Origin of the sequence: Ruminococcus sp. AF17-12 (assembly GCF_003479245.1) — a bacterium.
GTDB lineage: Bacteria > Bacillota > Clostridia > Lachnospirales > Lachnospiraceae > Blautia_A > Blautia_A fusiformis.
The window spans coordinates 254,289-311,959 of record NZ_QUGY01000003.1; the positions used below are offsets into that span (position 1 = coordinate 254,289).

Annotated in this window: 52 protein-coding genes and 1 riboswitch (2 of these 53 cut by a window edge); of the genes, 12 read left to right on the top strand and 40 right to left on the bottom strand. The window is 45.5% G+C overall.

All coding sequences use genetic code 11. From position 1 onward, the window contains the following. Nucleotides 1-16: the end of a CBS domain-containing protein gene (locus DWW77_RS04820; RefSeq protein WP_118608142.1), read on the top strand. 419 nt of this gene lie to the left of the window's left edge; 16 of the gene's 435 nt are visible here — the last part of the coding sequence; its start codon lies beyond the left edge, outside the window; it ends in the stop codon at nucleotides 14-16. A gap of 91 nt (nucleotides 17-107) precedes the next feature. On the opposite strand, the gene nagB is transcribed toward DWW77_RS04820, so the two are convergent. From nagB to DWW77_RS04850, 6 genes are all read right to left on the bottom strand, one after another. Further along, entirely contained in the window at nucleotides 108-848 is a 741-nt protein-coding gene (gene nagB, locus DWW77_RS04825) for a glucosamine-6-phosphate deaminase (protein WP_118608143.1), read from the bottom strand. A 17-nt stretch (nucleotides 849-865) separates the two neighbouring features. After that, nucleotides 866-1,705, bottom strand: coding sequence for a sugar phosphate isomerase/epimerase family protein (locus DWW77_RS04830; RefSeq protein ID WP_118608144.1), 840 nt, complete (start codon nucleotides 1,703-1,705; stop codon nucleotides 866-868). 55 nt (nucleotides 1,706-1,760) lie between these two features. Then, nucleotides 1,761-2,600, bottom strand: a complete 840-nt coding sequence (locus DWW77_RS04835; protein ID WP_118512572.1) for a carbohydrate ABC transporter permease — start codon at nucleotides 2,598-2,600, stop codon at nucleotides 1,761-1,763. Further along, nucleotides 2,600-3,481: a carbohydrate ABC transporter permease gene (locus DWW77_RS04840; RefSeq protein WP_173739739.1), complete on the bottom strand. Its 882-nt coding sequence runs from the start codon at nucleotides 3,479-3,481 to the stop codon at nucleotides 2,600-2,602. The genes DWW77_RS04835 and DWW77_RS04840 overlap by 1 nt, the downstream gene beginning before the upstream one ends. A gap of 145 nt (nucleotides 3,482-3,626) precedes the next feature. Further along, on the bottom strand, nucleotides 3,627-4,871 hold the full coding sequence (locus DWW77_RS04845) for an ABC transporter substrate-binding protein (RefSeq protein ID WP_227752237.1): 1,245 nt from the start codon (nucleotides 4,869-4,871) through the stop codon (nucleotides 3,627-3,629). A gap of 61 nt (nucleotides 4,872-4,932) precedes the next feature. Further along, the gene (locus tag DWW77_RS04850) at nucleotides 4,933-5,970 is read right to left on the bottom strand and encodes a Gfo/Idh/MocA family protein (RefSeq protein WP_118608145.1); all 1,038 of its coding nucleotides are present in this window, start codon (nucleotides 5,968-5,970) and stop codon (nucleotides 4,933-4,935) included. 495 nt (nucleotides 5,971-6,465) lie between these two features. Here DWW77_RS04850 and DWW77_RS04855 point away from each other — a divergent pair, with 495 nt between their 5' ends. Further along, entirely contained in the window at nucleotides 6,466-7,671 is a 1,206-nt protein-coding gene (locus DWW77_RS04855) for an ROK family transcriptional regulator (protein WP_118608146.1), read from the top strand. 15 nt (nucleotides 7,672-7,686) lie between these two features. Further along, on the top strand, nucleotides 7,687-8,745 hold the full coding sequence (locus DWW77_RS04860; protein WP_118608147.1) for a Gfo/Idh/MocA family protein: 1,059 nt from the start codon (nucleotides 7,687-7,689) through the stop codon (nucleotides 8,743-8,745). A gap of 106 nt (nucleotides 8,746-8,851) precedes the next feature. On the opposite strand, the gene DWW77_RS04865 is transcribed toward DWW77_RS04860, so the two are convergent. The 3 genes from DWW77_RS04865 to DWW77_RS04875 all read right to left on the bottom strand — a co-directional run bounded on the left by DWW77_RS04865 (nucleotide 8,852) and on the right by DWW77_RS04875 (nucleotide 11,195). Then, complete coding sequence (locus tag DWW77_RS04865) at nucleotides 8,852-9,595, bottom strand: amino acid ABC transporter ATP-binding protein (RefSeq protein ID WP_118608148.1); 744 nt, start codon at nucleotides 9,593-9,595, stop codon at nucleotides 8,852-8,854. Continuing rightward, nucleotides 9,582-10,271 (bottom strand): amino acid ABC transporter permease, encoded by a 690-nt coding sequence (locus tag DWW77_RS04870; protein WP_227574153.1) that lies wholly within the window; start codon nucleotides 10,269-10,271, stop codon nucleotides 9,582-9,584. Before DWW77_RS04870 ends, DWW77_RS04865 begins: the two co-directional genes overlap by 14 nt. A gap of 147 nt (nucleotides 10,272-10,418) precedes the next feature. Then, nucleotides 10,419-11,195 (bottom strand): transporter substrate-binding domain-containing protein, encoded by a 777-nt coding sequence (locus tag DWW77_RS04875; protein WP_118512579.1) that lies wholly within the window; start codon nucleotides 11,193-11,195, stop codon nucleotides 10,419-10,421. Between the two features lie 345 nt (nucleotides 11,196-11,540). Here DWW77_RS04875 and dapF point away from each other — a divergent pair, with 345 nt between their 5' ends. After that, on the top strand, nucleotides 11,541-12,395 hold the full coding sequence (gene dapF, locus DWW77_RS04880; RefSeq protein ID WP_118608149.1) for a diaminopimelate epimerase: 855 nt from the start codon (nucleotides 11,541-11,543) through the stop codon (nucleotides 12,393-12,395). 63 nt (nucleotides 12,396-12,458) lie between these two features. Here the strand turns inward: dapF and DWW77_RS04885 are convergent, their stop codons facing one another. The 18 genes from DWW77_RS04885 to DWW77_RS18255 form a co-directional block, all read right to left on the bottom strand. Next, on the bottom strand, nucleotides 12,459-12,773 hold the full coding sequence (locus tag DWW77_RS04885) for an AzlD domain-containing protein (RefSeq protein ID WP_015526135.1): 315 nt from the start codon (nucleotides 12,771-12,773) through the stop codon (nucleotides 12,459-12,461). After that, entirely contained in the window at nucleotides 12,763-13,482 is a 720-nt protein-coding gene (locus DWW77_RS04890; protein WP_118608150.1) for an AzlC family ABC transporter permease, read from the bottom strand. The genes DWW77_RS04885 and DWW77_RS04890 overlap by 11 nt, the downstream gene beginning before the upstream one ends. A gap of 264 nt (nucleotides 13,483-13,746) precedes the next feature. Beyond that, nucleotides 13,747-15,768, bottom strand: coding sequence for an ABC transporter permease (locus DWW77_RS04895; protein WP_114002101.1), 2,022 nt, complete (start codon nucleotides 15,766-15,768; stop codon nucleotides 13,747-13,749). Further along, nucleotides 15,761-16,528 (bottom strand): ABC transporter ATP-binding protein, encoded by a 768-nt coding sequence (locus DWW77_RS04900; RefSeq protein ID WP_015526139.1) that lies wholly within the window; start codon nucleotides 16,526-16,528, stop codon nucleotides 15,761-15,763. The genes DWW77_RS04895 and DWW77_RS04900 overlap by 8 nt, the downstream gene beginning before the upstream one ends. Before the next feature lie 186 nt (nucleotides 16,529-16,714). Further along, on the bottom strand, nucleotides 16,715-17,773 hold the full coding sequence (locus DWW77_RS04905; RefSeq protein ID WP_118608151.1) for a sensor histidine kinase: 1,059 nt from the start codon (nucleotides 17,771-17,773) through the stop codon (nucleotides 16,715-16,717). A gap of 7 nt (nucleotides 17,774-17,780) precedes the next feature. Then, the gene (locus tag DWW77_RS04910) at nucleotides 17,781-18,452 is read right to left on the bottom strand and encodes a response regulator transcription factor (protein ID WP_022426863.1); all 672 of its coding nucleotides are present in this window, start codon (nucleotides 18,450-18,452) and stop codon (nucleotides 17,781-17,783) included. Between the two features lie 27 nt (nucleotides 18,453-18,479). Beyond that, nucleotides 18,480-18,920, bottom strand: a complete 441-nt coding sequence (locus DWW77_RS04915) for an ACT domain-containing protein (protein WP_015526141.1) — start codon at nucleotides 18,918-18,920, stop codon at nucleotides 18,480-18,482. A gap of 334 nt (nucleotides 18,921-19,254) precedes the next feature. After that, nucleotides 19,255-21,627: a ribonucleoside triphosphate reductase gene (locus DWW77_RS04920; protein WP_118608152.1), complete on the bottom strand. Its 2,373-nt coding sequence runs from the start codon at nucleotides 21,625-21,627 to the stop codon at nucleotides 19,255-19,257. A gap of 214 nt (nucleotides 21,628-21,841) precedes the next feature. Continuing rightward, nucleotides 21,842-23,077, bottom strand: a complete 1,236-nt coding sequence (hflX, locus tag DWW77_RS04925) for a GTPase HflX (protein WP_118608153.1) — start codon at nucleotides 23,075-23,077, stop codon at nucleotides 21,842-21,844. 1 nt (nucleotide 23,078) lies between these two features. Further along, nucleotides 23,079-24,137 carry a tetratricopeptide repeat protein gene (locus tag DWW77_RS04930; RefSeq protein WP_022426860.1) on the bottom strand — a complete coding sequence of 353 codons (1,059 nt, stop codon included), beginning with the start codon at nucleotides 24,135-24,137 and terminating at the stop codon, nucleotides 23,079-23,081. Nucleotides 24,138-24,145: 8 nt separating this feature from the next. Further along, nucleotides 24,146-25,492, bottom strand: a complete 1,347-nt coding sequence (gene glmM, locus DWW77_RS04935; RefSeq protein ID WP_015526146.1) for a phosphoglucosamine mutase — start codon at nucleotides 25,490-25,492, stop codon at nucleotides 24,146-24,148. Between the two features lie 14 nt (nucleotides 25,493-25,506). Continuing rightward, nucleotides 25,507-26,424, bottom strand: coding sequence for a nucleotidyltransferase family protein (locus DWW77_RS04940; protein ID WP_015526147.1), 918 nt, complete (start codon nucleotides 26,422-26,424; stop codon nucleotides 25,507-25,509). Between the two features lie 56 nt (nucleotides 26,425-26,480). Next, entirely contained in the window at nucleotides 26,481-27,557 is a 1,077-nt protein-coding gene (prfA, locus tag DWW77_RS04945; RefSeq protein WP_015526148.1) for a peptide chain release factor 1, read from the bottom strand. Next, nucleotides 27,550-28,437, bottom strand: a complete 888-nt coding sequence (prmC, locus tag DWW77_RS04950) for a peptide chain release factor N(5)-glutamine methyltransferase (protein ID WP_022426857.1) — start codon at nucleotides 28,435-28,437, stop codon at nucleotides 27,550-27,552. Before prmC ends, prfA begins: the two co-directional genes overlap by 8 nt. After that, nucleotides 28,424-29,422: a DUF1385 domain-containing protein gene (locus DWW77_RS04955; RefSeq protein WP_015526150.1), complete on the bottom strand. Its 999-nt coding sequence runs from the start codon at nucleotides 29,420-29,422 to the stop codon at nucleotides 28,424-28,426. The genes prmC and DWW77_RS04955 overlap by 14 nt, the downstream gene beginning before the upstream one ends. Before the next feature lie 92 nt (nucleotides 29,423-29,514). Further along, on the bottom strand, nucleotides 29,515-29,718 hold the full coding sequence (gene rpmE / locus DWW77_RS04960; protein ID WP_015526151.1) for a 50S ribosomal protein L31: 204 nt from the start codon (nucleotides 29,716-29,718) through the stop codon (nucleotides 29,515-29,517). Nucleotides 29,719-29,823: 105 nt separating this feature from the next. Next, complete coding sequence (rho, locus tag DWW77_RS04965; protein WP_118608154.1) at nucleotides 29,824-31,344, bottom strand: transcription termination factor Rho; 1,521 nt, start codon at nucleotides 31,342-31,344, stop codon at nucleotides 29,824-29,826. Nucleotides 31,345-31,593: 249 nt separating this feature from the next. After that, nucleotides 31,594-32,589, bottom strand: a complete 996-nt coding sequence (locus DWW77_RS18255) for an anthrax toxin lethal factor-related metalloendopeptidase (protein ID WP_286187988.1) — start codon at nucleotides 32,587-32,589, stop codon at nucleotides 31,594-31,596. Nucleotides 32,590-32,749: 160 nt separating this feature from the next. After that, nucleotides 32,750-32,837: riboswitch (cyclic di-GMP riboswitch) on the bottom strand. Between the two features lie 129 nt (nucleotides 32,838-32,966). Here DWW77_RS18255 and DWW77_RS04980 point away from each other — a divergent pair. Genes DWW77_RS04980 through DWW77_RS05010 form a run of 7 tightly spaced genes read left to right on the top strand, consistent with a single transcriptional unit; the run spans nucleotide 32,967 to nucleotide 37,806 of the window. Beyond that, a complete protein-coding gene (locus DWW77_RS04980; protein WP_182431190.1) occupies nucleotides 32,967-33,884 on the top strand; it encodes a transglutaminase-like domain-containing protein in 918 nt (305 codons plus the stop codon). 21 nt (nucleotides 33,885-33,905) lie between these two features. Then, complete coding sequence (locus DWW77_RS04985; protein WP_021652105.1) at nucleotides 33,906-34,949, top strand: type II secretion system F family protein; 1,044 nt, start codon at nucleotides 33,906-33,908, stop codon at nucleotides 34,947-34,949. 12 nt (nucleotides 34,950-34,961) lie between these two features. Then, nucleotides 34,962-35,318 carry a hypothetical protein gene (locus DWW77_RS04990; protein ID WP_118608155.1) on the top strand — a complete coding sequence of 119 codons (357 nt, stop codon included), beginning with the start codon at nucleotides 34,962-34,964 and terminating at the stop codon, nucleotides 35,316-35,318. Continuing rightward, nucleotides 35,315-35,809, top strand: a complete 495-nt coding sequence (locus DWW77_RS04995; RefSeq protein WP_118608156.1) for a DUF4860 domain-containing protein — start codon at nucleotides 35,315-35,317, stop codon at nucleotides 35,807-35,809. The genes DWW77_RS04990 and DWW77_RS04995 overlap by 4 nt, the downstream gene beginning before the upstream one ends. Then, nucleotides 35,806-36,258, top strand: coding sequence for a hypothetical protein (locus DWW77_RS05000; RefSeq protein WP_015526159.1), 453 nt, complete (start codon nucleotides 35,806-35,808; stop codon nucleotides 36,256-36,258). The genes DWW77_RS04995 and DWW77_RS05000 overlap by 4 nt, the downstream gene beginning before the upstream one ends. Next, complete coding sequence (locus tag DWW77_RS05005; RefSeq protein ID WP_118608157.1) at nucleotides 36,255-36,740, top strand: hypothetical protein; 486 nt, start codon at nucleotides 36,255-36,257, stop codon at nucleotides 36,738-36,740. Before DWW77_RS05000 ends, DWW77_RS05005 begins: the two co-directional genes overlap by 4 nt. 4 nt (nucleotides 36,741-36,744) lie before the next feature. Continuing rightward, nucleotides 36,745-37,806, top strand: coding sequence for a type IV pilus twitching motility protein PilT (locus tag DWW77_RS05010; protein WP_118608158.1), 1,062 nt, complete (start codon nucleotides 36,745-36,747; stop codon nucleotides 37,804-37,806). A gap of 172 nt (nucleotides 37,807-37,978) precedes the next feature. On the opposite strand, the gene DWW77_RS05015 is transcribed toward DWW77_RS05010, so the two are convergent. From DWW77_RS05015 to DWW77_RS05060, 10 genes are all read right to left on the bottom strand, one after another. Then, complete coding sequence (locus tag DWW77_RS05015; protein WP_118512600.1) at nucleotides 37,979-38,479, bottom strand: COG2426 family protein; 501 nt, start codon at nucleotides 38,477-38,479, stop codon at nucleotides 37,979-37,981. A gap of 16 nt (nucleotides 38,480-38,495) precedes the next feature. Next, nucleotides 38,496-39,554 carry a histidinol-phosphate transaminase gene (hisC, locus tag DWW77_RS05020; protein WP_118608159.1) on the bottom strand — a complete coding sequence of 353 codons (1,059 nt, stop codon included), beginning with the start codon at nucleotides 39,552-39,554 and terminating at the stop codon, nucleotides 38,496-38,498. A 178-nt stretch (nucleotides 39,555-39,732) separates the two neighbouring features. Next, nucleotides 39,733-40,908: an NAD(P)-dependent malic enzyme gene (locus DWW77_RS05025; RefSeq protein ID WP_015526165.1), complete on the bottom strand. Its 1,176-nt coding sequence runs from the start codon at nucleotides 40,906-40,908 to the stop codon at nucleotides 39,733-39,735. Nucleotides 40,909-40,964: 56 nt separating this feature from the next. Further along, nucleotides 40,965-42,158 carry an Ldh family oxidoreductase gene (locus DWW77_RS05030; RefSeq protein ID WP_015526166.1) on the bottom strand — a complete coding sequence of 398 codons (1,194 nt, stop codon included), beginning with the start codon at nucleotides 42,156-42,158 and terminating at the stop codon, nucleotides 40,965-40,967. Nucleotides 42,159-42,453: 295 nt separating this feature from the next. Continuing rightward, complete coding sequence (locus DWW77_RS05035; RefSeq protein ID WP_015526167.1) at nucleotides 42,454-43,188, bottom strand: FadR/GntR family transcriptional regulator; 735 nt, start codon at nucleotides 43,186-43,188, stop codon at nucleotides 42,454-42,456. Between the two features lie 252 nt (nucleotides 43,189-43,440). Then, nucleotides 43,441-45,042, bottom strand: coding sequence for an ATP-binding protein (locus DWW77_RS05040; RefSeq protein WP_118608160.1), 1,602 nt, complete (start codon nucleotides 45,040-45,042; stop codon nucleotides 43,441-43,443). A gap of 154 nt (nucleotides 45,043-45,196) precedes the next feature. Continuing rightward, nucleotides 45,197-47,656 carry a glycoside hydrolase family 3 protein gene (locus DWW77_RS05045; protein WP_118608161.1) on the bottom strand — a complete coding sequence of 820 codons (2,460 nt, stop codon included), beginning with the start codon at nucleotides 47,654-47,656 and terminating at the stop codon, nucleotides 45,197-45,199. A gap of 20 nt (nucleotides 47,657-47,676) precedes the next feature. After that, entirely contained in the window at nucleotides 47,677-48,522 is an 846-nt protein-coding gene (locus DWW77_RS05050) for a carbohydrate ABC transporter permease (protein WP_044961860.1), read from the bottom strand. Continuing rightward, nucleotides 48,522-49,475, bottom strand: a complete 954-nt coding sequence (locus tag DWW77_RS05055; RefSeq protein WP_015526171.1) for a carbohydrate ABC transporter permease — start codon at nucleotides 49,473-49,475, stop codon at nucleotides 48,522-48,524. Before DWW77_RS05055 ends, DWW77_RS05050 begins: the two co-directional genes overlap by 1 nt. A gap of 72 nt (nucleotides 49,476-49,547) precedes the next feature. Next, nucleotides 49,548-50,915 (bottom strand): ABC transporter substrate-binding protein, encoded by a 1,368-nt coding sequence (locus tag DWW77_RS05060; protein WP_118608162.1) that lies wholly within the window; start codon nucleotides 50,913-50,915, stop codon nucleotides 49,548-49,550. 173 nt (nucleotides 50,916-51,088) lie between these two features. Here DWW77_RS05060 and DWW77_RS05065 point away from each other — a divergent pair, with 173 nt between their 5' ends. Further along, complete coding sequence (locus DWW77_RS05065) at nucleotides 51,089-51,829, top strand: helix-turn-helix domain-containing protein (protein WP_118608163.1); 741 nt, start codon at nucleotides 51,089-51,091, stop codon at nucleotides 51,827-51,829. Between the two features lie 145 nt (nucleotides 51,830-51,974). On the opposite strand, the gene DWW77_RS05070 is transcribed toward DWW77_RS05065, so the two are convergent. From DWW77_RS05070 to DWW77_RS05080, 3 genes are all read right to left on the bottom strand, one after another. Continuing rightward, the gene (locus tag DWW77_RS05070) at nucleotides 51,975-54,674 is read right to left on the bottom strand and encodes a GH36-type glycosyl hydrolase domain-containing protein (protein ID WP_118608164.1); all 2,700 of its coding nucleotides are present in this window, start codon (nucleotides 54,672-54,674) and stop codon (nucleotides 51,975-51,977) included. Nucleotides 54,675-54,770: 96 nt separating this feature from the next. After that, on the bottom strand, nucleotides 54,771-57,185 hold the full coding sequence (locus DWW77_RS05075) for a glycoside hydrolase family 94 protein (protein ID WP_059086721.1): 2,415 nt from the start codon (nucleotides 57,183-57,185) through the stop codon (nucleotides 54,771-54,773). A 145-nt stretch (nucleotides 57,186-57,330) separates the two neighbouring features. Further along, a protein-coding gene (locus DWW77_RS05080) for a vWA domain-containing protein (RefSeq protein ID WP_118608165.1) crosses the window boundary here: on the bottom strand, nucleotides 57,331-57,671 show its end. Its footprint extends 1,012 nt past the window's final position; the window shows 341 of its 1,353 coding nt (coding positions 1,013-1,353); its start codon lies off the right edge, out of view — the gene reads right to left on this strand; the stop codon is at nucleotides 57,331-57,333.

The window sequence follows — 57,671 nt, forward strand, 5'->3', positions numbered from 1 at the left end:
TGAAGAAATCCACTGAGCAGCAAAAAGAAAAAGGATGGCTCTCCGTTCCTGCACAGGCAGGAATCGGAAGCCATCCTTTTTTGATCCGGCAGTTGTATTCCGGATTTTTATTTTATTTTTTTGCGGATCATACTCAGTGCATCTTCATCTGCCACAACCGTAAGATCCGGGTGAAGCTGCAGGATAGATGCCGGAACCCTCGGTGTGATCGGTCCGTACAGGGAATTATACAGGGCTTCTGCCTTGGATGTTCCCGTTGCCACAAGAAGGATCTTTTTTGCAGCCATGATATTCCCGATTCCCATAGTGTAGGCCTGTTTCGGGACCTCATCCATGCTTTCAAAAAACCTTGAATTGGCTCTGATGGTACTTTCTGTCAGATCCACACAATGGGTTTCTTTTTCAAAGGCATCTCCTGGTTCATTGAAGCCGATGTGTCCGTTCCCGCCGATACCAAGCAGCTGCATATCCACACCTCCGGTTTGCCGGATGATTTCGTTATACTGTGCACATGCCTTATCGCTATCCTCTTCCAGTCCGTCAGGCACAAAGGTCCGTGCTTTGTCAATATTTACATGGTTAAAGAGATTCTGATCCATAAAATAGCGATAGCTCTGGTCATTGTCGCCGGAAAGTCCCTTGTACTCATCCAAATTCACGCTTGTCACCCTGGAAAAATCCAGATCTCCTTTTTTGTACCATTCTAACAGCTGTGTATACATGCCCACCGGTGTGGAGCCCGTGGCAAGCCCGAGAACTGCATCCGGTTTCATGATAATTTGTGCAGACATGATATTAGCTGCTTTTCTGCTCACATCCTGATAATCTTTCCCTGTATAAATAATCATAGTTTTTTCCTCAGCTCTTATTCTGCGATCAGTTTATCCAGAAGATCCTTGGCCATACGGATATCTTTTTTCTGTTCCTCACCGGAAATCTCACGTTCAATGGTAATATCTCCCTGATAACCAATCTCTTTCAACTTCGCAATAAATGCGGGATAATTTACTTTTCCCTGACCAAGAGGAACTTCGTCACCCAGATGATGTCCGTCCGTGGGATATTTTCCGTCTTTTCCGTGAATTCCCATAACATACTCACCGAAAACCTCCAGAGCATCTACCGGATTTGCCTTTCCGTACATGATCAGGTTTGCAGGATCAAGGTTAATTCCCACATTTCCTTTTCCGACCGCTTTCTCAATATCCTGGATCGCACGCTTTAATGTTACCGGAGTTTCCTGTCCTGTTTCGAACAGGAAGTTCTGACCGTTTTCCTTGCATTTTTCCACAATAGCCTTACATGCAACCAATACTTCCTCGTATTTCGGATCGTATGGATTTTCCGGCATATAGCCAACGTGTGTTGCCAGGTCTGTCACATGGATCTTTTTCGCAAAGTCAGAACCTTCCATAAGCATCTTCAGTCTCTCAACTCTGTAATCAGACGGAATCAGGCCAAGCGTCAGCTGTCCTTCATAGAAATCCCAGACTCTGCGACCTTCCCATCCGCACCAGAATGCGGTTGCGTGGATCCCGTATTTCTCCAGTCCTTTATTGATAGCCTCTGCCATGGCATCATCGTGAAGTGTTGGACGATCCCAGCATACCAGCTGGCAGCTGTCCACACCCATTTCCTTCAACTCAGCAAATTTTGCATCAATATCTGTATTGCTTGTAAATTCGATCAAAACTCCAACTTTCATAGGTTCTGTTCTCCTTCCAGTATTATCTCATATTATACTACTTATACCACCAAGATCAGCCTTTTACTGCGCCGGCAGTAATACCACCTACAATATGCTTCTGCATCACAACAAAGAAGATAAGACTCGGTATCATAGACATTACGATTCCAGGAAGCGCATGCTCCCAGTCTGCTGTCTGTGCTGAAAACTGCATGTACAGTGCATTCTGGATATTCATTGCCACTGTGTTTCCGCCAACGATCAGCTGGTTGGTGATGATATCATTCCAGGTTGCCAGTGCATCCAAAACAACGACCGTAGTAAGGATCGGTTTCAGAAGCGGAAGTACAATGCTGAAATAGGTACGGATCTTACCTGCACCGTCAATACATGCACACTCTTCCAGATCGATAGGCACATTTTTTACAAATCCATGGATCATGTATACAGCCAACGGCATACACAATCCTACACTTACCAGAATATATCCGGTTCTTGTCCCTGTCAGCTTCACATTCGAAACCAGTCTTGTCAAAGTGATCATATAAGACTGGAACGGAACCATCATTGGCATGATGATCAGAACAAAGCATACTTTGCTGAGTCTGTTTTTTGTTCTTGCAAGCTTATAGGCTGCCATCGGCGCAATGAGCACCACCAGGATGACCGTACAGAATGTATAAAGCAATGTGTTAAAGATCAGAGACGGGAACCCGAATTTTGTCCAGGTCTCAATGTACATCTTCAGGCTCCAGGATTTGGGCAGAGCCAGGAAATCCTGCAGCATATCATTGTAGGGTTTAAACGAGTTTATAAAGATCAATACCAGCGGCATCAGCCAGAATATCGCACATACAAAAATAATAATTGTCAGTGCATTCACCTGCCGCAGGTTCTTTGGTTTCTTCTTCATTATGCCTCAACCTCCTTACTCTTGGTAATCTTCATCTGAATTGCTGTAATGATCAGAACAAACACTACAAATACAAGAGATTTGGCAGTAGCAAGACCATATTTGCTGTTAACAAAAGCTTCCTTATAAATGTTATATGCAACGGAAACAGTTGAATTCGCAGGTCCGCCCTTTGTAAATACCATGATAATATCGAATAATTTAAACGCAAATGTCATTGATGTCAGCATACAGATCGAGATTGCAGGCATGATCATCGGAATTGTGATCTTGCGGAATACCTGAAAAGATGTTGCTCCGTCGATTCTTGCCGCTTCCAGAAGTTCCCCCGGAACTGCAATGATTCCTGCGATATAATTGACCATGTAAAAACCAAGATTCTGCCATACTGCCATGACAACAACTACATAAAAAGCAAGCTTCGGTGTTCCAAGCCAGCTCCAGTTAAAGAATTCCCATCCTGTAACACTGTAAAGAGCCTCAAAGCCAGGTCCCAGGATAAATTTCCAGATCAGACTGATCGCTGTCAGACTGATAATGTAAGGAATATAATAAAAAGCACGTCCAAGACTGTTCACTTTGTTCTCACGTGCCATTACGATAGCAACTGTGAGAGAAACGATATTTACGATAACAACATAAAATACTGCAAATTTAAGAGTAAATCTGACACCTTTCCAAAAAAGCGGGTCAGCAGTAAAAATTTTCACATAGTTGGCAAGTCCTACAAATTCCATGTTCTTGCCGATTCCATTCCAATTAAATACCGAATAGTACAGATTCATTACAAATGGAATATCTGTGGCAAACAGTACAAAAGCAACTGCCGGAAAGACAAACAATGCAAAAATTGCCAGATCCTTTGTTTTTTTGTTTTTCAATCCTATCCCCTCCAGAAATTCAATTTTTCTTTGGTTTATATTGGGGAAACAGGCAAACCTGCTGCCTGTCTCCCTCTTTTGTCAGTTACATTCCGTCAGCCCAAAATCAACAAATCTGTTTCTCTTCGGCTCCTGGAGTTCCTTGTTATTCTGCAGATGTCCAGAAATCCTGGAAAAGCTGTGTTACTTCATCTGCACTCATATCTCCAAGCATGTAGGACTGGAGATACGGACCACACTCATCTGCGTAGCTGCCAGGAGCAATTGTGTGGATCCAGCCGTTTGTCTTTCCAGCATCGATATAGGTCTTAGCATCATTTGCAAGAGCGCCGGTTACTTTCATATCAGACTTTGCACCAGGAACAGCGCCTACACCTTCTGCCATCCATTTCTGGCCTTCTTCGGAGGTAAGGATAAACTCACAATACTCTTTTGCAAGATCCAGATTCTTGGAATCTTTGTTTACAATATAAGTCCAGTTACAGGAGGATAATACAGTTGCATCATCTTCACCGGAGCCTACCGGGAATGGAAGGAATGCAAGATTTGCATCCGGATTAAAGGAATCCAGTGTAGACTGGCACCAGTCACCCATATGGATCATAGCTGCTTCGCCGTTTGCAAGCATATTCTCTGATGTCTCCCAGTCAACCTCAAGCGGCTTGTCCGGACCATACTCTACAGCAAGATCAAGAAACTTGTAAAGGTTCTCCCAGTTAGGCATATCTGCAAATGATGTCTCTCCGGATTTGATCGCATCTACTGTCTCAGCAGCTGTTTTGTCTTTGTCGATCATGAAATGTGTTGCAACCTGTCCTAACACCCATGTTTCCTTTGAAGCAAGCGCAAACGGAGTGATGCCTGCATCCTTCAGCTTCTTGCATGCCTCTTCCAGCTCATCCATGTTTGTCGGAAGCTTGTCGATACCAGCTTTCTCAAAGCAGTCTTTGTTGTAGATCAGACCCATGTTCTCATAGGTCCATGGAAGAGATTTTACATTTCCCTCATCATCTTTTCCAAGGTTTACAGCGTCCTCATTGAATTTGTCCAGAACCTCTGTATCATTGCTCCAGTCATAAGCGTAATCATAGTACATTTTCGCTTTTGTTCCGGCCTCAGCATCAAATACATCCGGTGTATCACCGGAGTTTACTCTGGACTGAAGCAGTGTGTCGTAATCGTTGGCCGCATGCTGTACATCAACAGTCACACCAGGATGTGATTCCTCGAAGGCTTTTACCATCTCGTCATATTCATCCAGACCATAAGCATGTGCATCAAATACATTCAGTGTTACATTTTCCTCAGCATGTGCAGTTACCCCTCCTGCAACTACCATTGATGAGATCATTGCTGCTGATAACAGAATAGAAATCACTCTTTTTTTCATTTGCATATCCTCCTTTTGAATAGCTTTTTTATTTTTCTCACTGCCTTCAGTGAAAATTTCATTATTTGCTTTCGTGTGCGTCTACGTACTCTTTTGCCGCATTCCACTCTTTAATTCCAAGCTGTACGGATCTTACTCCTTCGATCAGAGGAGCAACCTCTACAGGTTTATCTTCTCTGACGCATTCCTGGAAATATTTGATTTCTGTATAATATGGTCCCAGATTGGAAACATTGATCCCCGCCACATCACTTTCGCCTTCATATTCAGCTTTAAGTTCCGGCGTCTCCACAGTTCCGTCTTTCTTATATACTGTCAGGCTCGGTGACTGGGCACCATTAAATTCTATCGTAGCATCCTCAAAATGTGCACGGAACGCTGCATGGAACTTCATTGCCGGTGACTCATCCCAGATACCTTCTGCTGTAGCAAAAATATCTCCGAATTCATACTTCGTGATGATATGATTGATCATACCACTTTCAAATCTGCTGGCATTTACCTGGAAGCTGTCCGGCTCCCCCAGCATATAACGCAGGAAATCAAGATCATGCACGTGAAGATCCAGCACAACAGAACCACTCTTTTCTTCCTTATGGAACCAGTCCTCAAATCCCCATTTCACATCTCCGCTGATGCGTTCCATAGTAATAGATTTCAGCTTTCCAAATTTTTCTGTGTCGTAAGCTTCCTTCAGATATTTATATTCCTCAAAGGAACGTACTACCTGGCCTACCATAACCTTCTTCCCGGATCTTTTTTCTGCTTCAAGAAGCATCTGGCAATCCTCTTCAGTCAGACATACCGGTTTTTCAACCAGTACATTCATTCCCTTTTCCAGCGCCTTCACTGCATGTTCTGCATGCAGATAGCTTGGAAGACAGATATGTACAATATCCAGCTGTTCCTTTTCGAGCAGTTCCATTCCGTATTCATACGTGGAAGCTTCAGGAAAATACGATGCCGCCTTGTCCAGAAATTCTTTTCTGCAGTCAGACAGGGCAACTACCTCAACATCATCCTCTTTTTCTGATAAGACTTTCAGGGATAAGTAATGAGTCGTTCCCATTCCGCCGCATCCAATCACTCCTATTCTCATCTCTCTACCTCTCTTTATTTGTCCAGTGACCTAACTAATATTTCAAAAAATAAAAGCTTTCTGCAGAAACATCTGTGTTTCTTGCCATAAGCTCTCTTTTTTGCTGCTCTTAGCTTGGATTTAGGATAGCACCCTTTGCCGTATCTGTCAACATTCTTTCTCGTTTTTTCGCCATTTAATGTGTATTTCTTGTATAATTAACAATATTTCTTGGTTTATTTGTGCATTTTTCACATATAAAGTCAATTACTCCTTTCGCCGTACTATTTATTCCAGTTCTTTTGTAAATTCTCAATGAAAACATCCGTGTTATATTGTATTTTCTTTATAATTATCAGATTTCTTTATCTCTCTTTCCATAATAATCACTATTTTCTTTATACAGCCACATGTTGATTATTTTCTGCATCTATGATAGGATATATTTAGTACGGAGACTTTACCAATATTTTTCGGTACCGTTTATTTTTAAAGGATTGGAGATGAAAAGAAACTATGAAACTTGTCAATCAGCAGGTTATTAAGAACACGAATATGAAACGGCTCTATACTTCCATCTATTCCAGTCCCGGAATATCCAGAGCACACCTTGCCAAACAGACGAAGCTCAGCAAGACAACCGTATCTACTCTTGTAGACGAACTGATCGAAAGGGAATTCATCGTGGACAGCGGTATCGGAGAATCCGACAGCATCGGACGTAAGCCGAACTGTCTTCAGGTACGGATGAACAGCTACTACATCGTTGTCATGAACTGGCATGAGAATACTGTAGAGGCTTATCTGGTAGACATTGCCGGCACTTCCGTCTTCCACGAAGCGCGAAAGCTTTCCGAAGATGAAAATCACGTTGTATGCTCCGGCTCCTGTTTCCGGGAATCCATCCTGAAACACTGTGCTCCTGACCGTATCCTTGGCATCTGTGTAGTAATGTCTGCCATGATCGATGCCTCCAGCAATGAAGTATATTCCACGACCCTGAATCTGCCTTCCATGGAAAGTACTCAGATCATTAAATCTCTGAAGACTGCATTCCCGGGATACCCGGTAGATCTTCTCAATGATACTGCCTGCTATTCCTATGCAGAAAAGGTCTATGGCAATATAAAAGAGAAAAATTTTGCCTTTCTCAATTTCGGTCGCGGCATCGGTGCCACCCTTTTCACAGAAGGAAGTATGCTCGGAACTGCCAGCGGTTCTTTTACCCAGTTCGGCCATTATTCCATTGATCCTCACGGTCCGGAATGTATCTGCGGAAATCATGGATGTCTGGAAGTTATGATCTCGGAACAGGCTCTGAAAAACAGGATCCCGGAATTTGGACAGATTCCATCCTTAAGCGCACTTTCAGAAATCACCTTCTCAGATCTGGGAAAGGCTGCCACTTTCCGCGATCCAACCGCTCTTGCCATGGTAAAGGAGATGGCATGGGAGCTGTCCATCGCCCTGAGTAATCTGATCAGTACCGTAAATCCATCTCTGATCGTTCTCGGCGGAAAAATCCCTGCTCTTGGCGAATATTTTCTCAACGAAGTGCGGGAAGACCTGAAAAAAACAGGTTTTCGCAGGATGGTAGATAATGTGACCGTCCGTTACTCTCAGCTCCAGAGCGATTCGTTCCTGAACGGAGCCATGAAATACTTTTTTGATATCCACTATTCTTTTACAAATCAGGATCCGACGAATTTTTTTATCGGATGATATAAGGAGGAAGCCATGAAAAAACTGAAAGCTGCTATTGTAGGCTGCGGCCGTATTTCTGTCTCTTATGCGGATGCATTCCATCGTCTCAGCGATGAAGTAGAATTAATATATGCTGTCGATAAGGACCCCGCTCTTGCCCGTTCCTTTGCAGAGGAATTTAACTGTTCCTGGACTACGGACTTTGATGAGATCCTGGATAAGGATATTGATGTGGTACATCTCTGTCTGCCGCATTTCCTGCACCCGGTCATGGCCATCAAAGCCATGAAAGCCGGCATTAACGTCCTTACCGAAAAGCCCATCGCCACCTGTCTTCAGGATGCAGACAGAATGATCCGTACCGCTGAAGAAACTCATGTAAAGCTGGGTGTTATCTTCCAGACACGTTACACAAAAAGTGTGGAAAAGCTCCGCGAAATGATCCAGCGGGGTGATTTCGGAAAAATCCTTACCGCCCGTTCCTATCTGACCTGGAACCGTCCGCTCGACTATTACAGTGGAAGTGACTGGAAGGGAACATGGGACAAAGAGGGCGGCGGTGTTCTCATCGACCAGGCGATCCACAGCATTGATCGTGTTCGATATATGCTGCATTCCGATGTGGAATGGATCGACGGAAGTGTCCATAATTATGTCCACCATTTTGTAAAGGTAGAGGATGCCGCAGACGCTGCTATCATGTTCAAAAACGGCTGTCTTTATAATCTATATGCATGCAACATTTACGGAGCCGATTCCCCGATCAATATTGAACTGATCGGAGAAAAAGGACGCCTGGGTCTTAAGCAGGACATGGGCTATTACGAGCTGGACGGCACCTATGCCGAGATCCGAAACACTTATGAGACCACAAATGTGGGCCCGGATTACTGGGGAAGCAGCCATCACCTGCAGATCCGTGACTTCTACCGTTCCGTCCGTGAGGATCTTCCCGTTGCCATCGATGGACTGGAAGGCAGAAAAACCCTGGAAATGGTAAAAGGAATCTACCTTTCCTCTGCCAGAAGAGAACGCATCTCTCTCCCCTTTGAGGATGTAACCTACAGTGATCTGAACCAGCCGGTGAAATAACTACGTCACTATTCTGTAACTATAAAAAACGGATGCTTTATCTCCTGCAGCATTTCCACAGGAGGATAAAGCATCCGTTTTTAATATTCTTATATTTATAATGTCATTATAATGTCTTTGAAAGAAACTCACGAAGTCTCTTATTCTTTGGATTTGCAAAGAATTCCTTAGGAGAATTTTCCTCCTGGATCTTTCCTTCATCAATGAAAAGAACTCTGGTTGCCACCTCGCGGGCAAAGCCCATCTCATGAGTTACCACAACCATGGTCATGCCGGATTTTGCAAGCTCCTGCATCAGCTCCAGAACCTCTCCGACCATCTCCGGATCAAGAGCAGATGTAGGCTCATCAAACAGCATCACGTCCGGGTTCATGGCAAGAGATCTTGCAATGGCGATACGCTGCTTCTGACCGCCGGAAAGCATGTCCGGATAGGAATCTGCCTTATCCGGAAGACCTACTCGCTTCAGAAGCTCCAGTGCCGTTTTTTCAGCCTCTTCCTTACTCATAAGATTCAGTGTCACCGGTGCGAGCATGATGTTCTCTTTTACTGTCTTATGAGGAAACAGATTGAACTGCTGGAATACCATTCCGATCTTCTGGCGATGACGGTTGATATCCACCTTTGGATCTGTGATGTCGGTTCCCTCAAAGAGGATTTTTCCCCCGGTCGGCTCCTCAAGGAGATTCAGGGAACGGAGAAATGTGGATTTACCACAGCCTGATGGTCCGATGATGGCTACTACTTCACCTCTGCGGATCTGTGTGGTGATCCCGTTGAGAACCTGATTGCCGCCATAGGCCTTTTCAAGTCCCTGTACATCCAGAAGCACTTCATTACTTACGCTCATTGGTTCTCAGTCTCCTTTCAAGTCTTCCTACCAGATAGGTAAGGAAACAAACGATCACAAGATAGATTGCAGCTACTACCAGCAGCGGGAACAGTGCACTGTAGGTCTGGCTTCGGATAATGTCTCCGCCACGGGTCAGATCCATAAGTCCGATATAACCACTGATGGATGTCTCCTTCAAAAGTACGATCAGCTCATTTCCCAGAGCCGGCAGAATGTTCTTGACCGCCTGCGGAAGAATGATCTTGATCATAGTCTGTGTATAGTTAAGACCCAGGCTCCGTCCTGCCTCAAACTGTCCCTGATCAATAGACATGATACCAGAACGGACGATCTCAGCCACGTATGCAGCAGAGTTCATACCAAAGGCGATAATGGCAACGACTATCTTACCCGGATCTATGGTTGCAAAAATAACATAAAATACGATCAGCAGCTGTACCATCGTTGGTGTGCCACGGATCACCGTCAGATAAACACGACAGATCACATTAAGGATCTTAAGCTTACCTGTCTTATCATGTGTGGAACGGACAATAGCAATGACAAATCCCAGAAAAATACCAAGAAGTACAGCAAAAAAAGTAATAATGATGGTATTTTTCAGACCGGACAAAATGAACTGCCAGCGATTGTCGTCCAGAAAGTTAAACTGAAACTGTTCAATAAGACTCAAAATTTCCACCCTTTCCAAAACTACAGGTTCCGAAATCCGGAAAACATACCCGGATATCCGGAACCTGATCATTCGCTACTGAACTCTGCAACGAATATCTGTTTCTCAGCTTATCCGTTCAGAATCCTCTGATTTCTCTGTACAAAATTATTTCTTTACGATAACAACCTGCTCTGCAGTTGTGTACGGATCAGTGAAATCAACGCTCTTTTTACGATCCTCTGTTACTGTCATTCCTGCAACACCAAAATCAGCTTTTCCGGATTTAACAGAATTTACGATCGCATCAAACTCCATATCCTCGATCTTCAGCTCATATCCAAGCTTGTCGCAGACAGCCTGAGCGATATCAACATCAATACCTACGATCTTATCTCCGTCGTAGTATTCGTATGGCTGGAAGGTTGCGTTTGTTGCCATGGTAAGAGTTCCCTTGGAGTGATCTGCATCCTTAGGAGTCTCATATGGTGTCTTACCTGCATCATCACCGATATAGTTATCTCTAATGGAATCCAGAGTTCCGTCATCCTTCAGCTCCTTCAGAGCCTCGTTAAACTCTTTTGTAAGGTCTGCATTATCTTTGGAAAGACAGATCGCATACTCCTCTTTATCAAAAATATCCTCAACGATCTCAAGATCATCGTTTTTCTCAACAAATTTCTTAGCAGGCTCGCTGTCGATCACTACGCAGTCAATCTTACCCTGTTTCAGAGCCATAACAGCGTCATTACCTTTGTTGTATCTCTCTACTGTTGCGTCTTTAACCTCTGTAGCGTCTGCGTCACCGGTTGTTCCAAGCTGAACACCGATCTTCTTACCCTCCAGATCATCTGCGCTCTTGATCTCATCTGCTGCAAAAACAGCGGATGTCATAGAAACTGTCATAGCTGCTGCAAGTGCAAGTGCCATAAATTTTCTCTTCATTTTTTCTTCCTCCTGAATTCTATGTACTTTACGTTAACTGTCTCTCTGCTTGTAACAGCCCAATCCGTAATGTACAGCATAATTATACATCTCCATGCATATTACTTTGTTTTATGATACCATGTTTCTGACAAAATGCAAGCACATAAAATCCATAAATACAAAAATCCACTTCTAATTTACCGGAATTTCACAGGGAAAATTCACTTTTCGATAACAATTGTTCAGTATACTATACTATTAAAGGCAACAAATGGAAAAAACCTGCGTGTTTTTTTCATGTGGGTCTTGTGCTCCAACAGAAAAAACAAGTATAATATTCAGAAACAAGAGGAGGCTACTATTATGAAATTCACGAAAATGCACGGCATTGGAAACGATTATGTATATGTAAACTGTTTTGAGGAGACTGTTAAGGATCCGGCCGCAGTGGCAAAATTTGTCAGCGACCGTCATTTTGGCATTGGTTCCGATGGTCTGATCCTGATCCGCCCGTCTGAGATTGCAGACTGCGAGATGGATATGTACAATCTGGACGGCTCTCAGGGTGCCATGTGCGGAAACGGTATCCGCTGCGTTGCCAAATATGTCTACGACCACGGCATTGTGGACAAAACTTCTTTAAGCATCGCCACAAGAAGCGGTATCAAATATGTGGATCTTACCATCCGCGACGGCAAGGCCTCCATGGTAAAAGTCAACATGGGCTCCCCGATCCTCACTGCAAAAGAGATCCCGGTGGTTGCCAAAACCGAGCAGGTGATCGACGCTCCCATCACCGTCGACGGAAAAGAATATCACATGACCGCAGTTTCCATGGGTAATCCTCATGCCATCATCTACGTAGACGATGTGAACAGCCTTGACCTGGAAAAGATCGGCCCGTCCTTTGAAAATCACGTATGCTTCCCGGACAGAGTCAACACTGAGTTTGTTCAGGTGATCGACCGCCACACCGTAAAGATGCGTGTATGGGAGCGTGGCTCCGGAGAAACCCTTGCCTGCGGCACAGGCGCCTGCGCAGTTACGGTAGCTTCCATCCTCAATGACAAGGTTGACGGCAACAAACCGGTTACTGTACAGCTTCTTGGCGGAGACTTAAACATCTCCTGGGAAAGAGATGAAAACCTTGTATATATGACAGGACCTGCAACTACGGTGTTTGACGGAGAGATCGATCTTGGATTTTTAGGTGAATAAATGAAAAAGGAGGGAGCTTTTCGAAGCTCCCTCCTGCGTATTATATTTCCGCATATCCCCTCTTCAAATAAATACCAGAACCCTCTCCACGATAAACACCGCCGCACATGCCAGTAGGGCTACTGTGATCAGGCTTTTTTCCTTATATGCAGCAATAAGTGCTACCAGGAAACCTGCTGCACCGGAGATGATGCTGTCTGTGGCCTTCAGGATGGCCGGGAAGGTCATGGCTGCCAGACAGGCATATGGCACATAATACAGAAAGGACTTGATAAACGGGCTTCTGATCTCGTTTTTTGCAAGAGCAAGGGGCAGCATACGGATGAGATAGGTGACAATTGCCATCACCAGGATATAAAGATATACATTATGACTCATGAACGGCTTCCCCTTTCTCTTCCAGCGGGCAGAAATAAGCTGCCAGGCCTGCTACCAGAAGTGTTGTGATAATGATCATAAATCCGGATGATACCTGTTTTAACACCGGTGTCACCGCAAAAACAGTACTGACTGCCATGGATGCCACAACCACCCCAAGAACCGGTCTGCTCTTTTTGGACGGCGGGATGATGATGGCCAGGAACATTCCGTAAATGGCAACGCTCAACGCACTAAGCATAAAATCCGGCAAAAGGCTTCCGGAGATTCCTCCTGCCAGAGTTCCAAGAGTCCATCCGGGAATTGCCACGCACATGGCTCCGTAATTATAAAATACGCTGACCTTTCCCTCCTGGGCCGCACTGATCCCGAAAATTTCATCGGTGATACCAAAAGCAGCGATGTATTTCAGGATACCGGACTCCTCACGCCGGAATTTCTGGGACAGGGAAAATGACATCAGGCAGTATCTCAGGTTGATGATCAGCTGGGTCATTGCCATCTCCCACATGGAGCCTCCCGCAAAAATAATGTCCAGTCCCGCAAACTGACCGGCCGATGTCAGGTTGGTTAGGGAGATCAGAACTGCCTGCCAGATACTCAAGCCGCCGGCAACAGCCATCATGCCAAAGGTAAAGGATACCGCAAAATATCCAAGAGCGATGGGAACTCCATCCTTCATACCTTTTCTGAAATTTTCTCTTTTCATCGATTTCCTCCATTATATGTACATTCTGTTATAAAACGCAACTATGAAAAGCACCTTTGCAGGCTTCTCCGATCTGTGCAGCGATCACCAGCGTCTCGTCTTACAGCGATCCAATAAATTAGTGCATCGCTATAGTTCGTTGTACATGTAAATAAGAGCGTGCCCGGAAACTTTTCTGCTTCCTGACACGCCCCTTTATTGTAGCATTGCCATATCAAAACTTCAATACTTCACAGCAAACACAGCTGTGCTTTTTCACCGATTTTATGCTTTTTCCACTATTTTATAGTAAGATCTGGCTGTCATGGAGTAGATCAGTCCATAGACCAGCGCAAAGGCCAGAACCGTTCCCGCAGTGCAGCCCACGTACAATTTTGTATTGGCCATTCCGAACAGCAGCAGGAGCCGGCGGATCAGCGGAAATGCCATGGAAATATGCACCATTGCCATCACAAGCGGGATAAAAAATACCAGAAGGATCTGTCTGCGGATAGCTCCTTTCACCTCTCTGCGGCTCATACCTACTTTCTGCATGATCTGGAACCTTCCCTGATCTTCGTAGCCCTCTGAGATCTGTTTGTAGTAAATGATCATCGCCGTTCCCATAAGGAACAGTGCTCCCAAAAAGATTCCAATAAACAGGATCGTTCCATTATCTACATAATACGTTTCGTACTCACTCTGGCGGACACCACCGATCACGATGGTATTCTCTGAAAAGCCACCGCTTCTGCAGTAATCTTTCAGTGCCTGATAAACAGCCTGGCCATACCGGATCTTTTCCTCCCCGCTGCCACGGATATCTACACCCAAATGAACTGTGAGATCTTTTCCAGCCTCGTAGGCATCAAGACCTTCATACATCTTTGTCCGAAGCCCGTCAATATACTCGAAATCGGAATCCGTCACAACAATTGCCGCCATATTGGATACCAGATTGTTCATGGCACTTAAAGGTGCTTTTTCCAGCCATTTTTTTACTGCAAAATCCCGGTCATCAATTTTTAATATGTCTTTTTCCTTTTCAGACGGATACCAGGCAAAGATCTCGCCGTCGTGAAGATCTGTTTTTTCACCGGTAAGTTTCTCATACTCAGACTGACGGATCGTATACAGATCTACGGATTTTCCATCTTCTGAGTAACTGTAAGCCTGTCCGATCATAATACCGTTTTTTTCCTGCCTGCAGCCGATCTCGAGATAAGTTTCGTCCACTGTTTTTTCTGCCGGCACCTGATCATTTTTGATTGCCTGTGCAAAAACTTTCTGAATCTGTTCACTCTGTTCCTGGCTGATGCCCGAAATCCTGGCATCCGTATCAAAAGGATACCGGTTCACCATGATGTCACCCATTCCAAAATACAGCGACACAGTCATAGAAAGAAGCAGGAGCACTCCTGTACTTAAAATACAGATGCTGGCCAGGCCTGCCGCATTTTGTTTCATACGATAGATCATGCCGGAGACACTGATAAAGTTGCCGGTTTTATAGTAGAACTTTTTGTTCTTTCGCAAAAGTTTCAGGATTACAATGCTTCCTGCGGTAAAAAGAAGATACGTTCCTGCCATAACCAGAATCACTGCCAGAAGAAAAATGAAAATTGCCTGGATTGGGGATTCCGTGGTTACTGCCAGATAATATCCCACTCCAAGAGAAATCATCCCCAGAAGTGCCATGAGCCATTTTGCCCGGGGCTCCTTCTCTCCTGTGTTTCCGCCTCTCAGAAGTTCTATGGGGTTATTCATCCTTACTCTGGTAAGATTCAGTGCCAGAATAACAAGAAAAATCCCTCCAAATCCTGCGATGCAAAACAGGATTCCTGTAATGGAAACATAAAATCCCAGCACTGCCGGAACATGAAGAAAACGGAAAAGCAAAAGCAGGGAGAGCTTGCTTCCAAGGATGCCAATCCCGATCCCTGCCGTCAGAGAAAGCAGCGAAGTCATGATTGTTTCCAGAAACATCACTTTTCCGATATGGCCTTTTTCCAGTCCCAGAATGTTGTAAAGCCCGATTTCTTTCTGTCTGTGTTTCATGAGAAAACTGTTGCTGTAGATCAGAAAGATAACGCAGAAAATTCCAACAACCACTTCACCGGTTCCTACGATCATCCTCACTTCTGCTGCCTGGGGCACTGCTTTCTCCAATGTGGGACAGTCCCGCAGAAATTCCATCATATACATCATGGCAATGCAGAAAATGCAGGTAAGCATATAGGGAACATAGGTGCTCCGGTTATTCCGGATGTTCTGCACTGCCAGTTTTCCAAACATTCCTTTACGCATAGGTCTCACCGCCTGTCGTAAGGATCGTCAGGGTATCTGCAATCATCTGGTACATTTCCTGTCTTGTTTTTGTGCCACGGTAGATCTGGTGGAACACTTCGCCATCCTTGATAAAAAGTACTCTGGATGCGTGGCTGGCGGCCTGCGCGCTGTGAGTTACCATGAGAATGGTCTGGCCTTCCCGATTTACCTCATTGAACATGGAAAGAAGATCGGAGGCTGCACGGGAATCCAGGGCTCCGGTCGGTTCGTCCGCAAGGATCAGCTTCGGATCTGTGATCAGTGCCCTTGCAACTGCTGCTCTCTGCTTCTGTCCGCCGGAAACCTCGTAGGGGAATTTTTCCAGAAGCTGGTTGATGTGAAGGGCTTTTGCAATGGGACGGATCTTCTGCTCCATCTCCTGATAATCTTCCCCTGCCAGCACGAGAGGAAGATAAATATTGTCCCGGAGACTGAAGGTGTCCAGAAGATTGAAATCCTGGAACACAAAGCCTAAGTTCTTCCGACGGAATGCGGAAATTTCTTTTTCTGTCAGGTGAGTAATGCTTTTTCCTTCCAGAAGCACTTCGCCGGATGTGGGGCGGTCCAGGGCTGCCAGAATATTCAGAAGTGTTGTTTTTCCGGAACCGGACTCTCCCATGATCGCCACATATTCTCCTTCTTCCACCGAAAATGTCACATTGAAAAGTGCCTGCACTTTATTTCCGCCGAAGCGGGTGCTGTATATCTTTTTTACATTTGTTACTTCCAGTAATGCCATACGCTAATTCCTTTCTTATCTGTATTTACAGCGATCCAGGGAGTCGTGCATCATGTTCTAAAGCAATCGAACCTGATGTAAGAATTACCCGAAACGCTATGTTATGGTTTCAGTATAAGAAAATTCTCCGGCGGCTGCCATCGAAGTGGCTTACATTTTACGGAGGAAGCTTACATTTGTGTAAGGTTAATACATCTCCAGATCTTTTTTCCACAGGCTCATCCGAACTTCCGTGCCTTTATCCACCTGGGAATCCACAGTGATCTCGTGACCCAGTTTTCTCAGGATCTTCCGGCTTAAATACAGACCGATCCCGGTAGCACGGTTGTCCTCCCGTCCATTGACGCCTGTGTAGCCTTTTTCGAAGATGCGCGGAAGATCCTCCGGCTGGATTCCGATGCCGGAGTCTGCGATGACCAGAGTTGCCGGGGCCGTATTACAAATCCCCGGGGCCGTATTCTGCTTCAAATTTGGATTCTCAGATACCCTGTTTCCACGCTCATCCTCCAGCCAGATTTCAATGCCGCCCGTTCTTGTATATTTCAACGCATTGGAAAGAATCTGTCCAATGACAAAACCAAGCCATTTTTCATCGGTAAGAACGATCGCATCTGTCCCCTCATATGATAACGAAAGCTTTTTTGACACAAAGATCCCTGCGTATTTATGGATCTGCTCCCGGATGATCCGATCCAGCGAGCATCGGGTCAGCTTCAGATCGGCGGACATGTCCTCCGTGCGAAGGTAGCCCAGCACCATCTCCACATACTGTTCAATGCGAAAAAGCTGTGCCAGGGACTCCCGGTTCTCCTCCGGCTCCTCCCGAATCAGCAGGCGTAGAGCAAAGATCGGCGTCTTGATCTGATGTGCCCACATAGTGTAGTAATCGGTCATTTCTTCCAGAGAACGCTGCCGTTCTGTCTCCGCACCCATCCGCATGCCGTCCAGTTTCCGGATGATATCCCTGTAAAGAAGCTCCACCTCATCGGTGGTCTCGCCCAGCCGGCCCAGATTAATCTCCGGAGCTTTTTCCACCAGGATTAAGTTCTGCACCTTCTGTCTGTAACAGGCATAACCGTATAAAAAAACGGCAGCTCCTGCTCCCAGCCACAGAACTGCCAGATAGACCGCCGCCTCCAGGGGAAGCTGGTACAGGCAGATCACTGCTGTCGACACAGCCGCCATAAAAACACAGGCGATGAAAAAAATTTTTGTCTGTTTTAAATATGCTCGAAATGATTCCATAAAAACCTCACACCATATATCCAAGACCTTTTCGCGTGATGATAAAATCCACAAGGCCTGCCGCCTCCAGTTTTTTGCGAAGGCGTGTAATGTTTACGGTCAGGGTGTTGTCATCCACAAAGCTGTCACTTTCCCACAGTTTTGTCATAATGGCATCTCTGGATACCGGTTTCCCTGCCTGGGAAAAAAGCAGTTCCAAGATACGCAGTTCATTTCTGGTCAGTTCCGTCTCCTCCCCGTTCCAGGTCAGTGTCGCTCTGGAAAGATTGAGAACCGCGCCTTTATGTTCCAGGACATTTCCCGGGTTTCCGAAGGAATAGGTTCTGCGGAGGATTGCCTGGATCTTGGCCACCAGTACGTCCATATCAAAAGGCTTGGCAATAAAGTCATCGGCTCCACGGCTCATGGCCATGACCATGTTCATGTTATCCGCTGCGGAGGAGATGAAGATCACCGGCACCTGGGAAACCTTTCGGATTTCCTCACACCAGTGAAAGCCATTATAAAATGGAAGTTTCAGATCCAGAAGAACAAGCTGAGGATCTTTCCCCGCAAATTCCTGCAGTATATTGGAAAAATCCTCAGCCAGAAAAACGTCATATCCCCAGGAACTGAGATGCTTTTTCAGAAGATTCGCGATTGTTTCGTCATCTTCTACAATAAAAATACGATACTTCATTCCTGTTTGTCCCTTTTATGCGATTGATTACGCCTCTGCTTCTCCATCCGGATCTACCAGGCGGTTCAGAACCTGGAATCCATTGTTACGGAGAACACTCTCTGCAACCAGAAGATCCTCACAGTGCATGATCGCTACCGGAACTTTCAGGCCTCTGTGGAAGAAGGTGTAGATGTAATGAAGGTTTACGTTGCTGTCGCCCATGACACTAAGAAGCTTGTCTAACCCACCGATCTCATCCTGAAGGTCTACCAAGATAGCCTGTGTGATACGAGTCATGTATCCATGCTCAGCCATGATCTCATCTGCTCTTTCCGGATTGTCGCATACCATACGGAAGTTTGCAAACTCCGGTGCGTCAAAGCAGCCGAAACCGTAGATATCGATCTGATTCTCTGCAAGAATCTTTGTAACTTTCTGAAGACTGCCTGGAGTGTTTTCTACGAAGACGATGTTCTGTTTTACCATAATAATTTTCCTCTTTTCTGTTATTCTTTTTTATTTTCTTTTTTTATTTTAGCATGAAATTTGGTGGAAGTGAATCCCTTCCCCAGCGGGGCCCTTCCGGGATGGAGCGTTTCGCGTATACATTCATACGTTAAAGCGTAACGCTTTTAATCATTAAATTTAGGTATAAGTATACCCATCTCGACATGAAATGTCAACCATCTTTTCCAGTCCCCAAATCTCAAACATAAAATATCATAACATAAAATTCCCAATATAAAAAAGGCCAGACACACATCCAACAGACATGCGTCCAGCCATCCATTTTTTACTTACAGTTATTTTGGCAAAAAACTCAATCCAACTCTTCGTCTACATACTTCTGTATATTAGAAGCATTCACATACTTCCTAACCTTCGCCCCGTCAGTAATGACAAGCGTCGGGGCCTGACGAATCCCATACTGCTTGACAAGCTCGGGATTCTGCTCAGCATCGATGATCTCCAGTTCTTCGCCTTCCAGCATTTTCTTTGCCATACGGCAGTTCGGACAAGTGCTGGTCGTAAAAAGATATTTATGAGATTCCACAGGCTGGATCTCCACCTCGTCACCCTTCATGGTCATCACACTGGTGTGGACCTTTTTCAGCTGGGAATGGGTAATATCATAGAGGGTACGATTCTTGTACTCCTGGGTCTTACCATCATTCCAGTTCTGTACAGGACGGTAATATCCTGTGATACGACTGTAAACCTCAGCCTTCTTTCCACATTTCGGGCAGGTGAAATGCTCGCCGCTGATGTAGCCATGCTCCTGACATACGGAATAGGTCGGTGAGATGGTGTAATAGGGCAGGCGATAATTCTCTGCGATCTTACGTACCAGCGCTGCCGCTGCCTTCCAGTCCGGAAGTTTCTCCCCAAGGAATGCATGGAATACGGTTCCTGAAGTATACAGAGTCTGCAGATCGTCCTGAATATCCAGTGCGTCAAAAATATCCGCAGTGTAATCAACCGGCAGATGAGAGCTGTTTGTGTAATACGGAGTGTCGCCCTCTTTTCCCGCTGTTTTGATATCCGGATAACGGCTTCTGTCGTGTTTGGCAAGACGGTATGCAGTGGACTCTGCCGGTGTTGCCTCCAGATTGAAAAGCTCTCCCGGATACTGCTCCTGATAGTCTGAAAGACGGCTTCTCATATGCTCCAGAACCTCTTTTGTAAACTTCTGGGTTTCCGGATCTGTCATGTCTTTTTTCAGCCAGCAGGCATTTAAGCCCGCTTCGTTCATTCCCACAAGACCGATGGTGGAAAAATGATTGTCAAAGCTTCCAAGATATCTCTTCGTGTACGGATACAGTCCCTCATCCAGAAGCCTACTGATCACATCTCTCTTGATATGAAGAGATCTTGCGGAGATATCCATCATGTGGTCCAGGCGCTGATAAAATTCCTTCGGCGTTCTGGAAAGGTATGCGATACGCGGCATATTGATGGTAACAACGCCTACAGAGCCTGTACTCTCACCGGAGCCAAAGAATCCACCACTCTTTTTGCGGAGCTCACGGAGATCCAGGCGGAGGCGGCAGCACATGCTGCGGATGTCGCTTGGCTTCATATCACTGTTGATATAATTGGAAAAATACGGAGTACCGTACTTGGAAGTCATCTCAAAGAGAAGACGGTTGTTCTCGGTATCAGACCAGTCGAATTCCTTTGTGATGGAGTAGGTCGGGATCGGATACTGGAATCCACGTCCGTTGGCATCTCCCTCGATCATGGTCTCGATAAATGCCTTATTGACCATATCCATTTCTTTCTTACAGTCCTTATATTTGAAATCCATGTCCTTGCCGCCTACGATAGCCGGAAGCTCTGCAAGGTCGTCCGGAACGGTCCAGTCCAGTGTAATGTTGGAAAATGGTGCCTGAGTGCCCCAGCGGCTTGGAGTATTTACGCCATATACAAAGGACTCAATGCATTTCTTAACCTCCGGATAGGAAAGGTTGTCTGCCTTTACAAAAGGTGCCAGATAAGTATCAAAGGATGAAAATGCCTGTGCGCCCGCCCACTCGTTCTGCATGATACCCAGGAAATTTACCATCTGGTTGCAGAGTACACTTAAATGCTTTGCAGGTGCAGAAGTGATCTTACCCTCAATACCACCAAGTCCCTCTCGGATCAGCTGCTTCAGGGACCAGCCTGCACAGTAACCGGTCAGCATGGACAGATCATGGATATGGATATCTGCATTTCTGTGTGCATCTGCGATCTCGTTGTCGTAGATCTCAGACAGCCAGTAGTTTGCGGTAACTGCTCCGGAGTTGCTTAAGATCAGACCTCCTACAGAATAAGTAACCGTTGAGTTCTCCTTTACACGCCAGTCCTCAACCTTTACATAGCTGTTTACGATTTCTTTATAGTCAAGGATGGTGGATTTCATATTGCGGATCTTCTCACGCTGCTTACGATAAAGGATATACGCCTTGGCAACATCAGAATATCCGGCCTGGATCAGTACGTTCTCCACACTGTCCTGGATATCCTCAACAGAAATCCGGTTGTTCTCGATCTTATTCTGAAAATCCGCTGTAACACGAAGTCCCAGAAGATCGATCATATCCGAACTGTAATTCTTACCTTTGGCATCAAATGCCTTATCAATTGCCGCAGTGATCTTCCCCATTTTAAATTCGTCTAATTCACCGTCTCTTTTTACTACCTGAAACATAAGAAAATGCCTCCCTCATGCATTTATTTATAAGCGGATATTTCATTCCGCCTCACTTGCCTGCTTACGAACACACTCCGTTTCACAATCTGTGTTCAAAGCGCTGTAGGCTTATTGTATCAGACACGCCTCTTTGCGTCAACATAAAAAGTACCATATATAGTGCCCGTTTTGTTCACGGTACTATATATGGTACTGAGTAGATATTTTAACATTATGTGACTTTCGGATAGATTTCCCGCGGAACTCTTGCTTTTACAGCAATCCCTCCTTCGGTATACTCTTCCGAAAGAAGCTGTCCATACTCACGGATCAGCTGGATCTGACCGGCCTCCGAATAAGGAAAAAGCCGTTCCATATAAATCTGTCCTTCTGCCAGTATCTCAGAAAGAAGCTGCTTAAATTCCTCAAGCCCCTCTCCTGTCCGTGCGGAAATCTTCAGCGTATGGTCTGCCCGGAGATCCCGGAAGCTCTCCCCGGAAACACGGTCCTGCTTGTTAAAAAGTGTGATCGTCTTTTTTCCCAGAGCACCAAGCTCTTTCAGGGTTTCATATACGATATGCATCTGTATCTCCGCCTGAGGATTGGATGCATCTACCACATGAATGATATAATCCGCATATTTGGCTTCCTCCAGAGTACTTTTGAAGGCTTCCACCAGATTGTGGGGAAGCTTGCGGATAAAGCCTACGGTATCCGTAAGAAGAAGCTGCTGTCCGTCATCCAGTGTCAGAAGACGGGTAGTCGGATCCAGTGTGGCAAACAGCTTATCCTCCGAAAGCACCGAGGCGCCTGTCAGTGTATTCAGAAGCGTTGACTTTCCTGCATTGGTATAGCCGACAATGGCTGCTGTCTTCAGATTTCCCACAGCTCTTCTGGAACGGATCAGCTCTCTGTGCTTTTCCACCTGGGAAAGCTCCTGCTTCAGTGCGGAAATCCTGTTCCGGATCAGACGACGGTCTGTCTCCAGCTTTTTCTCACCGGGGCCTCTGGTTCCGATTCCTCCTCCAAGTCGCGAAAGAGAAGAACGTAGTCCCACAAGACGTGCAGACCGGTAACGAAGCTGTGCAAGCTCTACCTGGATCTTGCCTTCACTTGTGACGGCACGCTTCGCAAAAATGTCAAGGATCAGCAGGGTACGATCCATAACCTTGCACTCCAGCTCCCGCTCCAGATTATTCATCTGGGCAGGAGAAAGCTCATCGTCACAGATCACACCATTGGCATCCAGGGCATAGAGAAGACCCTTTACCTCTTCGATCTTGCCTTTTCCGATATAGGTGCCCGGATGTACGGCCTCACGATTCTGAATGATCCTGCCTGCAACCGCCGCACCTGCCGTAGCCGCAAGTTCTCCAAGCTCATCCAGGGATTCCTCCATGTCATCCCCCCGATCTGCCTGGACACCGATCAGGATAACCCTGTCCTGTATTTCCTCAAAATATTCCATATCAGCCCTCCGAAGACGTTCTGGTTTTCAGGAAAGCCCGCTCTTTTTTTGCAGCGGAATCTTCAGGGAACATCTCAATATATTCCTGGACCTTGGTCAGTGCAGTAGCAAAATCCAGCTTTTTTTCATAGGCTACGATCTCATTGAACAGAAGACTCTGCATCTCGTCTGTGGTAGCTGTCGGAAGGCCTTTTGTGATGTTATCAAGAGCGGAATCATAATCTCCGCTTCGGATATCGCACAGTGCCAGACCATTATAGCCCTTGGCGGAATCACCCACTGCGGAAATATACTGCTTGTACATTGCCTGGGCATTTTCCACATCATCCTGGGCCAGATATACCATTCCCAGAAGAAGCAATGCTTCCGTATTATCCTTCTTGGTTGCTTCCAGAAGCTCTTTTTTTGCGTTGCTGTAGTCTTCCATATAGTAGTAGACACGGCCTCTGTCACAGTGGTCCTGGGCATCCTTGGCCTCAGAAGAAAGAGCAGCTTCCAGATATCTGGTTCCGTCCGCTTCCATATCCTTGTCCAGATATGCCTCATAGATCTCGATCGCCATATCATAGGTGGAATCTTCTCCATAGGCCTGTTTGAAGTTAGATGCGGCTTCTTCGTAGGAATCCATGGCAAGGGCAACCTTTCCGGTGAGGAAATAACTACCTGCATCCATGGAAAAATCTTCTCCAAGTGTCTGGCAGTCTGCCATGGCATCCTCGTATTTTCCAGACTTCAGCTCTGCAGTAGCCCGGTAGGACAGGATATCCTTACGAAGGCTTTTGCTTACTTTATCGCAGTTCAGAGCTTCCGTGAAGCTATTCACCGCATCCTCATATTTGCCAAGACGCAGGCTTGCGATACCTGCCCCGCGATAGGACTGTGCCAGCTTCACTCCGTTCTGGATCGAGCTCTGGTACTCCTCCAGGGCATACTTGTAGCTTCCCTGGGAAAGATCCTTTCCGGCCTGTTCATATATTTTTGTTTTTTCACTGCCACAGCCGCCCAGAAGCAAGGCTCCTGTAACGGCTGCAAGAATCAATACGGTCTTTGTTTTTTTCATGGAATTCCTTATTCTACAACAAGCCCTTCGGCTTCCATCACATCAACAACACTATCTACATATTTATGGCAGAGATCATCCGTTCCCGCTTCTACCATAACACGGATCAGCGGCTCTGTACCACTCTCACGTACCAGGATACGTCCGTCATCACCAAGTGCCTCTGCGGCTGCCTCAATGGCTGCTTTTACCTTTTCGTTCTCCAGTGCTGTTTTCTTGTCGGAAACACGCACATTCCGGAGAAGCTGCGGATAAACCTTCATCTCCTTTGCAAGGTCGCAGAGTGTAGCCTTCTGATCTACACATGCCTCCATGATCATAAGAGAAGTCAGGATCCCGTCACCGGTAGCGGAATAGCGGCTGAAGATGATATGTCCGGACTGTTCACCACCGATACTGTAATTGTTTTCCATCATGTTCTCGGCAACGTATTTGTCACCAACTGCAGTCTGCTCATAGTCGATGCCTTCACGCTCCAGAGACTTGTAAAGACCAAGATTGGACATAACGGTTGTTACAACTGTATTTCCGTTGAGCTGGCCTTTCTCTCTTAAATATTTGCCGCACACATACATGATCTTATCACCGTCAATGATGTTTCCGCGGTGGTCTACGGCGATACAGCGGTCTGCATCACCATCGTATGCAAAACCGATATCCAAGCCTTTATCTACCACGAACTGTCTCAGAACTTCAATGTGTGTGGAACCGCAGCCACGGTTAATGTTGGTTCCGTTTGGCTCATTGTTGATCACATAGGTTTTTGCACGAAGTGCGTCAAAAACGCTCTTGGCAATGGCGGATGAGCTTCCGTTGGAGCAATCCAGCCCAACCTTGATATTTTTGAAATCATGGCATGGGATAGAGATCAGATGTCCGATATAACGGTTTCTTCCGGATGCAAAATCCACAGTACAGCCGATATCTTCTCCGGTTGCCAGCGGAAGCTCCTCGATCTCGCCGTCCAGATATGCCTCGATACGTGCTTCAATATCTGCGGAAATCTTCTGTCCGTTCTCATTAAGGACCTTGATCCCATTATCATTAAACGGATTATGGCTTGCGGAAATCATGATACCGCAGTCAAAATCTTCTGTACGTACCACATAGGATACACTTGGAGTTGTGGTTACATGAAGCAGATAGGCATCTGCTCCGGATGCGGTAAGTCCTGCCGCAAGGGCATACTCAAACATGTAACTGCTTCTTCTTGTATCCTTGCCGATCACGATCTTCGCCTTGTGATCTCTGCCGTAATACCAGCCGAGATAACGTCCCACGCGAAATGCATGATCTGCTGTAAGTTTTACATTTGCTTCACCACGAAAACCATCTGTTCCGAAATATTTACCCATAATGTTCTCCTTTATTACTGATACAGTCCTTCCGGATAAACGCCGTCATCTGTAAGTTTTTTGAATGCAGCCTGTACAGATGCCTTATCCTCCTGATAGGTAACACCGAACCACTCGTCCTTTGTCTCAAGAACATCTACCGCTGCTTTTCCGGAATGGATCAGCTGGTCGATAAGCTCAGGAAGAAGATACTCTTTTTTGATGTCTCCCTCTTTGATCCCGCCAAGAAACTCAACGAAGCCTTTCTCAAGGATCTCCATAAATTCCGGTGTCAGTCCCCACATATTCATGGAAACAAGGCTCTTTGTATCCAGTGTTTCTGCTGTACCATCGTCATTTCTTGTCTCTGCGCCGTCTGCTGTCTTGAAGATGTTATGTGTCTCTGTAACGCCCACAAGCTTGCCGTCCTCAATATGGCACACTCCTCTTGTGACGCTTCCGTTGTCACTTAATGTATTTCCAAGGCGGAAACCTGCCATGCAGATGTGCATCGGGCCATCCTGCGGATGATCCTGTACCAGGTAGTCATGCACCTTTACGTAGGCTTCTTTTCCGTAGTAGTCATCTGCATTGATCACAGCGAATGGCTCGGAAAGGACTTTCTTTGCTGCCAGTACAGCATGTCCGGTTCCCCATGGCTTGGTACGGTCCGCCGGTTTTGTAAAATTGCCCGGAAGATCGTCGATCTCCTGGAATGCATAAGCAACTTCTGTAATGTTGGAGATACGGTCTCCGATCACTTTTTTGAATTCATCTTCAAGGTCTTTGCGGATGATAAATACGACCTTGTTGAATCCTGCCTCCAGTGCATCATGGATGGAATAGTCCATAATGATCTCGCCCTTCGGGCCTACCGGTGCAAGCTGCTTGATTCCTTTTCCAAAACGGCTGCCGATACCGGCTGCCATGATCACCAGTGCTGTCTTTTTCATTTTCGTTTCCTCCTGATTTATTATAATTTTTTGAACTCTGTAGCTGTAATCAGCGCTTACTCCTGTTCATTCAGCTTTGTCAGCTTTACTGCCTGGTCTGCTGCGATCAGACTGTCAATGATCTCATCCAGATCTCCGTTAAGGATATTCTCAAGACGATGAAGGGTAAGCTTGATCCTGTGGTCTGTTACACGTCCCTGAGGGAAGTTGTAGGTACGGATCTTCTCGGAGCGGTCACCTGTACCAATCTGGCTTCTCCTTGCCTCTGCCTCAGCGTCATGCTGCTTGGCAAGCTCCATCTCATACAGACGGGAACGGAGCACACGAAGTGCTTTATCCTTGTTCTTAAGCTGAGACTTCTCATCCTGGCAGGAAATCACGATTCCTGTAGGGATATGAGTAAGACGTACTGCGGAGTCTGTGGTGTTGACACACTGACCACCGTTTCCGGATGCACGGAACACATCGAATTTACACTCATTGAGATCCAGATGGAAATCAATTTCTTCCGCCTCCGGCATGATCGCTACCGTACAGGTAGAGGTATGGATCCTTCCGCCGGACTCTGTCTCCGGTACTCGCTGTACACGATGAACACCGCTTTCGTATTTCAGTCTGGAATATGCACCCTCACCCTTGATCATGAAGGTAACCTCCTTAAAGCCGCCGATGCCGTTCTCATTGAGGCTGAGCATCTCGGTTTTCCAGCGGCGGGACTCCGCGTATTTCACATACATACGATAAATCTCTGCTGCAAAAAGTGCTGCCTCATCACCGCCTGCACCTCCACGGATCTCAACGATAACGTTCTTGCTGTCGTTAGGGTCCTTCGGAAGAAGAAGGATCTTCAGCTCATGCTCCAGCTCCTCCACTCTCTTTTTTGCATCGGAAAGCTCTTCCTTCAGCATTTCACGCATCTCTTCGTCCTTCTCGCTCTCCAGCATGGAAAGACTGTCCTCGATGGTTTCCTTATTTTTCTTATATTCTTTATATGCGTCAACGATTGGCTGCAGGTCGCTCTGCTCCTTCATCAGCTTCTGAAAATGTGCCGGATCGTCGGTTACTCCCGGTTCTCCCAGCTCATTGAGAAGTTCTTCAAAACGTACCAGCAGATCATCCAGTTTATCAAACATGTATTTCCTCCTGTTTCTGTCCAAGCACCACACGGTCAAGGCCCGGCAGATCCTTTACGATCTGAACCCCGGTAAAACCGGCTGCTTTCATCATTGTACTGACCGCCTCCCCCTGGGTGCAGCCGATCTCATACAGAAGCCATCCGCCTGGTTTCAGGTACCTTCCGGCCTCTGCTGTGATCTTTCTGTAAAAATAAAGCCCGTCTTCCATTCCGTCAAGGGCCTTCCTCGGATCATGAAGGCGGACTTCTTCCATCAGTGTTTCAATTTCTTCTGTTGCGATATAAGGCGGGTTTGAAATAAGGATATCATATTTCCCACTATCTTTTCCACCTTTTTCACAAAAATACGGTGCTGAGAACAGATCGCTTTCCACAAAATCCGCCCGGTTCTCCACCTTTAGAATACCTGCATTCTTTTTTGCCACTTCCAGTGCTTCCGGTGAAACATCCACACCGGTCCCACAGGCATCCTGCCGTTCCAGAAGAAGGCTGAGCAGGATGCAGCCGGAGCCGGTACACATATCCAGGATCTCCGGTTTTTCCACATCCCCAAGGTGTTTCAATGCCTCTTCCACCAGAGTCTCCGTATCCTGTCTCGGGATCAGCACGTTTTCATTTACATAAAACTCATAGCCCATAAAAAAAGCCTGATGAGTCAGCTGCTGTACAGGAATATGTCCTGCCCGCCTGTCGATCAGCGTAAGATACTCTGCTGCGGTCTCATCAGACACCGGTTCATCTCCATGCGCAAAATAATATGCCCGATTCTTTCCGGTCTTAAATTCCAGAAGGAGCCAGGCATCCAGCCCGGCTTCTTCCAATCCGTTATCTTTCAGTATTGTTGTACCTTTTTTCAGAAGGGACTCAAGAGTCTGCATTTTCTGTCTCCTCTGTCTCATATGGGATGTCCAGGTCAAATTCCTCTTTCAGATAGGCTCTCCAATCAAAAACAGCCTCAACTGCTTTAATGGCTACCTCTGCCATATCTGCAGCAGGCTCCTTTGTGGTGAATTTCTGCATGGCAAGACCTGGTTTACTCATAATGTCCGCAAATTTACTGTCTGTTCTTCCTGCCCACTGGATGATTTCAAAGGAAATCCCCGCAACTACCGGTACCATGAGAAGTCTTCCCAGCAGTCTCACCCAGTAAAACGGCACCGCCACAAACATAAAATGCAGCACAATACTTACCAGCATGACCAGAAACAGAAAGCTTGTTCCACAGCGCTTATGAAGCCTGGAGCTCTTTAACACATTCTCTACCGTCAGAGGCAGACCATGCTCCACACAGTTGATACATTTGTGCTCCGCACCGTGATACATAAATGTCCTCTGGATATCCTTCATTCTGGAAATCAGGAACATATATCCCATAAACAGTGCCAGCTTCACAAAGGCTTCCACTATGGTGACCAGAAATTCCGAAGCACCTACCCCTCGGATCAGACTGGCCAGTACATACGGAAGAAACATAAAAGCAGCCACAGAAACCACCATGGAGATAGCTACCGTAATGTAAAGAAGCCACTTGAACTGCTTATCCTCTTTGGCTTTCTTTGCAGAACGCTCTTCTTCTGTAAGCTGCTCATTCTTCCTGGCTGTTTCCTCATCTTCCTCGTCTCCTGCGATCTCCGCAGAATACATCAGGCATTTCGTGCCTACCACAAGAGAATCCACAAAGCTTACCACACCACGGATGATCGGTTTCTTCAGAAATGCGTGATTTCCGAAGATACATTTATAATCCTCTACCTTCAGCTCGATCTCCTGGTCCGGGCGGCGCACTGCGATAGAATATTTGTCCTTGTGGCGCATCATGATGCCTTCCATGACCGCCTGTCCGCCGATATTCGATGATCTCATTCATTCTCTCCTGTGCAAATTTAAAATTTTTCAGTTAAAGAAAGGTTGAGATTTCCCAACCTCAACCTTCTCATTTCCTGTATTCGCAATAATTACTTATTCAGGCCGTATTTCTTGTTGAACTTATCGATACGTCCACGAGCCTGTGTAGCCTTCTGCTGTCCTGTGTAGAACGGATGGCATTTGGAACAGATCTCAACATGGATGTCCTCTTTAGTAGAACCTGTTACGAAAGTGTTTCCGCAGTTGCAGGTTACAGTTGCCTGATAGTAGTTCGGATGGATTCCTTCTCTCATGATTTTCACCTCTCTATATATTTAATATTATTCGTATTCAATTGACGAATTCCATTTTAAACAGCTTGCTAAGTATAACATAGCTTTCCCTAAAATGCAAGGACTTTATAAAAATTTCTGTTTCTTTACAGTCTGTACCAGTTCTGCATTGTTCCTGGTTCTGGCAAAGGTATTCAGGATCTGTTCTACTGCCTCATCCGCTTTCATTCCGTTGAGAGCTTTTCGCATAATATAAACCGCTTCCTGTTCATCCTTGCTGAGAAGCAGATCCTCTCTTCTGGTTCCGGATTTCTGGATATCAATGGCCGGGAATACCCGTTTCTCCTGTAATTTACGATCCAGGACAAGTTCCATATTACCGGTTCCCTTGAACTCCTCATAAATAACATCGTCCATCTTGCTTCCGGTATCCACAAGTGCGGTTGCCAGAATCGTCAAGCTTCCGCCCTCGCGCATATTACGGGCTGCGCCAAAAAATCTTTTGGGCATATGGAGAGCCGCCGGGTCAAGACCACCGGATAAGGTTCTTCCGCTTGGCGGGATGATCAGATTATAGGCTCTGGCAAGTCGTGTGATCGAATCCAGAAGAATGATCACATCCTGTTTATGCTCTACAAGACGGCGCGCACGCTCCACAACCATCTCGGAAACTCTCTTATGATGTTCCGGAAGTTCATCAAATGTAGAATAGATCACTTCCACATTCGGTCCCTGGATTGCCTCTCTGATATCGGTAACCTCCTCAGGACGCTCATCGATCAGAAGAATGATCAGATGCATATCTCTGTTATTCCTGAGGATAGATTTGGCAACATCTTTCAGAAGGGTTGTCTTACCTGCCTTTGGCGGAGATACGATCATTCCTCGCTGGCCCTTTCCGATAGGACTGATCAGATCCACGATACGCATGGCCGTTGTGCCGCCTGCACGTTCCATGACAAGTCTCTCATTCGGAAAGATTGGTGTCATATCTTCAAAATTATATCGTCTCTGTCCCTCACTCGGATGGAAACCGTTAATGGAAGATACGTAAAGAAGGGCGCTGAACTTCTCTCCCTGAGTCTTAATGCGGATATTTCCCTGGATGATATCACCGGTCTTTAAATTAAAACGTCGGATCTGGGAAGGAGACACATAAATGTCATTCTCACCCGGCATATAATTCTCGCATCGGATAAAACCATATCCATCCGGAAGAACCTCAAGGATCCCGTTAGCCTTTTCACCACTGTCCAGCTGGGTAGATTCTGACGGGACATTCCCGTTCTCCCTTACAGGTTCCCGGTTATATTCACGATTGTACTCTCTGCGGATATTTGTGTTTCTGTGTTCCTGCTCATTCTTATCACTACGATATTCCTTCCGCTGCTCCTGAAGACCTTCCCCTGCCGGACGGGTACGATATTCTGTTTTTTCCGAATCATAGCTTTTTTCTTTTGCAGTATTTTCTGCCGGTGTACTTTTGTGTACTTCTTCGGGATTTCCTCTGTCGGACTCTTTGGCGTCCTCCTCCAGCATCCGCTCGATCAGTGCCGGTTTTCTCAGAGTAGAAATCCCCTTCATCCCTCTCGCCTTTGCCAGATCCTTCAGCACCGCCAGAGACAATGATTCATACTTTTCTCTCATATTAAATCCTCTATTCTTAAATCTGATAAATTATATGTTTGTTGTTTATGGAATCAGATACAACCTGACATGGCTGCACTTTTTTGAATGAAAGCGTGTTTTCAGCTTATGTTTCATTATACACACCTTATAGAGTCTATTGCAAGAAATATTTATCGACATTTTTTTTATACTTTTCTCACAAAAAAGAAAAAAATCTGCCCGGGAAATATCTCCCGGACAGATCCAACGTTCCTGTATGCTTCTTTTTTAGCTCCAGAACGGTCCGTATATATCCATGACTCTCTGGACACGTTCATCGGTAATTTTATTCAGAGCCTCCACGATCGCTGCATACGTCTTTGGTCTCTGTCTCTTAAGTGTTGACGGGCTTGTTACATACTCAAGCACTGATTCTGCAAAATATTCTGAACTGTTCTGCGTTGCATAGCTTCTGTTGATACCTGTAAATTTGGATTTTTCGCTGTTATAAACTGCGGCAAAATCACTTGTTCTGTCTACGTTTCCCGCAACAAAAGCAAGGAAATGTCCCAGTTCATGGTAGATTGTCTCATTCTCAAAACGAAGGATGATGCTTCTTGAATGTGCGTTAAAGCAGCCTCCGTAGTTAACAGACGGATCGATCGTTACAGTAAATCCAAGCTTCTTGTAGGCTTTGAGCACCCTGCTGTCCATCTTCGGTGCAATGGAAGCAATATTGCTTACTGAATATTTGCTGTCCATGCTGATGCTTTCTACTTTTTTTGTGGAAGCTGCATTCGCTTTGCCGGCAGTAGCTGAAGCCGCCATGACTGTTGTGGTCGTCTGAATGGTTGTAGTTACTTTCCGTGTCTGAACGGCTGTTTTTGATTTCTTTGTGTATTTCTGTGTTGTTGCAGTCTTAACTGTCTTTAATGTTTTTACGGTTGTATTTCTGTTTGTTTTCTTTGTGGTCGTACTCTTCTTATTGGTAGTCGGAAGCTTCTTGGTATAAGTCTTGGTCGCCGCTTTTTTCAGCTTAACTTTTTTTCTGGTTGTCTTGGTATTTGAAGTCGTTTTGGTAGTCACCTTCGGTTTTGAAGCAAGTGGAGTGTCATCCTCTGTGATGGTAGTTTCCATTACCGGATCTGTAAAATCCGGAAACTCCGGAACCTGTGACGACTGCCAGACATTAAAGCCACCTGCCAGTACAATAACAGCTGCGAGACATCCTGCCAAAGCTTTTTTCCTGCCTGTAAAAATTTTACGAATATCTGTTCTTTTCATATCATTCACACCTTTCTGAAAGCCGACGTTTCAGTTTCCACCCCAAACCGGATTTTAGGCATCAAAAAAGCCGCTTATCCTAACAAAATAAACGGCCGCATCAAAACACATATCCTTGTTCATAGATGTTATCTGAATACGTCATTAAATCGGAATTTAATGCGGCAACCGGCTGTCATAGTCATCCTTCGAACCTTAGACCCATGGCTTTGCGTCCCTGTCTTTCAACAGGTTTGCCTTTATATGTATAGTATATGTTTTTTTCCCTGAAATGTCAACATTTTCACCTACATTTTGAGCCTTGCTCCTGTCTTTTTTTCACGGAATCTGCTATACTGTTCAAAAAGAAAGCATGATATAACAGGAGAACGGAAACTATGTCAAAATTTTTACCAGTCCGTCTCTTTTTTGTATGGCTGCTTTTCGGAATCCTGCTGGCAGGCTGCGGAAATTCTCCTTCCTCCGATGAAGAACCTCCGGTATATTCTCCGGCCAGAGTCCTCACCCCGGAGGCCCCCGGCAAAAAAACACTGGGCAGCTCCCCTCTGATCCTGGATATTTCCAATCAGGATCAGGGATATCTGACTGCAGAATCCGATTCCGATGATTCCCGCATGAACATTCAGCTTACCGCTCCCTCCGGTGTGGTCTATTCCTATTTTCTGGAACCAGATGAACAGGCGGTACTTCCTTTTTCCGAAGGCTCCGGTGAGTATCTCATCACCTGCTATCAGCAGGTAGATGGAAACCAGTATGCTGCCCTTTACACGGAAACGCTCACAGTAAAGCTTCAGAATGAATTTCTTCCGTTTCTGTATCCAAACCAGTACGTGGACTTTTCTTCCAAAAGTGAAGCCTGCAAACTGGCAGCCGCTCTTGTCAAAGAGGACATGACCGACATCGACATCCTGAAAACCTTCTATACATATGTTACCAGTCATATTTCCTACGATTATGACAAAGCCGATTCTGTCGAAGCCGGTTATCTTCCTGATGTAGATGATACTTTAAGCACCGGCACAGGGATCTGTTTTGATTACGCTGCACTGACTACTGCAATGCTCCGCAGCCAGGACATTCCCTGCAAGCTTCAGATCGGCTATTCCGGTGATGTAAAACATGCATGGATCGATGTTTATATCCGTGGCAGAGGCTGGGTGACAAAGGCAGTATCTTTTGACGGAGACACCTGGAAGCTGATGGATCCCACCTTTGACGCCAACAGTGATGGTGATGAAGCAATCCAGGAATATATCGGTGATGAAAGCAATTATACGGTACAGTTCACGCGCTGACCCACTAAAGGAGACCTTATTATGAAAAACAAACTGACAGCCCGGGAATTATCCAGTTTCTGCGGGCAGATGGGAATGCTTCTGCATTCCGGCATATCCACAGCTGAAGGACTTCACATCCTCTGTGACGAAAGCAAGACCGATGCAGACCGGCAGATCCTCACACCCCTGATCCGTTCTGTGGAAGAAAACGGTTCTCTTTCCCGGGCTCTTGACGAATCCGGGATCTTTCCCACATCCATGACCGCCTATGTCCGGACCGGTGAGGAAACCGGCTGCCTGGATGAGATCATGGAAAGTCTCAGTTCCCACTATGAACAGGAGGAAGAAATCTCAGGACAGATACGGTCTGCAGTCACTTACCCGCTGCTCATGCTTGGCATGATGGCTGTTGTAATCCTGGTCCTTCTGATAAAAGTCCTGCCGGTATTTCAACAGGTATTTAACCAGATGGGAATGGAAATGAACGGGGTTTCCCGGGGACTTCTGAATGCAGGCAACGTGATCAGCCGGTATTCCTCTATTTTTCTGATCTTCGCCGTAGCTCTCATTGGCTGCATCCTGTTTTTCAGTCTTACGGAAAAAGGTCACAGCCAGCTGCGAAAAATGGCCATCCATCTCCCGTTTTTCCGTGAGATCCCAGTTGCCATGGATTACAGTCGTCTGGCCCAGGGCCTTTCCCTGGGGCTTCGGAGCGGACTTTCCCCGGAAACCAGCCTGGAGCTTACAAAGGATCTGATCTCACAGCCGGTGATACTCGAAAGACTCCGGAAGGCTTCCTCTATCCTGGATAGCGGAGAAACTTTTTCCAGGGCTCTTACAGAATCCGGTCTTTTCGGCGGCATGGAAGGCCGTCTCATCACGATATCCTTCTATTCCGGTTCCAGTGACGAAACCTTCCGCAGGCTTTCCCGGCAGTACACCGAAAGATCCATAGATCTGATCTCACAGGCAGTCTCCATTGTGGAGCCTACCATCGTGATCCTGCTGTCTCTTCTTGTGGGGCTGGTCCTTTTATCCGTCATGATGCCGCTTCTGGGGATCCTCTCAGATTTTGCAATGTAAGGTGGTGACCGCATGGAACTTTTTGAAAGCCGCAGAACAAAATTTCTCAGAGCATTTTTTCTTCTCTTTCCGGCGCTGCTTCTGGTTTTATCCTGCACCTTGTTTGTGGCAGGTGTCAGCAGCACCTCCAATCAGGCCGTACACAAAGAACAGGATGCTCTGGAACAGGCACTGAAAAACGGTGCCATCCGCACCTATGCCCTCACAGGCACATATCCCGAAAGCCTGTCCCAGCTTCTCTCGGATTATCATATCACTTATGACAAAACCAAATTCGTAGTAGAGTATGTTCCTAACGGTTCCAATCTCCTGCCGTCTATCAGCGTGATCGCTCTGTCCGGCAGTGCGAAAGGAGGGAATGCCTCATGAATCACCGGAAGAACACCGGACATTCCGTTTCTTCTCTTTTTTCGTTTCTTCTTTTTGGTGTTTTTGTTCTGTTCCTTATACTGATGCTGCTATTTTCCGCCCGGATTTACCAGCAGACTGTGAAACAGACTGACTCCGATTCCGAGCTTGGGACCGCAGCAACTTATCTGACTACCAAATTCCGGCAGCACGACCGCGGCGATGAGATCTTTTCCGGTTCCCTGGATGATATTCCTGCCCTTTGTTTCCGGGACGATATCAAAGGAAAAGAATATATCACGTATATTTACCTGAAGAATGACAGTCTGATGGAGCTTTTCACTGCAAAAAGCTCTCAGGCCAGTTCCGATGCAGGAACCGTCATCTCACAGCTTTCCGATTTCCGGTTTTCGGAAATGGAAAATGGTTTTTACCACTTTTCCCTGGAAAGTACCACGGGAGTCCGCTCGGAATTCCTGCTTCATCGCACTGGCAAAAAGGAGGCATCATGAAAGAATCAAGACATAATTCCGGTACCAGCCTTTTTCTGATGGAAATGATCCTTGCCCTTTTGTTTCTGTCACTTTCCTCAGCTGCCTGCATCCAGATCTTCGCGGCAGCACGGAAAAACCGGCTCCAGGCAGAACAGTGGAACCAGATCCAGGCTCTCACAACCTCCGTGGGCGAGATACTGGAAGGCACTGACGGAACCGATGAACAGTTCCTCTCTCTGCTTCCGGGGGGCATCAAAAAGAACACCAACCTGATCTGGTATTATGACCGTAACTGGCAGAGCTGCTCTTCCGGAGAAGCCGCCTGTGAAATGATCCTGGAAACAGATATTTCTTCTTCAGAAAAATCCGGCGAGCTTTCTTTCCGGCAGCTTTCCAACTGCAGTGAGCTTTACCGGATCACCCTGCGTTTTCCTGTTGATGACTACAGAAGGGAGGCTGTACATTGAAACAGAAGCATACGTTTTTTGTAACTGTCGGCATTCCTTCCCTGTTTCTTATCTTCTCTGTGCTGTGTCTCTGTGTACTTGCTCTGCTTACTCTTGGAAGCTCCAGATCCAGTCTTAACACAGCCAGACATTCTATGGAACAGACCGAAAATTATTACACCGGCTGCGCAAGCGCCACGGAAACCGTTTCAGAAATCCGTGATGATCTGGAGCAATACAGGGAAAAAGCTTCCGATGAGACCAGATATTTTTCCATGATACAAAAGCTTGCGGACACAAGGAACGATCTCAGCTGGGATTCCCACAGCCACACCCTTTCCTTCTCCGTTGGAATTTCCGAGACACAACAGCTTTCTGTAGTGCTTGAGATTTTTTACCCGCAGGAAAAAAGCTCTTCCGCTTATCAGATCCTGCAATGGAACACAGAGCTTACCGGATCCTGGCAACCTGACAACCACCAGAATGTATTTAAAGGAGAATAAACCTATGGATACCCCTATTCCTGAATTTTTAGCAGAAGCTGCCAACCGGCGTGTCTCTGATATCTTTATCATCGCAGGCCGCCCCCTGGCAGAAAAGATCGACGGTCATCTTTTGGACCGTGGTGACAGGCTGATGCCTGATCAGACAGAAAATTTACTCCGCACCATTTACGGCCTTGCGGAAAACCGCGATATATCCCGTCTTATGGAAACCGGTGATGATGACTTTTCTTTTTCCATTCCCGGTGTTTCCAGATTTCGTGTCAATGCCTACAAGCAGCGTGGTTCCCTGGCTGCCGTGATCCGCGTGATCGCCTTCCGGCTGCCGGATCCTGCAGAGCTTTCCATTCCGGAGGATGTGATGAATATCTCCGACTATACCCGTGGCATGGTCCTTGTTACCGGTTCTGCCGGAAGCGGTAAATCCACCACCATGGCCTGCCTGATCGACCGGATCAACCATACCCGGGAAGGCCATATCATCACTCTGGAGGATCCTCTGGAATATCTCCACCGCCATGATCGCTGTATCGTCAGCCAGCGCGAGATCTGTACCGACACCGAAAGCTATCTGACTTCTCTTCGTGCCACACTACGCCAGAGCCCGGATGTGATCCTTCTTGGAGAGATGCGTGATCATGAAACCATCCAGACTGCCATGACCGCTGCGGAAACCGGTCATCTTGTCCTTTCCAGCCTGCATACTCTGGGAGCAGCCAACACCATCGAACGCATCATGGACGTGTTTGAGCCATCCCAGCAGCATCAGATCGCCCTCCAGCTTTCCATGGTCCTTCAGGCTGTGATCTCCCAGCAGCTGATCCCGGATGTGGACGGACGCAACATTCCTGTTTTCGAGATCATGCGCCTGACTCCTGCCATCCGCAATATGATCCGCGACAATAAAGTACACCAGATCGAAGGCGTGATCTCCACATCCGGTCAGGAGCAGATGCGTTCTATGGACCAGAGCCTTCTGGAATTATATAAAAAAGGCCGTATCACCAGGGATACAGCTCTGAAATACGCTTTAAACGCTGACATGCTGAAGCGCAGACTTATGTAAGGATCTTCTTGGTATACATCTGCCTGATATGTAAAAGCACATAAAAAAATCCCTTACCAATATCTGATATGTTTCCAGAATACAGAACACATATCATTTTACAGATCCGGTAAGGGATTTCTTTATTTTCAATCCGATTTCGATCAGAAAGACATTCCTTCTCTGCGGTCGGTCAATGCACTACATTTCCTACAATTCCATAAGAAACAATATACATAATGGCACTTGCCATAAAAAGTCCGCACAGGATCGCAATGGAGGATTTTTTGATATCCACCTCAAGAAGAGAGGCGATCAGTGCACCTGTCCAGGCTCCTGTGCCCGGAAGAGGGATTCCCACAAACAGCAAAAGTCCAAGAAATTCATACCTCTTGATCTGGTCACTCTTTCCCATAGCTCTATTTTCCAGCTTTGTGATCAGACCTCTGAATGTCTTTGTTTTTTTCATCCATTTAAAAATCTGCCGGATAAAAAGCAGGATAAACGGAATCGGAACAATATTTCCCACGATACAGATCGGCAGTGCCTTCGCAGCCGATATCTTCAGCAGAGAGGCTGCCAGAAGACCGCCTCGAAGCTCCAGTATCGGGATCATAGAAATGATGAACACAGCACCCTCGGGAGAGATAAACTGTGCAAGGTGGTGTGAAAACCATTGTACCAGTACTTCCATAATACCTCCTTAACTGTTATTTCTGCAGATATTCCGTCAGGAATTCTACCAGTTTTTTCATCTCCTCATCGGTACCGATAGTGATACGGAGATGATTGTCGATCCTGTCCTTCGGGAAATATCTTACATAGATATGTTTCTCCCGCAGTGCTGCGAAAAGCTCTTTGGCCGGACAGCTCTCGTGTGTGGCAAAGATAAAGTTGGATCTGGAATCCTGAAAGGAAAATCCAAGCTTCCTGAGCTCTGCCTTTGTCCACTCTCTTGTTGTAATGATCTTATGGCAGCATTCCTCAAAATATGCCTTATCCTCCATAGATGCCACACCAGCTGCGATAGTAGTACGATCCATGGTATAGGAATTAAAGGAATATTTCACATCATTGAGATATTTGATCAGCTCCGGATTTCCGAAGGCATATCCGATGCGCATTCCTGCCAGGGATCTGGACTTGGAGAAGGTCTGCACAACAAGCAGATTATCATATTTTTCGATCAACGGCAGTGCGGATGCTGCTCCGAAATCCACGTACGCCTCATCTACGATCACGATACTCTCCGGATTCTTTGCCACGATCTCCTCGATCTCGGAAAGAGGCATTTCCACGCCGGTCGGTGCATTGGGGTTAGGGAATACGATTCCGCCGTTTTCACGGAAATAATCTTCTTTACGGATATGGAACTCCTCATCTAATACCGGGCGCTCATATGGGATCCTTAAAAGATCTGCCCATACATCATAGAAGGAATAGGTGATATCCGGGAACAGAATCGGCTTCTCTGAATTAAAAAATGTGAGAAAACACATAGCCAGTACGTCATCAGAACCAACGCCTGTAAATACCTGCTCATCCTTCAATCCGTAGAACGCGGCAATACTGTGTACCAGGTCTCCTGCTGTCGGATCCGGATAAAGTCTCAGGGTATCGGCATCAAGGGCCTTCAGCGCCTTCTCCACACCCGGAGCCGGTGAATATGGATTCTCGTTTGTATTCAGTTTGATCATGCCTCTCTCATTTGGCTGCTCGCCAGGAGTATACGGCACTACTTTTCGTATATTAGCTTCCCATGGTTTCATGCTGTGCTTAACCTCCTATCATATTCTTTTGCTATTGTACTCACTGCGAGGACATTTGTCAAAGGGTAATACCACCTGCCTGGAAACAAAAAGACACCCGTACCGGGTTACAGAGTACGGGTGTCTGATATATTCTTCTTAATGAAGGGCTGTTTTGGTTCGTATCAGGCGCTTAAGATCAGATACGTGCTACGCCTGTTGCTTTTGCTGCCTCTGCTACTGCTTTTGCGACAGCCGGTCCGACTCTCTTGTCGAATGCCTTCGGAATGATATACTCCGGAGAAAGCTCCTCATCTGTGATCAGATCTGCAAGAGCCTTGGAAGCTGCGATCTTCATCTCATCGTTGATATCACTTGCTCTTACATCAAATGCACCACGGAAGATTCCAGGGAATGCAAGAACGTTGTTGATCTGGTTCGGGAAGTCACTTCTTCCTGTGGAGATAACCTTTGCTCCGCCTGCTTTTGCATCATCCGGGAAGATCTCCGGTGTCGGGTTTGCGCATGCGAAGATGATGGCATCTTTGTTCATGGTCTTAACCATCTCTGTTGTCACTGCTCCAGGAGCGGAAACACCGATAAATACATCCGCGCCAACCAGCATCTCTGCAAGAGATCCCTGTTTCTTCTGAAGGTTTGTGAGCTTGCTCATCTCTTCCTTAACCGGGTTCATTCCTTCTGTACGTCCCTCATAGATGGCACCCTTTCTATCGCAGAGTGTAACATCCTTGAAGCCTGCTTTCAGAAGAAGTCTGCAGATAGAGATAGCAGCTGCACCTGCACCGTTCATAACGATACGAACATCCTCTTTCTTCTTTCCGACAACCTTCAGAGCGTTTGTCAAACCTGCAAGTGTGATAACTGCAGTTCCGTGCTGATCATCGTGGAAGATCGGAATATCACATTTCTCTTTCAGTTTTTTCTCGATCTCAAAGCATCTCGGAGCGGAGATATCCTCAAGGTTAACACCACCGAAGGATCCGGAGATCATGTAAATAGTATTTACGATCTCGTCTACATCATGGCTCTTAATGCAAAGCGGGAATGCGTCTACATCGCCGAATGCCTTGAACAGTACACATTTACCTTCCATTACAGGCATACCGGCTTCCGGTCCGATGTCACCAAGACCAAGAACTGCGGAACCGTCTGTTACAACAAGACACATATTCCATCTTCTTGTAAGCTCGTAGGATTTATTGATATCTTTCTGGATCTCAAGGCAAGGCTGAGCTACACCTGGTGTATATGCAAGAGAAAGGTCGTCTTTATTCTCAACCGGCACTCTTGTAACAACCTCGATCTTACCTTTCCAATCTCCGTGCAGTCTTAATGACTCTTTTGCATAATCCATTTTCTTTTCCTCCTTGGATAATTATGATATATTTCATTTCAAAAGGATTACCTGAATTAATAATTACCATTGAAGAATTTACTGTCCTTCGGAAGCTCATAGCCTTCAAAATAAGAGCCAAAATCAAGCTTCAGATAACTGCAGAGATCAGCAAGCTCTACCATGGTATTGTCGTTGACCGGAATGCCATTCTCTTTTCTGTCTTTTTCAGCAGCTACCTCTTTCTCGCCGTGTGTATAGATCCTGTCCTGACCGTCTGCCTTCGGACTCTCCCGAAGTGCCTCAAGATATTCTGAAAAATGCTTGCGGATCGCATCCGGATCTCCGAATGCCGCCGGGTTGATCGCCATAAATCCATGGCAGATACCGGTCTTATCCGGGAATGTACAGCATTTATCGGAGGTAACGCCCATGGAAAGAATAGAGCTGAACAGCTCACAGAGCATTCCATAGCCATATCCCTTATGGCTTCCGCTGACTTCCTCGTTTCCACCAAGAGGCATGATTCCGCCGCCCTTCTTGGCTACGATGTTTGCAAGTACATCCGGTGCATTATTGCTGGCATGACCGTTTTTGTCAAGTGCCCAGCCATCCGGAAGAGGCTTGCCCATCTTATTATACATTTCCAGTTTACCCCTGGTTACAACTGTTGTGGAACAGTCAAAGAAAAACGGATACGGGTCTGCAGGCATAGCGACTGCGATCGGGTTGGAGCCCAGCATAGCCTTTCTTCCAAAAGTCGGTACCATGATCGCCTCGGAGTTGGTACATGCCATTCCAAGAAGGCCTTCATGGCAGGCCATGTTCGCATAATATCCTGCAATACCGAAATGGTTGGAATTTCGTACACTTACGATTCCCACACCAGTTGTCTTTGCCTTCTCAATTGCCTTTTCCATGGCAAAATGGCTGATCAGCTGGCCCATTCCGTTATGTCCGTCTATCACGGCAGAAATCGGTGTTTCAAAAACAACTTCCGGTTTCGCCTGGGGATGAATAGTCCCCTTCTCGATTCCTTTATGGTAACGAACCATCCTCTGCATTCCGTGGCTCTCGATCCCATACAGATCAGCAGTCAGAAGAACATCTTTAATGATGCTTCCTTCTTCCTCAGAAAAGCCAAACGCTTTAAAAACGTCTCCGCAGAAATGGTTCAGTGTGTCATAACTCCATTTTACATATCCCATAATCGCAAGTCCTTTCTCCTGATATTTCCGGCAGGTTACCGCCCACGCTGTGGCCTGCTGCATATTTTATATGATACTGCAGGGGTACAGTAACCTTCATCCTGTGCTGTCTCGTCTTATGCTGTCCTGCCTCATGCTATCTTACCTTACGCTGTCTAGTCTCATGCTGTCCCAACTTACGCTGTCTCATCTTATGCTGTCTCGTCATGAAGCCTTCAGGATGCTGCCATAATATCAAACTTTTTTTGGTATTACCAATACAGTCCCTATTATAGCACGCGGTCTTACCAAAATCAATAGTGGTCTTACCAGATTAACGGGATTTTTACTGAAATTTTATTTAATTTTTTCAGGTGGATCAGCGATGAAATACAAGGCTGTTCTCCCCCTGCTGCTGCGCAATCTCCAGTATATATTTCTCAATGGTTTCCATATGTTCTCGCATCAGCTTCTCCGCCTGGTTCCGGTCTCCGGAAATAATGGCTTCCACCAGCCTTCTGTGCTGCTCATCCACCTCCAGAGCGGAATTATGTTTCTGCATAATATAGGCTCGGGTGCCGGAAATGATCTCCTCAGTCAGCTGCGCTGCCGCATCCAGGACATTGTAGATCATAGGATTCCCTGCGATCCTGCCAATCTTCGTATGAAGCTTCTTATCAAGACCTGCACGGGCTTTCTCGTCCTCTGAGCTCTCCAGCTGTGCCAGGATGGAACGCAGATCTAATGCATCCTTCTCCGTACAATTCCCGGCTGCAAGAAGCGCAGCCTCCTGCTCCAGCGCAGAACGAAGTTCCTGTACCTGCTGTACATGGCTGTTATTCAGCTGAAAAAGAAGGGCCAGTGGTGCAGAAAGCCACTGATCCATATTCTCGGTAATATAGTTGGCTCCGCCGCGGACCGTTGTGACAATTCCCATCAGCTCCAGTGCCCGCAGGACTTCACGGACAGCAGGTCTGGAAACTCCCAGTGATTCTGCCATAACACGTTCCGCAGGTAAAGTGTCCCCCGGCTTCAGTTCTCCCCGCCGGATATTTTCTATGATCTGCGCTAATATTCCGTCAAATGCTCGTTCTTCTGTAATCTTTGTAAACATGTCGTCCGTTTCGGCCGCCTTCCTTTATTATTGTGTTGCCTTCCTTTACATAAAAATCCCGGAATATAGACAAGTGGATATTTACCATTCTCAGTCATCATGCAGTTCTGCACCAGATGATCGCTCTGCAGCCATTCAGTCAGTCTGTGCATTTTGACTATTTGCCCTCTCTATTTTCCGGACTTTTATAGTAAATATTATACGATAATTCCCCAATTTAATCAATAGTAAATAATAAATTGGTAAGACATATTATTTTATTCCATTATTGAGAATGTTTTCTACTTCCTCCATCTGGCCCAGAAGCATTTTCTGGCGGTCGTCAAAAAGAAGACCTTTATTATGCCTGTAATACTGGTCAGAACCGTTCTCCCGAATGAACCAGAGACTATAATAGTTGGCATTCAGTTCTGTGATAAATGCCACCATTTCCTGGCTGTCCCCAAAAGCAGCTTCCATGAAGTCGAAGACGTTCTGAAGAGTAAGAGATATTTCATCGGTTCGATTTTCGTAGGCTTCGGTTTCGGATTCAAAGAGGGCTTTCACAAACTCATAGTTCCGGTTTGATGATGGAACTTCCGATTCTACTGCGGCACTTCCGCCTCCTGCCAGCTCTGAACCTGATCCGGTTTTATCTGATCCGGTTGATTTCGATCCAATTGATCCCGAGGTTGATTTCGATCCGGACGCATTTTCAAAAAATGACACAACACGTTTCTGTATACGCTCCTGCTGTTTTGTAAGAAGCTCACTCTTTTTGTCCTTTTCAAGATCCGCCTCTGCTTTTTCCATGAGATTTTTTGCTGTGAGGCTGTCCTGATCTTCTCTGAAGTACACCATATAATCATACAGTTTCGTGAGGTAGGCATCGGTAAGATAGCATTCTGTAAAAAGCTCGCTGAGCTTTCCGTTGAGAAGACTTACAATGCTCAAATGCTCGTCCAGAGAGGCTGTGCGGATCTTACCCAGAGTAATGGGATCCCACTTTCCTTTCAGGATGTCCTCCACTTTATAGTCCGTTCTGTACTTATAATAAAGAGCCAGATAGCCTGCAAAATCCTTCGCGATCATCCTGTGCTGGATGTACTGGCTGACCACCTCACGGTCTACGGTTTTTCCAAGGATCTCATAAACCTGGATCAGACGTGAAAGATCCTCCCAGCCTCTGGCTGTGGCAAAGATCTTTCCGTCTACGGTATTCTCCACCCTGTAGAAATTTTTTCTGCGAAGCTCCAGATAGGAGATCACCGCCGGATGAATTCCCTGCTGATAGGCGTATTCCTTCCATACATCAAAGTCTGCCTCCACATCGATCTTCTTGATGCGGTCCAGAGTAACCACATCAAATTCCCGGACGGATTTGTTATATTCTGGCGGGTTGCCTGCTGTGACGATTACCCAGCCTTCCGGCACCTTCTGGTTTCCGAAGGTTTTTCCCTGAAGGAACTGCAGCATCATCGGCGCTAGTGTTTCAGATACGCAGTTGATCTCATCAATGAACAGGATGCCTTCTTTCAGACCTGTTTTTTCCATTTTGTCGTAAACGGACGAAATGATCTCACTCATGGTATATTCCGTGACAGAAAATTCTTCCTCACCATAATTCTTTTTTACAATAAAAGGAAGTCCCACAGCACTCTGCCTGGTGTGGTGGGTAATGGTATAGGAAACAAGAGCAATCCCGCATTCCCTTGCTATCTGTTCCATAATCTGTGTCTTTCCGATTCCCGGAGGGCCCATAAGAAGGATCGGTCTCTGTCGGATCGCCGGGATCCGGTACTCACCGAATTCGTCCTTTGAAAGATATGCTTCTATGGAATCTCTGATCTCCTGCTTTGCTCGTTTTATGTTCATGGTATTCTCCTTTTCACGGCATATAAAAAACTGCCTGCAGGATTCTCCGCCTAAAACGGGTTGCCTTGCGCGACATCTACAAAAAATATGCCTGAATCCAATGATAAATCGAAAATTGAATTCAGGCAAGTTTTTCACTACTATATAATTTTTTTTATTCTGCTGTCAGTGTGTGTATCAGGTTCAGAATACGTCCCGCAGACATTCTGACAACTTCTTCCGAAAGCTTTCCGTCTTCAAAAGCTTTTCGGATATTTTCTGCATCGGCTGCATTACCAGGCATGATAATATCATTTCCTGCTGTCACGCATTTCCACGGAATACTTCCATCTTCCGGAACCGTTGTATTCCAGTCTGACATGATCACACCGTCAAATCCCCATTCTTTTCGGGCAATGGCTGTACAGAGATCAACACTGTTTGCAGCATGGACACCATTCAGTAAATTATAGGAAGACATGATTGCCACTGGTCTGCTTTCTTTAACTGCAATCTCAAAACCACGCAGGTAAATTTCCCTCAGGGCACGTTCTGATACCTGTGCATCTACGCCCATACGATTATCTTCCTGATTGTTGCAGGCAAAATGCTTAACGGTAACACCGCAGCCAGGTCTGCTCTGCACTCCTTTTGTCATGGCTGCTGCCATGGTTCCGGAAAGCAGCGGATCTTCGGAATAATACTCAAAATTTCTGCCGCACAGAGGGTTTCTCTGAATATTAAGACCAGGTGCTAGCCAGAGATCTATGTGGAATTCTTCCATTTCTTCTGCCACCGCTATTCCAACTTTTTCCACAAGGGCAGTATCCCAGGTCTGAGCCAGTGCAGTTCCAACCGGAAATGCCGTACAGAACTGATAATATCTGTCTGCGTTTTCGTGAATCTCATCTGTTCTCAGGTATCCGTTTTCCAGAGATCCAAGGACACCGATTCCATATACTGTGTCTGTTTCTCTGTCTACTTCATAATTCTGCTGAAGTCTCAGTCCTGCCGGCCCATCGGCCATGATCAGTGGGAAAACGCCATATTGCTCATAAAGAGCAGCCGTAGTCTCACCGGCAGAACCAGGAACACGGATTCCTGCCGCCCCCAGATTACTGGAGATTCCAGCAATATTCCCATAAAACAGCGGGAGCAGATCCTTTGCAGGAATCTTATTTTCCGGTTGGCAGGTGCATTCTGTTCTCTTCTCTGGTTCAGGATAATAGATATATCTTCCAATCTTCTCATTCTCTGCCTTCTCTTTCCATTTCAGAGTTCTGGCAGAAAGATTCTGGCGGTCATAAACTTCTTCAGTAATATCAGTCTGATTCTCAAGGATATTCGTTTTATCCAGGATCACACTCTCCGGCACTTCAAGCATTGCAGCCAGCGTAAGCGATGCAATGCTGTTTCCGACCCAGACAGCATAATAACCTTTTTCAGCAATCCAGGCATGCTGCTCTTCGGAAAAATATGCCAGTGTCTTTCTGTCGATCCTGATTTTCAGCAGTTCTTTTTCCCCCGGCTTCAGAAGTTTTGTTTTTGCAAAGCCAGCCAGCCGACGGTATTCCTTCCCTGATTCATCCTGTGGAAGAGACACATAGACCTGCACGACCTCTTTTCCCGAAAAAGTTTCTCCTGTATTCGTTACCTCTGCTTCAACTTCAACGCCATCCCCTGATGTTTTCATCCCATGGAAGCGTATCTGCATTTCTGTGTAAGAAAGTCCATATCCAAACGGAAACAGCGGTTTTACACCAAAAGTATCAAAATAACGATATCCTGTATAAATTCCTTCCTTGTACTCTTCTCTTTCAAGCTTGCCATTAAGATAGCTGTATTCCTCTGCACACGGATAATCCTCATACCTTCTGGCCCATGTTGCAGTCAGCTTGCCGCCTGGAGTTACCTTTCCCAGAAGGACATTGGCGAGGGCAAGTCCGCCTCTTTGTCCAAGCTGGGAAATATTCAGGACAGCACAGATATTTTCTGTTTCTTCCAGAATATCTGTCAGTTCTACCGGACCGCCGGAATTCAGGATAAGTACTGTAGGAATCTTCTGTGCATCAAGGAACCGGATATCCTCCCGCTCCCGTCTGCTCAGATAATAATCTCCCTCGACCCTGCGCCTATCCTTTCCCTCACCGGAAATCCTGCTTACCACATAGATTGCTGTCTGGGCATCGACAGTATCTTCTGCTGTGACTGCACGGCCTTCCGGCATTGCAAAGGGATTTTCCGCATAGGCATCAAAAGGATTTTCCACAAACTTTGCTTCTTCCAGTATTTTTTCTTTCCATGCCCGGCGTGCTTCTGCGTATATTGACTCATAATTGGCCAGCCATTTCTCGCTTACGATCTGAATACCGTTTTCTTTCAGTCCCTGATAAATAGAAATGTTACTTCTGTTATTCACATCACCGGAACCTGTTCCGCCTTTCACTGTCTTTCCCGCACCGGCGCCGTATAAACCTATTTTCGTGGAAATATTCAGAGGGAGTATTTTTTTATCATTTTTCAGCAGTACAATACCCTCCTCTGCTGCTTTTTCCGAAAGAAGACCGTTTCGTATTTCACGGTCTGACATGCTGTGTTTCTTTGTTCCGCTGTGTTTCCATTTCTTAACTGTCATATCTTACCTGCTACCTTTTGTTATTCTTTTACGCCTCCAAGTGTCACTCCTGCGATGATAAACTTGGAAAGAAGGAGATATACGATAATGATCGGCACAATGGCAACTGTGATCATCATGTAAATCTTACCCATATCAAAATTCATATAATCTGCTCCACGAAGTGTTGCAATCAGGATTGGAACAGTCATCTTGCTTTTAGACTGGATAACCAGAGCAGGAACGAAATAATTGTTCCAGGAGCCTACAAATGTAAAAATCGCCTGTACAGCGATTGCCGGCTTCATGATTGGCAGGACAATACTGTTGAAAGTACGGAATTCTCCGGAGCCGTCAATTCTGGCTGCTTCTACCAGTGACATCGGCAGTGAGGACTGCAGATAGCTGTACATAAAATAGAATACGGCCGGTGACGCAACAGACGGAATGATCAACGGAAGCAGGGAATCATATAATCCCATCTTTGTGATCAGACGAAGGAAGCCCATTGCAGTTACCTGTGTCGGCATGACGAGGATCGCCATGATAAATGTAAACGCTACATTCCTTGCCTTGAAATCATAGGCATAAAGACCATATGCTGTCAGTGAGGAAAAATATGTACATAATACTGCACTGCATCCGGACACGATAATACTGTTAAGAATTCCCCTGAACATCGGAAAGCTTCCGTCATTTGCAACATTCATCAGGTTTTTCCAGAAATATTTTCCAGGAAGAGCAGAAAATCCCTTCTGAAGCTCTGCATGAGAATGAGACGCATTCACGATCAGTACATAAAAGAAAAAGAGACACATAAAGGAAAGAATAATAAGTACCACATGTGCCACGATACTTCTGATCCTGCTGGCTGTCTTATCTTTCATCATTTTGTTTTTCTCCTTTCTGCTCTTGCTCTCTTTTTCGCTGCTTTCTTAGATCCGTCCGGATCATTGTCGTTAGTCATACGATATACAAAGAAGCAGAGGATTGCACTGATAATAAACAGGTATACAGACAATGCTCCGGCCATACCATAATTCTTGCTCTTCAGATGGCTGTTCAGGAACATAATCAGTGTCATGGATGTTCTGTCCGGATTACCCTGTCCGTTTGTGAGGATCTGCGGTACATCAAACATCTGAAGGCCACCGATGATGGAAGTGATCAGAGTATAGGAAAGAATCGGACGAATCAGTGGAAGCGTAATATAGACGAAACGCTGAATGCTGTTGCATCCGTCCAGATCCGATGCTTCAAAAATATCCATACTGATTCCCATTACTGCTGCCATCAGCATGATGGTCGTGTTTCCGAACCACATCAGGAAATTCATGAAACCTACCAATGATCTTGTTCCCAGAACAGAGCCCAGAAAATCAATCGGTTCCTTTATCCAGCCCAGTGAACACAAAATGGAGTTTACAGGTCCGTTTGTGGAAAACATGGTAAAAAACAGAAGTGCAAATGCTGATGCCATGATCAGGTTCGGCAGATAAATTACAACCTTAAAAAACTGCTTGCCATGAAGCTTCAGCCTGGCATCGGTAAACCAGCATGCAAGCACCAGTGCAATAACGATCTGCGGAACAAATCCGATCACCCAAAGGATCAGTGTATTCAGTCCGTATTTCAGCATGTCAGAATGCAGAAGACTGACATAATTGGCAAGTCCTATAAAATTAGGACCAATCTGCTTGATTCCAGAACGGAAATATTCAAAAAAGCTGTATCTCACTGTATCAAACAGCGGAATCAGCGAAAAGATAAAATAGATCACAAAAAACGGAAGAATAAATATGTATCCCCATTTTCCGTAATTAACGCTCTTTTTCTTCATAATGCTCTTCCTTTCCAGCAAGCTGCAGGATCCAAAGATCCTGCAGCATCAACAATTATCCTCATGTGGTATTTATTCCGGCCACTGGATCTCTGTGATCTCCGGATAACGCTCCTGAATAGCTGTCTCAAAGTTGGCTTTTGCTTTGTCAAAGTCTACTTTACCCTGGAAGTAATCACTGAAAGCGTTCTGGATCAGCTCTACACAACCCTGGTCATATGCGGAAAGCGGTGCAATCTTGATATTCTCTGCAACCGGTGCAAAATACTCAAACGGGTTCTGTCCACCAAGGAAATCAGATGCGAAATCTGCATTTGTAGCTGCATCTTTCATACCGGATTTTGTATTTGTAAAATCAGAGTATTCTTTGGAAATCTTAAGAAGATTATCCTGATTTCCCGTCATTGCCAGGATAATATCTTTGACATGTTCCGGATTATCTGTTCCTGTTGCAGCCTGAATGTAAGAGCCACCCCAGTTGTATTCCTGCGGAGGATTTGTAACAGCCCAGTCACCTTCTGCTCCATCCCAGTTTGGTTTCAGAGTAAAGTCGATACCCCATGCCGGGAAGAGGAATGCGAATACCTTGGACTCAGAACTCATTGCCTTGTTCCAGTCATCGTTCCACTGACCTTTTACAGTTTTGTTAAGATAACCTGCATCCAGCCACTCTTTGGAATCTTTTACCCAGTCCATGATCTTTGAATCTACTTTGATCACAGAATCACCGGACTCTACCCACGGATTCTCAATGCTGTTTCCATATAAACGAAAAGTGTCTGCATAAGAAGCAAATGTATAATATCCTTTTTCTTTCAGCTGAGCTGCTGATTCTTTGGCTGTATCCCAGTCTTTCATCTTCTCGCCAACTTCTTTCGGGTCATCAGTACCGAAAACATCTTTCGCAATGTCACGACGATATACAAGGACACCCGGGCAGCACTGCCATGTGGCGCCTCTCTGTACTCCATCCGCATCAGAAGCTGTTGTTTTCGTGAAATCATACTGATCTGCAAGATCCTTGTCCGGATCAATGCCAAGATCAGTAAGAGGCATTGCAACATCTGCATCTTTGTCTGTATATTTGAATACATAATCTGTCTCAGAAAGGAATATGTCTACCTTATCATCTGCACTTGCATCAGCCTGGTTGAGAAGTGCCTCATCCAGTTTCTGCTGATATACGCCATCCTGGTTCGGATTTACGATCCAGTGGATCTCTGTACCATCTTTCAGTTTTGTAACTGTACCATCTTTGGAAGTGGACTCTACTTCCGGATAAACAGCTTCCAGTCTCTGACGGAACTCATCATTCCAGGAATAAATATTGATCACTTTTCCCTCATCCGATCCTTTTGCAGATACACAGCTTACATTTGCTGCCATCATTCCACAAACCATTGCTGCTGCAAGGATCATAGATACCGCTCTTTTTTTCATAGTATAAATCCTCCTTTTTCTGTAGCATCCCCGATGCTTTACCTTTGATGATAAAAATATACCATTTTTTTATCTGCGATTATATTATTAATCTTAACAAAATGTCAGATTCATGTCATAATATAAGAAACCAATACATTCCTTAAACACCAACATATAAGGAGGATATCAATATGTCCATTTCCCAAGACTGGATTACTAATGAACTGGAAGATACAGAACTGGAAGCTCTTCATCGCTCTCCCTCTGTGGAATATTCTTTTTACAATGCCGTAAGAGCCGGTGATATGGAAGCTGTAAACAAAAACTGCGAGGAAGACTCTTTTCTTCATCTGAAGGGAACCGGTATCCTCTCCAAAAATCCTCTGACCAACCTGAAGTATCATTTCGTTGTCACTACTGCCATGCTCACCCGTTACTGTATTGACGGTGGACTGGAGTCTGAACAGGCATATCGTCTCAGCGATTTTTACATTCTGAAAATGGATTCCTGCACCACTGTACGCCAGATTGCAGATCTGCATCATATTATGGCCAGAGATTTTACCGGAAAAATGATCCTCCAGAAAAAAAGCTCTATTCTTTCCAGACCGGTCATGCAATGCGTGGACTATATTTACGGTCACATTAAGGAGCGTATCACCATTCAGGATCTGTCAGAACATACCGGACTCTCTCCCAGTTATCTGTCCAGAGTATTCAAACAGAATCTTGGAGTATCCATAAGTGATTACATCCGCGAGAAAAAAATCGAAAAAGCCACTCACCTGCTCCGATACTCTGATAAAGCAGTAGTTGATATCGCCAATTATCTGAATTTCTCTTCACAGAGTCATTTTATCCAGATCTTTGAAAACTTCACCGGCCTTACCCCAAAGAAGTACCGTGACAAATATTACAAATCCATGTGGTAAACATCCTTATTATTATATTATTATGGCTGATATTTTTTATCAGCATCAAAAACGACATCCCGCAGCTTTTTACAACTGTGGGATGCCGTTTTCCTATTGATACTTCTGTTTCTGTAATTTAACAATTATGTATAACCGATTTCTGTTACATCAGTTCCACTTTGATCCTGTGTGTTTCTTTTACAGAAAGCTTTTCGAGCAGTTCCCGCTCTATACGTACACAGGTACTCTGTTTGTTTTTCATTTCCTTTTCATCGCACCATACTGTTTTTATTTTATATTCTGAAGGAAGTTTTTTCTCCGGATTGCAGATACAGATCTCCAGCTTTCTTCCGGCAAATTCCATAGTAAGAGATGCCTGTCCATTCTCATTATACTGCTTCGGCATCAGTGCCGGCGCGATCACCAGATCTCCAAGATCTCCTCTGACGCCAAATACCTCTGTGATCATAGTCAGCATATACCAGCTTGCAGCACCGGTAAGATATGCATACAATCCTCTTCCCTGATTATCAAAATATTCCGGAATTCCAGGATACATCCTGCTGTTCTCAAAATCCATGGCAGCGTCCAGAAGCGTTTCCAGAACCTTATGTCCTTCTTTTGCATAGCCGTTTTTATACAGTGCATTGCCATACATAACAGCCATATGAGAAAATACCGCTCCGTTTTCCTTTTCTCCATAAGCAAACCCGAACATTCTTCCCAGATCAAATTTTTCTTCATGGAAATTGGTATTCAGGCGATATCCTCCTGCCTGACGGTCAAAAAGATATTTATCCGCACTTTTACAGATAGACTCAATCTGATCTTTCTGTGCGGTTTTACTCATGATCGCAAATACCTGACTGGTAAGCATCATACGTACCTGGCTGTTTTCTGCCCTTTCCACAGGACGTTTATGATCATCATAATATCCGTTGAACCAGCCGTTTTCTCCGTCTTTTACCCATTCTCTTCTGCGGATGTTTTCCATCATCCAGTCTGCCTTTTCATCCAGATTCCGGCTAAGCTGGTCCAGACGGATCACAATAGTATTTCCGCTGATATCATGTGCACATTTTTCTGTGTACTGTCTCAGAAGCTGCTGCTTTTTCTCCGGGCTTTCATAAAGCTCACGGTCTCCGGTAAACAAGATTTCCATTTCTTCCGCAACTTCAATCCTGTCAAACATTTCCTTTTCCTGAAGTTTTCTCAGATATTCTGCGATGTTCTTCATATTTCCAGCATATGCACAGGTAAATGCCACACTCTCACCATTTTCCCATGCCATATCCATGGCATCGTTCCAGTCTGCCCCGTGAAGTTTCATCTCGTTGTGCTCTCCTACATCATAAAAAGCACAGAGATTTTCCAGCAAAATGTGTTCCAGAACCGTTCCGTAATAAATCTCACCGGATTCTGTTTTCTGATTTTCTCCATAGGCACTGCTCCATTTTTCATCATGCGCAGTTCCTCTTTTTGTCTGAAGATCCTTGAAATATGGAATCTTCTCAAAAAGGACATTCATATCCCCGGTCTGATCCATATAAAGCTGCGTTGTCACAAATGGCCAGAAAGCATGATCCATCCACACGCGGGCAATGTTGTTACGGTCTGCGATAAATTCACCCTGTCTGTTTCCGATGATCGTGGCATTGGTTCCATCGATGCGTACTCCACCGTAATTATCGACGATCATCTGACGTACAACAGAAGGATCCATGATCAGAAGTGCCAGACAGTCTTGCCAAAGATCACGCCAGCCTCTTCCACCTTTTCCATAATCATGATACGGGAGGAATGAACAACCGTAAATTCTTCTTAATATCGGCTGGAAACAGATCCATTTCAGATAATTATCTCTGTCCTCATCACCTGTCTCAAAAGAAACATTCACTTTTTCTGTCCAGTGTTTTTTTACATGTTCAAATTCTCTTGCAACCTGTTTTTCAGTTCTGTAAAACCGTGCAGTCTCCTCCGGCAGCTGATTTTTTTCAGATATTCCCGCTGTCACAACATATACAGCTGTTTCATGTGGTCTCAGAACCCTGGATGCAAAACGAATACCACCGACAGCTTCCTTTCCTTCAATTTCTGTTCCTGCCGGAACACCTTTTTTCTCTTCTCTGACCACCTCCGGAATCAGGAAAGAACCGCCTTCTCCGATAAACATTTCCACATCAGGATAAAAGCTTTCCGGTTCCGTTCCTTCGCCTTCAGATCCATATACAAAATATGTAGTATTATTCTTCTGATGACCTCTTTCATCAAAAGAAAGCACCGGTTTTACTTCAACACCGTACTCCGTTGTTCTTATCCTGTGCAAAAGGGAAGTCACATGCCTGTGATCTCTGAGATTGTCTGCACTTCTTCCATATACAGGTATTACAGCAACCGGTGTGATCTCCTGTTCTTCCTCTTCAATATTGGTAATCTTTACAAGATGGACCTCCGCATCACCTTTCACTGTCACAAAAGACAAAATCTCTGACTGAAGTCCGTATTTCTCAGAAGTTCTGTGCAGCTTCTGCCACATAAATCCGGCTTCCAGGCTGCTTTTATCCTGTTTATCAGTATATTTCTGAAATTCCTGTTCTGCCGAAACTCCGCATGCTGACCAGTAACCTTTTCCTTTTATCTTGCACCAGAAATTTCTGGTGTTTCGATTATTATGAAGATTCTCAATGCTTACCGGTTCCAGCAGAAAATGATTCTGATCCAGTTTGCTGTCTCCTCCCAGAGAAGGGGTGATCGCGGATTTCAATCCGTTTTCTCCGGCCAGAGGTATATATAAACCGCTGTAATTCTCCGGATTTTCTATGGAAAAGCTTCCATTTTTATCCTGAAATTTTATATATTTCATTCTGTGATCTCCTTCCTGCCAAAATAAAACGGTATTTATATTCCATTTTACTTTGTATTCATAAATGTGATCTCCTCGCAATTTATATCCATTATGTCATGACATATAGAATTCAATTTCTGTCTCACCGGTAAGTTTCTCCTGCGGAATATAATTACCCGGAAGTTCTTCTCCATTTACATAGAGTTTTTTACATCCAGCTTCCACATGTCCCGGATTCTTCACAGTGATATGGAGATGACATCCACGGAAATCCTTGCTTATCTCAAACTTCTCCCATTCTTTTGGAATCGATGGTGCTATACGTAAGCCATAGAAATCCGGACGCATGCCAAGAATTCCTTCTACACATCCTACCATCACAGTAGATGCTGTTCCTGTCAGCCAGTGCACATGAGATCGTCCGAAATTCGGGCTTGCTTTTCCTTCTGTAAACTGTCCATAGCAGTATGGCTCCAGCTGTCTGATCTCAGCCCTGTCATTCTGCGCTGCCGGAGCATTCTCCAGGAAATAATTAAATGCACGCTCACCATGTCCGCAAAGTGCTTCTGCCAGAATGAGCCATCCCTGTGACTGTGAAAAGATTCCCGCATTTTCCTTTGTTCCTGCATTGTAGATAACCGCAAGTGCTCCGTCGAAAGCATTTGCATGATATGGAGGATCCATAAGGATTGCACCGTATTCTGTATTCAATCTTTCATAAACCATTTGAAGGGCCAAATCTGCCTGCCGCTCTGTTGCAAGGCCGCTGATCACAGCCCAGCTCTGTGGATTCAGCCACATATTTGCCTCCGGGTCAGTTCTCTTTCCGATAACCTCTCCCCGCTCCGTAAACCCACGGATAAAACGATCTTCATTCCAACAGAGTTCCTGGATCAATTTTCCAAGCTGCTCTTGTTTTTCTTCCAGGTATTTTATATATTTTTCATCTTTTTTGTACTTTGCAAACTCTTTCAGGATAGTCATTGCATAATAGAACTGTAATGCAACGAAAGTAGATTCCCCATCCTTTCCAAGTCTCAGACAATCATTCCAGTCTGCATAAAGTCCGGCCGGCATTCCATGTCTGCCAAGATGGTTCATGGAGAAGTCAATAGCTCTTTTCAGATGCTCGTATACAGTTCCTTCATCCTTGTTTGCAAACGGGATCACTTCATCGATGAATGCAAAATTTCCTGTCTCTGAAATATATTTGTATACAGTAGGGAACAGCCAGAGTGCATCATCTGCGCGGTATGCCGGATGACCGGTTTCCTGTACATAGGACGCATCATCCGGTGTATCCTCATGTCCCGGATTATGTGTGAATTTCACAAGTGGAAGACCGCCGCCGTTATCTACCTGTGCTGACAACATGAAACGGATCTTATCCAGTGCCATTTCGGGTGCAAGATGGATCACACCCTGGATATCCTGTACAGTATCACGGTATCCATATCCGTTACGAAGTCCGCAATAAGTAAAAGATGCTGCACGTGACCAGATAAATGTCATAAAACAGTTATATGCGTTCCATGTATTGATCATGGTATCGAATTCCGGACTTGGTGTTCTGATCTGAAAATGTGCAAGCTGTCCGTGCCAGTAACTGATCAGTTCTTCAAGCTCCACCGCGCATGTTTTTTCACAGTCTGCATAATGTGCTATAATCTCCGCTGCTTCATTATCCTCCTTCATTCCTGCCAGAAAAGCCATTTCCCGACTTTCTCCCGGTTCCAGAGTAATTACAGTTGAAAGAGCTCCACAGCTGTTTTCATTATAATTTCCCTCATTACATAATACTCCGGCTTCAACCCCTGCTGGATTGTTGTATCCGTGATATCTTCCAAGGAATTTTTCCCTGTCACCACACCAGGAAGAAACCTTCTCTCCAGCCAGGCCGAAGAATCGGTTGAACACGTTCTTGTTATCAACCTCTTCCCCATCCTTAAGGCCGTCCAGATTCGCATGGATCATCTGACGTACACGATCTCCACAGAATACTGTTCTTGTAATATACTGGGAATACTGCAGATTCACCTGATCCTGTTCATAATTGCTGTTATTTGTAAACTCTGCATATCCAGTCACACTGATCTCACGTTTTCTGTCTGAGCAGTTGGTAACTTTCAGATTCCATACCTCGTAGGACTGCCCAAGCGGTACATAGTATCTCACCTCTGAATGTATCTCGCTGTAATCTGCCATCATTTTAGTATAGGCTGTGCCATGATGACATTCACTTTTATACTCACTGAGATCTTTGCCAACCGGCTGCCAGGATGCTGACCAATAATCTTTTGTGTCATTATCCCTGAGATAAATATATCTTCCCGGCTGATCAAACTGATTAAAAATATATCTCAGGATTCTGCCGTTCGCCCCGGATTTTGCAAAGCTGTATCCCCCTGCATTATTGGAAACGATTGCTCCGTATTCCGGCGATCCCAAATAATTCACCCACGGAGCAGGTGTGTCCGGCCTGGTAATCACATATTCCTTTTTTTCTTCATCAAAATACCCATATCTCATGCCATACAATCTCCTGTTCTGTATATTTTCCGTAACATTGTCTGTTGTTACCTATTTTCTACACTATAACTGATATGCAGATAGCAATATACAAAATAAAAGATTAAAATATCAGATTCATGACATAAGATATGGATATAATTCTTTACAATTCTTCCTCCGTGATCACCAGCTTCATGGCCCAGGCCGGGATATCCACATCCTCAGGCTCCTGCTCCATAAATACAAATGCTGTCCGGTATGGCGGCATCTTTGCCGGAAAAAGCCCGTATCCGTCTGTAAAATACACCAGGCCCTTAAGATTTTCAAACTCACGTTTTTCCATCAGCTCTTCCACATAAGCAAAAGCCGGACGGAAATCTGTACCTCCATCACCGTAAAGTTCCAGGCTGTTCATATACTCCTGCAATTCCTCTGCACCGGTGATCTTTACATCCGAATGCACCTTCTCATCACACTGGATAATGTGTATATTTACCTTCTGGA

Coding starts and splice junctions, on each gene's coding strand:
- nagB (WP_118608143.1), bottom strand. CDS start 848: ATGATTATTTATACAGGGAAAGATTATCAGGATGTGAGCAGAAAAGCA.
- DWW77_RS04830 (WP_118608144.1), bottom strand. CDS start 1,705: ATGAAAGTTGGAGTTTTGATCGAATTTACAAGCAATACAGATATTGAT.
- DWW77_RS04835 (WP_118512572.1), bottom strand. CDS start 2,600: ATGAAGAAGAAACCAAAGAACCTGCGGCAGGTGAATGCACTGACAATT.
- DWW77_RS04845 (WP_227752237.1), bottom strand. CDS start 4,871: ATGAAAAAAAGAGTGATTTCTATTCTGTTATCAGCAGCAATGATCTCA.
- DWW77_RS04850 (WP_118608145.1), bottom strand. CDS start 5,970: ATGAGAATAGGAGTGATTGGATGCGGCGGAATGGGAACGACTCATTAC.
- DWW77_RS04855 (WP_118608146.1), top strand. CDS start 6,466: ATGAAACTTGTCAATCAGCAGGTTATTAAGAACACGAATATGAAACGG.
- DWW77_RS04860 (WP_118608147.1), top strand. CDS start 7,687: ATGAAAAAACTGAAAGCTGCTATTGTAGGCTGCGGCCGTATTTCTGTC.
- DWW77_RS04865 (WP_118608148.1), bottom strand. CDS start 9,595: ATGAGCGTAAGTAATGAAGTGCTTCTGGATGTACAGGGACTTGAAAAG.
- DWW77_RS04875 (WP_118512579.1), bottom strand. CDS start 11,195: ATGAAGAGAAAATTTATGGCACTTGCACTTGCAGCAGCTATGACAGTT.
- dapF (WP_118608149.1), top strand. CDS start 11,541: ATGAAATTCACGAAAATGCACGGCATTGGAAACGATTATGTATATGTA.
- DWW77_RS04885 (WP_015526135.1), bottom strand. CDS start 12,773: ATGAGTCATAATGTATATCTTTATATCCTGGTGATGGCAATTGTCACC.
- DWW77_RS04890 (WP_118608150.1), bottom strand. CDS start 13,482: ATGAAAAGAGAAAATTTCAGAAAAGGTATGAAGGATGGAGTTCCCATC.
- DWW77_RS04895 (WP_114002101.1), bottom strand. CDS start 15,768: ATGCGTAAAGGAATGTTTGGAAAACTGGCAGTGCAGAACATCCGGAAT.
- DWW77_RS04900 (WP_015526139.1), bottom strand. CDS start 16,528: ATGGCATTACTGGAAGTAACAAATGTAAAAAAGATATACAGCACCCGC.
- DWW77_RS04905 (WP_118608151.1), bottom strand. CDS start 17,773: ATGGAATCATTTCGAGCATATTTAAAACAGACAAAAATTTTTTTCATC.
- DWW77_RS04910 (WP_022426863.1), bottom strand. CDS start 18,452: ATGAAGTATCGTATTTTTATTGTAGAAGATGACGAAACAATCGCGAAT.
- DWW77_RS04915 (WP_015526141.1), bottom strand. CDS start 18,920: ATGGTAAAACAGAACATCGTCTTCGTAGAAAACACTCCAGGCAGTCTT.
- DWW77_RS04920 (WP_118608152.1), bottom strand. CDS start 21,627: ATGTTTCAGGTAGTAAAAAGAGACGGTGAATTAGACGAATTTAAAATG.
- hflX (WP_118608153.1), bottom strand. CDS start 23,077: ATGGAATATTTTGAGGAAATACAGGACAGGGTTATCCTGATCGGTGTC.
- DWW77_RS04930 (WP_022426860.1), bottom strand. CDS start 24,137: ATGAAAAAAACAAAGACCGTATTGATTCTTGCAGCCGTTACAGGAGCC.
- glmM (WP_015526146.1), bottom strand. CDS start 25,492: ATGGGTAAATATTTCGGAACAGATGGTTTTCGTGGTGAAGCAAATGTA.
- DWW77_RS04940 (WP_015526147.1), bottom strand. CDS start 26,424: ATGAAAAAGACAGCACTGGTGATCATGGCAGCCGGTATCGGCAGCCGT.
- prfA (WP_015526148.1), bottom strand. CDS start 27,557: ATGTTTGATAAACTGGATGATCTGCTGGTACGTTTTGAAGAACTTCTC.
- prmC (WP_022426857.1), bottom strand. CDS start 28,437: ATGCAGACTCTTGAGTCCCTTCTGAAAAAAGGTACAACAATACTGAAA.
- DWW77_RS04955 (WP_015526150.1), bottom strand. CDS start 29,422: ATGAGATCATCGAATATCGGCGGACAGGCGGTCATGGAAGGCATCATG.
- rpmE (WP_015526151.1), bottom strand. CDS start 29,718: ATGAGAGAAGGAATCCATCCGAACTACTATCAGGCAACTGTAACCTGC.
- rho (WP_118608154.1), bottom strand. CDS start 31,344: ATGAGAGAAAAGTATGAATCATTGTCTCTGGCGGTGCTGAAGGATCTG.
- DWW77_RS18255 (WP_286187988.1), bottom strand. CDS start 32,589: ATGAAAAGAACAGATATTCGTAAAATTTTTACAGGCAGGAAAAAAGCT.
- DWW77_RS04980 (WP_182431190.1), top strand. CDS start 32,967: ATGTCAAAATTTTTACCAGTCCGTCTCTTTTTTGTATGGCTGCTTTTC.
- DWW77_RS04985 (WP_021652105.1), top strand. CDS start 33,906: ATGAAAAACAAACTGACAGCCCGGGAATTATCCAGTTTCTGCGGGCAG.
- DWW77_RS04990 (WP_118608155.1), top strand. CDS start 34,962: ATGGAACTTTTTGAAAGCCGCAGAACAAAATTTCTCAGAGCATTTTTT.
- DWW77_RS04995 (WP_118608156.1), top strand. CDS start 35,315: ATGAATCACCGGAAGAACACCGGACATTCCGTTTCTTCTCTTTTTTCG.
- DWW77_RS05000 (WP_015526159.1), top strand. CDS start 35,806: ATGAAAGAATCAAGACATAATTCCGGTACCAGCCTTTTTCTGATGGAA.
- DWW77_RS05010 (WP_118608158.1), top strand. CDS start 36,745: ATGGATACCCCTATTCCTGAATTTTTAGCAGAAGCTGCCAACCGGCGT.
- DWW77_RS05015 (WP_118512600.1), bottom strand. CDS start 38,479: ATGGAAGTACTGGTACAATGGTTTTCACACCACCTTGCACAGTTTATC.
- hisC (WP_118608159.1), bottom strand. CDS start 39,554: ATGAAACCATGGGAAGCTAATATACGAAAAGTAGTGCCGTATACTCCT.
- DWW77_RS05025 (WP_015526165.1), bottom strand. CDS start 40,908: ATGGATTATGCAAAAGAGTCATTAAGACTGCACGGAGATTGGAAAGGT.
- DWW77_RS05030 (WP_015526166.1), bottom strand. CDS start 42,158: ATGCAGCAGGCCACAGCGTGGGCGGTAACCTGCCGGAAATATCAGGAG.
- DWW77_RS05035 (WP_015526167.1), bottom strand. CDS start 43,188: ATGTTTACAAAGATTACAGAAGAACGAGCATTTGACGGAATATTAGCG.
- DWW77_RS05040 (WP_118608160.1), bottom strand. CDS start 45,042: ATGAACATAAAACGAGCAAAGCAGGAGATCAGAGATTCCATAGAAGCA.
- DWW77_RS05045 (WP_118608161.1), bottom strand. CDS start 47,656: ATGACAGTTAAGAAATGGAAACACAGCGGAACAAAGAAACACAGCATG.
- DWW77_RS05050 (WP_044961860.1), bottom strand. CDS start 48,522: ATGAAAGATAAGACAGCCAGCAGGATCAGAAGTATCGTGGCACATGTG.
- DWW77_RS05055 (WP_015526171.1), bottom strand. CDS start 49,475: ATGAAGAAAAAGAGCGTTAATTACGGAAAATGGGGATACATATTTATT.
- DWW77_RS05060 (WP_118608162.1), bottom strand. CDS start 50,915: ATGAAAAAAAGAGCGGTATCTATGATCCTTGCAGCAGCAATGGTTTGT.
- DWW77_RS05065 (WP_118608163.1), top strand. CDS start 51,089: ATGTCCATTTCCCAAGACTGGATTACTAATGAACTGGAAGATACAGAA.
- DWW77_RS05070 (WP_118608164.1), bottom strand. CDS start 54,674: ATGAAATATATAAAATTTCAGGATAAAAATGGAAGCTTTTCCATAGAA.
- DWW77_RS05075 (WP_059086721.1), bottom strand. CDS start 57,185: ATGAGATATGGGTATTTTGATGAAGAAAAAAAGGAATATGTGATTACC.